The organism is Azospirillum oleiclasticum (assembly GCF_013423485.1).
In the GTDB taxonomy this organism is placed as follows: Bacteria; Pseudomonadota; Alphaproteobacteria; order Azospirillales; family Azospirillaceae; genus Azospirillum; species Azospirillum oleiclasticum.
This window is the reverse complement of the sequence record NZ_JABFFR010000003.1, coordinates 339,999-396,292: the sequence shown is the minus strand read 5'-3', so window position 1 is coordinate 396,292 and position 56,294 is coordinate 339,999. Positions and strand designations below refer to the sequence as shown.

The window sequence follows — 56,294 nt, the reverse complement described above, 5'->3', positions numbered from 1 at the left end:
CAGCGCGCGCGACAGGTCGCGGGAGTAGAGGCCGGCGCACAGGCCATAGATCGGGTGGTCGGCCAAGGCGACCGCCTCCTCCTCCTCGACGAAGGTTTGCACGGTCAGCACCGGCCCGAAGATCTCCTCCACCACCGCGGGGGACCGCTGGTCCACCCCGGCCAGCAGGGTCGGGGCGTAGAAATAGCCGGCGCTCTCCATCGCCGCACCGCCGGTCAGGCAGTCCGCGCCCGCCTCGATGGCCGCCGTGACGATGGCGTGGATGCGCTGGCGCTGGCGTTCCGAGACGATGGGCGAATAGCGGGTGGCCTCGTCCCAGGTGGGGCCGGGGCGCACGGCCCGCATGTGGGTCAGGATCATCGCGACCAGCGGCTCGGCGGCATCCTCCTCGACCAGCAGGCGGGAGCCGGCGACGCAGGCCTGCCCGGCGTTCGACAGGATGCTGGTGGCGATGGCCGCGGCGGCCTGGGGCAGGTCGGCGTCGGCGAAGACGATCTGCGGGCTCTTGCCGCCCAGCTCCAGCGTCATCGGCTTGACGCCGCTGCGGGCGATGTTGGCCATGATGGCCGATCCCGCCGCGGTCGATCCGGTGAAGCTGATCTTGGCGATCTCCGGATGGCCGGTGATCGCCGCCCCGGTCGTCGGGCCATCGCCCAGCACGACGTTGATCAGGCCTGCCGGCAGCCCCGCCCGGATGGCGAGCTGCGCCATCAGGACGGTGGAGAAGGGCGTCATCTCCGACGGCTTCAGCACCACCGCGTTGCCGGCGGCCAGCGCCGGCGCGAGCTTCCAGCCGGCCATGGACAGCGGGAAGTTCCAGGGCGTGATGGCGCCGACCACCCCGTAGGGTTCGGTGATGGTCATGCCCAGGCTGTCATCGTCGGTGGGGGCGAGGGCGCCGCCTTCCTTGTCGGCCAGCTCGGCGAAGAAGCGTATCTGCTCGGCGGTCACTGCGATGTCGCCGGCGACGAGCTGGCCGACTGGGCGGGTCGAGGACAGCGCCTCCACCTTGGCAAGCGTCTCCGCCTCCGCCTCGATCAGGTCGGCCCAGCGATGCAGCGCGCGGGTGCGTTCGCGCGGACGGACCGTGCCCCAATTGCTGGCCTTCAGGGCCGCGCGGGCGGTGGACACCGCCTCATCGACGAGGTCGGCGGAGGCGACGGGACAGTCGGCGTAGGCCCGCCCGTCGGACGGGCGGTGCATGCCGATGCCGTCACCCGCCGGGATCAGGCGGTCCCCGATGAGATGCCCGGCGGGAAACGGCAGATGGTCGGGATCGAAGCTCAGGGTCATCGCGCATCCTCGAACGGCGGTGTCCCGGCCGGCGGGCCGGGGGGCGGCGGTCTCCGGGCATCACCCCACGGTGACGTAGATCTTGCGGACGGTCTCGATGGTCTTCCACACGCCGAGGAAGCCGGGCTTCATGACGAAGCTGTCGCCGGCCCGGTAGATCACCGGGGCACCGCCGTCGGGCGTGATCTCCACCACACCGGACAGGATGTGGCAGAACTCGAAGGTCTCGCCCTTGATCGAGCGGGTCTCGCCGGGTGTGGCTTCCCACACGCCGGTGCGCACGGTGCCGTCGCGGGCGTCGTCCTGCGCCCAGGTCCTGAAGGCGGGCGAGCCGGCGATCAGCCGGTCCGGGGCCGGCTCGGACAAGCGCGGGGCGAAGGACGGGGCGGTGTCGATGGTCTTGAGCAGGGGCATGATGGGCCTTCTGACAATGATGCGGGCGGACATTGATGCGGAAACGGGTCAGTAGCCGCGTCCCCGATCGACCAGCCCGACCGGGTCGAGGCCGGCGCGCAGGCGCCGGATGTTCTCGATCACCGCGCGGGCGGCGCCGGTCGGTTGGGTGACGCTGGCGATGTGCGGCGTCAGGATGATCTTCGGGTGCTGCCAGAAGGCGTGCTCCGGCGGCAGCGGCTCCGGGTCGGTCACGTCGATCACGGCGCCGGACAGATGCCCGGACTCCAGCGCCGCGACCAGCGCCGCCGCGTCGAGTTGCGGCCCCCGCCCGGTGTGGACCAGCGACGCACCGGCCGGCAGCCGGGCGAACAGGTCCGCGTTGAGGAAGCCGCGGGTTTCCGGTGTCAGGGGCAGCAGGCAGACGAGGATGTCGGCGGCGGCGAGCAGCCGGTCCAGCCCGTCGGCGCCATGCAGGCAGGCCACGCCCTCGACGCTGCGCGGCGAACGGCTCCAGCCCGCCAGCGGGAAGCCGAACGGCTTCAACCGCTCCAGCACCGCCTGCCCGAGCTGGCCGAGCCCCAGAACCCCGATGCGGCGTTCGTGCGCCTGCGACTGGGGAATCGGCTTCCAGACCCGATGGCGCTGCTGGTCGAGGTAGGTCGGCATCAGGCGATGCAGCATCAGCACGCCCATCGCCACATATTCCTGCATCATGCGCAGGATGCCGTCCTCGACCATGCGCACGACCATCACATGGTCGGGCAGGGCGGCCATGGTGAACTGGTCCACCCCGGCACCGATGGAGAACACCACCTCGAGGTTCCGGTAGCGGTGCAGATCCGGCGGGATCGTCCAGGTCAGGAGGTAGCGGACGCTGTCCGGATCGACCGTGGCCGGGTCCATCGAGAAGGGCAGGTCGGGCAGGTCGCGGGCGAAGGCTTCGGCGAAGACGGCCCCGCGCGCGGCGTCCGAATTGAACAGGAAGGTCATCGGTTCCTCATCGGCTGGACGCGATCGGTTTGGGGGTGCGGGCCGGCGGTCACAGCCGGCAGCGGGCGCCGAGCCGCTCGATCATGGACTGGCAGGCCAGCAGCTCCCCGGTCAGGATGTATTCGTCGGGGCGGTGGGCGCGCGCGATGTCGCCGGGGCCGCAGATGATGGCGTCCACCCCGGTGGTCTGGTACAGGCCGGCTTCCGTGCCGTAGCTGACGGCTGCCAGGGGTGTCTGCCCGGTCAATTCCTCCAGAAGCAGCGCCAGGGGCGAGGCGGCGGGCAGGGACAGGGCGGGGTAGGCGCTCGTCCCGGTCCACTCCACGGTGAATCCCTGCTCGCTCAGCCGTTCCGCCGCGCGCCGCACCGGCGCCAGCAGGGCGGCGGGATCGACCCCGGCGATCGCCCGTGCCTCCAACTCGGCGGTGCAGCTGTCGGGGATGACGTTGACGGCCTGCCCACCGCGGATGGTGCCGACCTGAAGGGTGGAGCAGGGTGGCTCGAAGACCGCGTCCAGCGGCCCCGCGGTCAGCCGTTCGGCCTCCGCGACGGCGCCGGACAGGGCTAGGGACATGGCGTGGATGGCGTTCAGCCCCTGATCGGGACGGGAGGAGTGGCCGGCCCGTCCCTGGATGGTGAGGCGGGCGGCGGCCTTGCCCTTGTGGGCGCGGATGGCGCGCAGGCCGCTCGGCTCCCCGACGATGACGCCCAGCGGCGGCGCGCACAGCGCCGGCAGATGCGGCAGCAGGTGTGGGGCACCCTGGCAGCCGGCCTCCTCGTCGTAGGTGAAGGCCATATGGATGGGGCGGGCGAGCGGTGCCGCCGTCAGGGCTGGCAGGGCCGCGAGAGCCGCCGCGATGAAGCCTTTCATGTCCGACGTGCCGCGGCCATAGAGCCGGTCGTCCTCGGCGCGCAGCCGGAACGGGTCGCCGGTCCACCCGGCTTCGCCGGCGGGAACCACATCCATGTGCCCGGACAGCACATAGCCCGGCACCATGGCCGGCCCGATGGTGGCGAACAGGTTGGAGCGGTCGCCCTCCGGCCCCGGCAGGATGTGCACGCGGGCACCGGCCTCCGCCAGGATCGCCCGGATGCCGTCCACGATGGCATGGTTCGGGGTTCCGACCACCGACGGGACGGCGACCAGGCGCTCCAGGATGTCGATCACCGTCATTGGCATGCCTCGGGCGGAAGGAACGAGTCCCCGCGGACGAATCCGCAGGGCGGGCGGTGGCGGTGGTGGGTGGCGACGGCGGGCGATGCGGCGGCGCCGGTCGTCATGATCTTAGCGGGAGCGTCCGTCATTCCGTGCTGAATGCGCCGGGGATATGGTTGATTGTTGTGCGGGCGGGATGGCCGGCGGCGCTTTGTGCGGCGGTTCGTCGTCTAGTCTTGCACGGGACCACACGGTAGGGCTGCGCCGGTCGGAGCGCGTGTCCGGCCGGGGCGTCCGGCCCCGTCCGTGACGAAGTGAGCGGGAGGAGGAGCATGGACAGCACCGCACCGGAATCGCTGGCGGTCGACGCCTTCGAGGTGCGTTTGGCCGACATCCTCGAGGTGGATTTGGCAAGTCTGCACGCGCTGACGATGTCCGTCGGCTGGCCGCACCGGGCCGAGGACTGGCAGTTCCTGCGCGACTTCGGCCGTGGGTTCGTGGCGCTCGACGAGATCGACCGAGTCCTCGGATCGGCGATGTGGTTCGCCCATGACCCGACTTTCGCCACGGTGGGCATGACCGTCACGTCGCCGCGCCTGCAGACGCTGGGTGTCGGCGACTGGCTGATGCGGCGTGTGCTGGCCGAGTCCGGCCGGTCGGCGTTCCGGCTGAGCGCCACCCGCGCGGCGCGGCGCCTCTACCTCTCGCTGGGTTTCGTGCCGGAGAAGACGGTCTATCAGCGCCAGGGTGAGGCGAGGCGGCCGGCGGTGCCCCCGCTGGTGCCCGACGGCGCGGTCCTGCGCCGGCTCGAGGCCGCCGATCGCGATGCCGCGACCGCGCTGGATGCGCGCGCCTTCGGTGTGTGCCGCGCTGGCCTGCTGGGGCGGCTGTACGGCCATTCGCAGGGCCTCGGCGTCTTCCGCGACGGGGTGCTGGAGGCGTTCGCCCTGTGCCGCCCGTTCGGCCGCGGCCACGTCGTCGGCCCGGTGGTGGCCGCGTCGGACGAGGACGCCATCGCCGTCGTGGCACCGTTCGTGGCCGAACTCGATGGCCGCTTCCTGCGGCTCGACACCCATCTGGACGAGGGCGCGTTCCCGTCGTTTCTCACCCAGTCCGGCCTGCCGGTTTACGACACGGTGCTCACCATGTCGCTCGGGGTGAGCTGCTTCGTCGATCCCGCCACGCGCGGCCCCGGCCGGCCCGTCACCTTCGGGCTGGTCAGCCAGGCGCTCGGCTGACCGGCGGAGGTGGACATCCCGGCTCACGCCCAGCCCGTGACCCAGGCCGGGTCGAAGATGCGGCCGTCGGGAACCGCGAGCCCGCTGATCGCCGCCATCTCGGCCTCGTCGAGCGCGAAGCCGGTAACGGCGATGTTCTCGGCGATGTGGCGCGGGTTTGTCGACCGGGGGATCGCCGCCACCCCTTGCTGGACGTGCCAGCGCAGGATGATCTGGGCGGGGCTGCGATCGTGGCGCCGGGCCAGCGCCGCGATCACCGGGTCCTGGAGCAACCGGCCATTCCCGACCGGTGCGTAGGCGATGAAGGCGAGGCCGTGGTGGCGGCAGCGGCGGATCAGCGCCGCCTGATCGAGCCGGGGGTGGTATTCGCATTGGTTGGCGACCAGCTCCCCGTCGGTCAGGGCGACGGCGCGGTCGAGCAGGGAGACCGGGAAGTTCGACACCCCGATGTGGCGCGTCAGCCCGCCCAGCCGGACCTCGCGGAGTGCCGTCATCGTCTCCTCCAGCGGGACGTCGGGGCTGGGCCAATGGACCAGCAGCAGATCGACCGGGCCGAGGCCCAGCCGCTCGACGCTGGTCTCGGCCGACCGCCGCAGGGCGGGGGCCGACAGCTCGGTGTACCAGACCTTGGTGGTGATGAAGAGGCTGTCGCGGGCCAGCCCCGTGGCCCGCAGCGCCGCACCCAGCTCGGCCTCGTTCCCATAGCGGGGTGCGGTGTCGAAATGGCGGTAGCCGGCGGCGACCGCGGCGTCGACGGCGTCCGCCAGCACCCGGCCGCCAAGCTCCCAGGTGCCGAGGCCGATCTGCGGGATCATCGCACCCTTGGCGGCGATGGAGGTGGCGGAATGGTCGGTCATTGCTGCGATCCTTCACAGGCAAAGGGCGGGACGGGTGTGCAGAACCATGTTGCCTCGCTCCACCCCTGCCGTCTTAATAACCGGAGGGCGGACATCGTCGGGACAGGGAATGCGCGCGCGTCAACTGGAAGTCTTCTGCATGCTCATGCGCTGCGGGACGGTGACGGGTGCCGCCGCCATGCTGAACATCTCGCAGCCGGCCTTGAGCCAGATCCTTCTCAACGCCGAGGACCAGCTCGGTTTCAAGCTGTTCAACCGCGTGCGCGGCCGTCTGGTGCCGACCGAGCAGGCGGAGGAGCTTTATCCCGAGGCGGAACGGATCTTCTCCGAGCTCGGAGCCTTGCGCCGGCGCACCGTGGACATGCGGTACGGCCGGTCCGGGCTGGTTCGGCTTGCCTCCTCCGCACCGCCGTCGATGTCGATCGTGCCGAAGGCCCTGCTCGCCTTCCGCGAGGCGCATCCCGACATCGTCGTCCGGTCGCTGGTGGCGCCGGTGATGAACGTCATCGAGATGCTGCGCAACGGCGACGTGTCGCTGGGCGTCGCCATGAACAACCTGCCCCATCACGACATCGACGTGGAGACGGTGGGGCACACCGAGCTGGTCTGCGTCATGCCCGCGGGGCACCGGCTGGCCGCCCTCGACCGTGTCGGGTTCGCCGACATCGGGGACGAGACGCTGATCTCCTACCGGGCCGACACGCTGCCCGCCCGGCTGCTGGCCGGAGCGGCGGACGCTGAGGGCGTTTCCTACGCCCCGGCGATCGAGATCGACGTGTCGATCACCGCCCTGCCGTTCGTCCGAGAGGCGCTGGGGATCGCCATCGTGGACGGCCTGATCCCGTGGGAGCAGTTCCCCGGCCTGGTGCGCCGGCCTTTCCAGCCACGCATCCCGGTTCCGATCGCGATCCTGACGAGCCGGAACCGCAGCCTGTCGGGCAGTCACGAGGCGATGCGCGACTGTCTGCGTCAGGCTTGCGCGACCCTCGGGCGGGATATCCGCGGCGACACCGCGTAGGGCGGCGGCCCGCCCGTCAGCCCTGCGTCGCTCCCGCCGGATCCGCTGTGTCACGGCGTCTTCTCCCACGCCCCGACCAACAGGGGGCGCACCGGCGCCTGGCCGCGCAGCCTTCCGACATCGCGGGCGGCGGTGTCGCCCGTCCGCGCGGCGATCAGTTCGGCGGCGGCGAGCTGGCAATAGCGGCCCTGGCAGCGCCCCATGCCGACGCGGCCCAGCGACTTGGCGCGGTTGGCCTCGGGCCCGCCGTACTCCACCGTGTCGCCCAGGGCGCCGGCGGTGATCCCCTCGCAGCGGCAGACCACCGCCTCGTCGGGCAGGGCGCGGACCATGTCGGCCGGCCAAGGGAAGGCCCGCGCGATGCCGCGGGCGAAACGCTCCAGCCGCGCCAGCCGGCGCAGGTCGGCGCGTGGGTCGGGTGCCGGCAGCCCCAGATCCGCCAGACAGGCCGCGGCGGCCAGCCGCCCGGCCAGCTCCGCGCCGTCGGCGCCCAGAATGCGCAGGCCGTCGCCGGCCAGATAGACGCCGTTCCCGGCGCGACCCATCCGGTCGGCCATGGGCAGCCACTGCGCCCAGGTCTCGTCATAGGCGAACCGGCAGCCGGCGAGATCGGCGAGGTGCGTCTCGGCCCGCAGATGCCAGCCCAGCCCGACCATGTCGCACGCGGTCTCCCGCGGCCGGCCGGAGGCGTCGCGCCAACGGATGGCGACCGGCCCGCGCTCGTCGGCCTCGATGCGGTCGAGGCTGACGCCGGCGTGGTAGAGGCGCCCCAGCCGCGCCCGCATGGCGAGCCCGCGCAGCGCCAGCCCCGGCCTTGCCGCCAGCCCCGCCCATGCGGCGAGCTGGCCGCCCAGCGGTGCCGTGTCGAGCACGGCCGCCACCGTGCCGCCGGCCTTCAGCAACTGCGCCGCGACCAGGGTGAGCAGCGGCCCGGAACCGGCCAGCACCATCCGCCGGCCGAGCGCCACCCCCTGTGCCTTGAGCGCGATCTGCACGCCGCCGAGGCTGAAGACGCCGGGATTCTGCCAGCCGGGGACCGGGGCGAGACGATCGGTGGCCCCGGTCGCCAGGATCAGCCGGTCGTAGCCGATCCGCGATCCGCCGGCGTCGCTCTGCACATGAAGTTCGCCCCCGGCCACCGCCAGCACCGAGCTGCGCGGGTGATGGTGAAGCTGCCCCGCCGCGACCATCCGGTCGAACACCGCGTGCAGGTCGCGCGCCTTGGGCGCTTCCGGCCCGTAGAGGGTCTCGGGCGGGCGCGTGAAGCCCTCGGGCGGACGGCGGTAGATCTGCCCGCCGGCGCGCGCGCCCTCGTCGATGACGACCGGGGCGAGGCCGGCCGCCACCAGCGTCTGCGCCGCCCGGATGCCGGCCGGCCCGGCACCGACGATCACCACCCGCGGCGGTGCCGGCGCCGTCACGGCCAGTCTCCCGGTGGTGTGGTCAGCAGCCGCATGCCCTCGGCGACCGGTGTCGAACAGCTTCGCAGGCGCGGGCCTTGCTCCGGCCACACCCAGCAGTCCTGGCAGGCCCCCATCAGGCAGAAGCCCGCCCGGCCTTCGGGCCCGAAGTCCGACCGGCGCACCGCCGGGGTCGACGCGAGGATCGCCGTCAGCACCGTATCGCCGGCCAGCGCCACGCACTCCCGGCCGTCCAGGAAGAAAGTCACCGGCCGCCGCCCGGTCTCGGCCAGTCGCACCACCCGGCCGCCGGCGGCCGGGCTGCCCTGTCCGCCGCTCATTCCGCGGCGTCCCGCAGCGCCGGCCGGGGTGCCGGCAGCGTGGGGAAGCGGCGGCACACCTCGGCGAAGGCGGCCTCCACGCCCTCGGCCCCGGCACGGCCCTTCATCCGGCGGAAGATCTCCGTCTTGGTGAAGAAGCGCCAGTGGATCGGCAGACTGAAGAGAATCCCCATCAGGCGGTCGTAGGCCGCCGGGGTCCATTGCGCCTCGTACCCGGACCGTTCGGGGCCGAAGTGGAAGAAGCCGGCGGGCTTCGGTCGGATCGCGCGTTCCGCCGCGGTCGCCACCTCGTCGGGAACGCCGTCGCGCAGGATCACGCCATAGTCGCGCCGGGCCGCCTCGGCCGAGACGTAGCCGCGCTCCACGTCGCGGGCCACCCGCCAGGGTTCGCGCTCCAGCGGATCGCCGCGCCCGCCGCCGCCGGCCGAGCGGATCTCCAGCACATCGCCCGGCTGCAGCACCGCCGTGTCGATGTTGCCGAGCCGGCGGGCCTCGGGGGTGCCGGGGTTCACCACCATGTCGGAGAGCCCGGCCGCGCACCCGCCCAGCGTGCCCCACGGGCGGAAGACGCTGCGGTCGCGGTTTCGGGCGGTGATGCGGCTGTCGGGGGCGAAGACGCGGAAGGCCATCTCCGTCGCCAGCCCGCCGCGCCAGCGGCCGGCCCCGCCGCTGTCCCGCGCCAGCCCGTAGCGGACGAACTCGACCGGCGTCTCGGTCTCGGTGATCTCGATCGGCGTGTTCTTCAGATAGGCGGCGTCGGCGCCGGACCCGTTGGTGCCGTCGCGGTGCGGCATGGCGCCGCCGCCGCCGACCACCGGGTTGACCGCGGCGATGACCGTGCGGCTGGTCCGCTCGTCGGTGGTCATCACGTTGACGATGCAGTTGTTGCCGGCCGGTGCCGCGGGCAGACGCTCCGGCACCACCTGGCAGAAGGCGCCGAACACCACCGAGCGCAGCCGGGCGCAGGTCAGCGACCGCATGCCGACGGCCGCCGGGTGGACCGGGTTGAGCACCGATCCCTCCGGCGTGATGCAGGTGAAGGGCCGGGTCAGCCCGGTGTTCAGCAGGATCTTGGGATCGAGCGTCCGCAGCACGTAATAGACGCCGACCAGCAGGATGGTGTGACGCGGATCGCCGCCGGACGGCACGTTGAGCGACGAGGCGAGCTGTGGGTCCGAGCCGGTGAAGTCCAGCACCGCCTCGTCGCCGCGGATGGTCAGCGTCAGCTTCAGCCGGCAGGGGTTGGCCTCCACCGAATCCTCGTCGGCGTAATCGGCGAACTCCCAGCGTCCGTCGGGCATCGACCGCAGCACCGCGCGCGCCTGGGCCTCGGCGTGGTCGAGCAGCGCCTCCACCCCGTCCAGGAAGATGTCGCGCCCGAACTTTTCGACCATCGCCAGGATCTTGCGCTCGCCGGTGTTGAGCGCGCCGATCAGCGCCTTGATGTCGCCGACGTTGAGGTCGGGCTTGCGGACGTTGGTGGTCATGATCCGCATGATCGTGTCGTCGAGCACGCCCTCCCGGACCAGCTTCATCGGCGGGAAGCGGATGCCCTCCTGGTGGATCTCGGTCAGCGCCCGCGACAGCGAGGCGGGGACGGCGCCGCCCATGTCGGTGTTGTGGATGTGCCCGCCGGTCCAGGCGATGATCTCCCCCTCGTGGAAGACCGGTTTCCACAGATGGGTGTCGGGCGCGTGGGTCGCCACGAAGGAGGAGTAGGGGTCGTTGGTGAACCCCACGTCGCCCGGCCGGTAGTCGTCAATCATGGCGATCGCCCGGCCGCAGTTCAGGCCGGGGTACCAGGTGGCACCCAGCTCCATCGGCACCGCGAAGGTCTCCCCCTTGCGGTTCAGCAGCATCACGGTGAAGTCCTCCGTCTCCTTGACGAAGGCGGAATGGGCCGTGCGGTGCAGCGTGTGGGCCATGTTCTCGGCCGCGGCGCGGGCGTGGTTCGCCAGAACCTGGAGGGTCATGCGATCGAACATGGCGGTCACTCGGCAAAGGTCAGGTGGAGATTGAGGTGGCGGTCGACATGGACCATGGCGCCGGACGGGATGGCGACGGTGGTGTCCTCCTGGGCCACCACCGCCGGCCCGGCGAAGCGTCCCCCCGGCCGCAGCCCGTCGCGCCGGTAGAGGCCGATCCGCTCGGTCGTCCGGCCGGTGAACACCGCGATCGCGCGCTCCGGTGCGGCCGGCGCGTCGACCTCGTCGGCGTCGGGGAAGGTCAGCTTTGGTCCGGCGCCGATCGCGCTCAGGCGGATGTTGACGATCTCGATCCGCCCCTCGGGGTCGTGGAAATCGTAGAGACGCTGGTGGGTGTCGTGGAACGCCGCGGCGATCGCGGCGGCATCGCCGGCCTCCAGCCACTCCGGCCGCAGGGCGACCTCTATCTCGTAGCTCTGGCCGGCGTAGCGCATGTCGGCCGAGAGCTGGAGGTCGATGGCCCCGTCGTGACCCTGGGCGGCCAGCCAGCGGCACCCCTCGTCGGCGAGGGCCGACACCACACCGCGCAGGGACGGCAGCAGCCCGGCCGACAGGTCGGCGAACAGGGTCCGGATGAAATCGCCGCGCAGGTCGGCGACCAGCCCGCCCAGCGCCGACACCACGCCGGGGCGGCGCGGTGCCATCACCCGCGCCATGCCGAGCTCGCGGGCGAGGAAGGTGCCGAGCATCGGGCCGCCGCCGCCGAAGGGCATCAGGGTGAACTCGCGCAGATCGACGCCGGTGCGCGATGCCAGCTTCTCCACCTCGACCAGCATCTCGGAGACGGCGACGTCGAGGATGGCCTGCGCGGTCTCCTCGACCGGGCGCCCCAGCGCCAGGGCCAGGCGGGACACCGCCTCCCGCGCCAGGCCGGCGTCCATGCGCAGGCGGCCATAGGCCATGTCGCTGTGGCCGAGCCAGCCGCACACGACCATCGCGTCGGTCACCGTGGCGCGGTCGCCGCCCTTGCCGTAGCAGGCCGGGCCCGGCACCGACCCCGCCGATTCCGGGCCGACGCGCAGCACGCCGTGGGCGTCAACGCCGGCGATCGAGCCGCCGCCGACGCCGATGGAGCTGACCGACACCGACGGGATGTAGAGCGGGAACTCCCCGATCAGCTCGCCGGTGCCGAACTGCGCCTCGCCATCGACGATCAGCGCGAAATCGGCCGAGGTACCGCCGATGTCGAGCGTCAGGACCCGTGTCTCCCCCGCCTGCCGGGCCAGCCAGGCCGCCCCGATCACGCCAGACGCGGTGCCCGACAGCAGCATGTGCACGCAGGCGTGCCGACCCTCCGCCGCCGTCATCACGCCGCCGTTGGTCTTGGTCAGCATGGCCGTGGCCGGCACGCCGGACGCGGCGAGCCGCCGTTCCAGCGCCGCCAGATAGTCGGAGACGCGCGGGTGGACATAGCCGTTGAGGATGGCGGTGGTCGTCCGCTCATACTCGCGGATCACCGGCCACACCTCGGACGAGGTGAAGGTGAACAGCTCCGGCGCCAGACGGGCGATTTCGGCCTTCACCGCGGCCTCCTGGCGGCCGTCGCGCCACGCGTGCAGGAAGGACACGATGATCCCCTTCGCCCCCTTGGCCTTCGCCGCGTCGACCGCCGCCGCCAGCGCCGTAAGATCAGGGGCCAGGGTCTCGGTCCCGTCGGCTCGCAGGCGGGCCGGAATGCCGAACACCAGATCGCGGGAGATCAACTGGTCCGGACGCGCGCAGAACAGCGAATAGGTGTCCGGCATGCGCAGCCGGGCCAGTTCGATGACATCCTCGAAGCCGGCGTTGGTCACCAGGGCCAGCCGCACGCCCTTGCGCTGGATGATGGTGTTGATGCCGACGGTGGTGCCGTGGACGAAGCGCGACACCGCCGCCGGGTCCAGCCCCTCGCGCTCGGCCAGCAGCGCCAGCCCGGTCATCAGCTCGGCCCCCGGCTCGTCGGGGGTCGTCAGCACCTTCAGCGAGGCCATCCGCCCCGATCGGGTTTCCAGCGCGCAAAAATCGATGAAGGTTCCGCCGATATCGACGCCGATCTTCCAGTCGGCGGCTTCGTTCCCCCCGGCGGCCGGGGCACTGGCACCATCCATGATCGACCCTTTCCTGCGATGGCCGAAGGCTGGCATGAGGGCCGGGGCGGGGTCCAAGTGGCAATCCGGCCGCACGCATAAGCCGGCCTTATGCCGGTGCCCGGACGCGACCATAGGCCCCGCTTATGGCCGTGCCCGGAAGCCGTCTTTGCATCCAGCCCCGTGCATCCGCCAGGATCCGGGCGGTGCGTACCCCGCCGGGGCAAGCGGATGGAGACGGTGATGGATGTGATCGTGCTCGGCGGCGGTCTGATGGGATCGGCCGCGGCCTTCTTCCTCGCACGGCGCGGCCTGGGGGTGACGCTGGTCGAGCGCAACCGGATCGGCACGGGGGCCACCGTCGCCTCCTTCGGCAACATCCGCCGCACCGGCCGCCATCTGCCGCAACTGCCCCTGGCCCACCGCTCGCTGCGGCTGTGGGGGGAGGCGGAGCGGCTGCTGGGCCGCGACGTGGAGTTCCGGGCGACCGGCCACCTGCGTCTCGTCTTCGACGCCGACGGGCTGGCCGACATGCGCCGCTTCGCCGAGGAGGCCAGACCCTGGGGGCTGGAGCTGGAGGAGCTGACGCCCGCGGACATCCGCGCCCGCTTTCCCGGCGTCGGGCCGGAGGCGATCGCCGCCTCCTTCTCGCCCATGGACGGCAGCGCCAACCCGCGGCTGGTGTCGATCGCCTTCGCCGACGCCGCCCGCCGGCTGGGCGCCCGGATCGTGGAGGAGGCCGAGGTCGGCGACGTCTCCAGGACCGGCGCGGGGTTCGCGGTGACAACCTCCAAGGGCGTCCTCGCCGCGGACTGCCTGCTCAACACCGCCGGGGCCTGGGGGGCGCGGATCGCCGCCCGTTTCGGGGAGCCGGTGCCGCTGACCGCCCGCGGCCCGCAGATGGGGGTGACCGAACCCCTGCCGCACCGGGTGCTGCCGGTGGTCGGCATCTGGAGCCGCGGCGAGCGGAGCGGCGGCTATCTGCGTCAGGTCGAGCGCGGCAACATCGTATTCGGCGGTGCCGCCGAACGGGTGGCGGTGGATCTCGATCCGGGGCACGCCAGGGCCGATCCGGGACGTCTGCCCCACCAGCTCCGGCAACTGGTGCGGCTTCTGCCGGCGCTCGCCCGCGTCGCCGTCATCCGCACCTGGTCGGGCTGCGAAGGCTATGTCGCCGACATGCTGCCGGTCATGGGGCCGTCGGCGACCACCCCGGGCCTGTTCCACGCCTTCGGCTTCTGCGGCCATGGCTTCCAGCTCGGCCCCGGCGTCGGCGACGTGATGGCCGAACTCGTCGCCACCGGCCGCACCGACACGCCGCTGCACGACTTCCGCATCGACCGCTTCCCGCCGGGCGCTTTCAGCGCGGGATGATCGCCCGGCCGTCGGCGCGACGGTCAGCCCTGCGCCTTGACGATCTCGCCATGACGGGTGCAGGCGGGTTCGGCCAGGGCGACGAAGGCGTCGGTGATGGCATCGGGCTGGGTCAGTGTGGACTGGTCCTCGCCGGGGAAGGCCTGGACGCGCATCTTGGTGGCGACGATTCCGGGGTCGATCAGGTTGACGCGCAGGTTGGAGGACGCGATTTCCATCGCGTAGCTGCGCACCAGCATCTCCAACGCCGCCTTGCTGGCCGCGTACGGACCCCAGTAGGGGTAGGGGGCCTGGGCCGCCCCGGAGGTCACGAAGATCGCCCGGCCGGCGTCGGACGCGCGCAGCAGCCGGTCGGCGGTGCGGATCAGGCGGTAGTTGGCGGTGACGTTCACCGTCATCACCCGGTCCCACAGCTTCGGCTCGAACTGCGCGACCGGCCCCAGGGTCTCCAGCACGCCGGCGTTGCCGACGAGGATGTCGAGGCGCTGGAACCGCTCGTAGATGGAATAGCCGAGCTGGTCGATCTGGTCGGTCTTGCGCAGGTCGAGCGGCACCAGGGTGGCGCTCTGGCCGGTGGCGGTGCGGATGGCGTCGTCCACCTCCTCCAGCCCGCCGACGGTGCGGGCGGTCAGGATCACGTGCGCGCCTTCGGCGGCGAAACGCTTGGCGACGGCGGCGCCAATGCCGCGGGAGGCGCCGGTGATCAGGGCGACGCGGCCGGACAGACGGGACATGGGGCGTGCTACTCGCGGACTATGGAAACGGGGCGGGGGAAACGGGGCGGGGGAGGCGGACGGCGGTCAGGTCCGGGCCTGGATGGCCATGATCCGCGGCGGCGGCGGGTCCACGGAGAACAGCCACAGCACCTGGCTGCCCACCCACTGGACGCTGGTGAGCGTGGCGCCCCAGGCGACGCCGAACAGACAGCCGGTGCCGGCGGCGGTCGCGATCTCGGCGGCCCCCAGCGGAGCCCCGATGCCGGTCACCACCGCAGGGGCCGACAGCACGGCGGAGAAGACCATGGTCACGGTCGCCCCCTGCACGCACCAGCGCAGTGGGTACGCGGCCACCGAATAGCCCGCATCCGCCGGCGGTGCCGGTTGCGGCTGCGGGGTCTGCTGCGCGCCATGGCCATAGACACGCGGGTCCACCATCAGACCCGCCCGGGCCGGCGCGGCACCGGCAAGCAGGGCCACGGCCCCCACCGCCGCGACCGCCAGAGGCGCACGCCAATCCGCCATGGTCTCCGTTCCCCTCCAGCCGCAGGACGTCGTCACATCAGGCGCGCAGCGCCGGACGCAGGTTTTCGATGCTGTCGCGCTCGTCCCGGTCGGTCAGGCGGATCGGGTAGTCGCCGGTGAAACAAGCGTCGCAATAGCGCAGCGCGTCCGGATCGCGCCGCGGCTCGCCCATCGCGCGGTAGAGACCGTCGAAGGAGATGAAGGCGAGGCTGTCGGCCTGGATGAACTCCCGCATCTCCTCCACCGAGAAGCGGTGGGCCAGCAGCTTGTCCTGCTCGGGCGTGTCGATGCCGTAGAAACAGGGGTGCGCGGTCGGCGGGCTGGAGATGCGCATGTGCACCTCCGCCGCCCCGGCGGCGCGCACCATTTCCACGATCTTCTTCGAGGTGGTGCCGCGCACGATGCTGTCGTCCACCAGGATGACGCGCTTGCCCTCGATCACCCGGCGGTTGGCGTTGTGCTTGAGCTTCACGCCAAGATGGCGGATCTGGTCGGTCGGCTCGATGAAGGTGCGGCCGACATAATGGTTGCGGATGATGCCCAGCTCGAACGGGATGCCGCTCTGCGTCGCGTAGCCGAGTGCGGCCGGCACGCCGCTGTCGGGAACCGGGACGATGGCGTCGGCCGGCACATGGGCCTCGATCGCCAGCTCCTCGCCGATGCGCCGCCGCGCCTCGTAGACGGAGGACCCCTCGATCACGCTGTCGGGGCGGGCGAAGTAGATGTACTCGAAAATACAGAGGCGCCGCGGCTGCTGCTGGAAGGGGCGCATGGAATGCACGCCGGACTCGTCCAGCACGATCATCTCGCCCGGCTCGACGTCGCGCACGAAATCGGCGCCGACAATGTCGAGCGCGCAGCTTTCCGACGCCATGATGTAGCTGTCGCCGAGCTTGCCCAGCACCAGCGGCCGCACGCCCAGCGCGTCGCGCACGCCGATCACCTGCTTCGGGGTGATGGCGACCAGGGAGAAGGCGCCCTCCACCTGCCGCACCGCCTCGATCATGCGGTCCACCGGGGAGCCGCCGCGGGCGAGCGCCATCAGATGGACGATCACCTCGGTGTCGGTGGTGGACTGGAACAGGCAGCCGCGGCGCACGAGCTGGCGGCGCAACGACTGCGCGTTGGTCAGGTTGCCGTTGTGCGCCAGGGCGAAGCCGCCGAATTCCAGCTCCGCGAACAGCGGCTGCACGTTGCGCATCATCGCCGCACCGGTGGTGGCGTAGCGCACATGGCCGATGGCCGCCGGCCCCTTCAGCTTGGAGATGACCGCCTCGGTCGAGAAATGGTCGCCGACGAGGCCCATCGTGTGCTCGACGTGGAAATCCCCGTCGAAGCTGACGATGCCCGCCGCCTCCTGCCCGCGGTGTTGGAGCGCGTGCAGCCCCAGCGCGGTGATCGCCGCGGCCTGTGGGTGGTTGAGGATGCCGAACACCCCGCACTCCTCGTGCAGCTTGTCGTCATCGAACGGGTGCGTCGTCAGCATCCTTGTGTCCTCACTGTGCAGGCGCCGGACCCTGCGAGTTCTGTTGGAAGAGCTGGTCGAGGCTGCCGCGCTCCGACCTGTTATAGCCCCTCTCGCCGTCGGGCGCACCCGTCTTGCTGCCGGCGGGCACCGGAGTGGCCAGGCGGTCGAGCTGCTCCTTGGCCTCGACCGCCTGTCGGACCCGGTCGCGGGTCAGATCGGCGCGGGCAAGCCCGTCAGCCCTCAGATTCTCAGGCACCAGCGCATAGATCATGCCGGCACCCTCGTGCAGCAAGGGGCGCGTGCGCGCGTCCTTCAGCCACTGCGGATGCTCGGGCGGAGGCACCAGCCAGACGAAGAACAGGTATGCGACGGACGCGAGCAACGCTCCCTTGCCCAGACCGAAGACGAAACCGAGCGAGCGGTCGACCGCCGACAGTGACGAGTTCTGCACCCGCCGGGACAGGATGTTCGCCAGGATCTTCAACGCCACCAGCGCCACGCAGAAGATCACCGCGGCCGACGCGGCGTAGGCCAGCATCGGCACCTTGATGAACTGCTGCGCTACCGGCAGGGCGCTGGGCAGGGCGTAGAGGGTGGCGAGCGCCGCCCCGGCCCAGGCGGCCAGCGACAGCACCTCCGCCACCATGCCGCGGGTGAAGGCCAGCAAGGCCGACAGCAGGAGCACGGCGACGACCGCCATGTCCGCCGGGTTCATCGGTAGGTTTTCCATGGTCCGCTATCCTCGACCCGCCATCCCCGATCTGCTATCCCCGACCGGGCCCGGGTTCGCCCTGCTGGAACAGTGGCAACAGTTCACCGAGGCGCCGCAGCTCGACGGTGCGCAGCCCGCCATCGCCCCGCCCGGCACCGGCGCGGGCCGGCATCAGGGCGGTGGCGAAGCCGAGCTTCGCCGCCTCCTTCAGCCGCGGATCGGTCTGGCCGACGCCGCGCACCTCGCCCGACAGCCCGATCTCGCCGAAGACCACGGCATCGGCCGGAACCGGCTCCCCCGTCAAGGACGAAACGAGGGCCGCGGCGACCGCGAGGTCCGCCGCCGGCTCGGTCACACGCAATCCACCGGCCACGTTCAGGTACACGTCGTTGGCGCCGATCGCCACGCCGCAGCGCGCCTCCAGCACCGCCAGCACCATGGCGAGCCGCGCGGAGTCCCAGCCGACCACGGCGCGCCGCGGTGTGCCGAGCGGGGAAGGGGCGACCAGCGCCTGCACCTCCACCAGCACCGGCCGCGTGCCCTCCATCCCGGCGAAGACCGCGGCTCCCGACACGTCACCGCGCCGGTCGGCCAGGAACAGGGCGGAGGGATTGGAGACCTCCGACAGCCCGCCGTCGGTCATCTCGAACACGCCGATCTCGTCGGTCGGGCCGAAGCGGTTCTTGACCGCGCGCAGGATGCGGAACTGGTGACCGCGGTCGCCTTCGAAATAGAGGACGGTGTCGACCATGTGCTCCAGCACGCGGGGGCCGGCGATCATGCCCTCCTTGGTCACGTGGCCGACGAGGATGAGGACGACGCCGCGGCGCTTGGCCACGCGGATCAGCTCCTGCGCCGAGGCGCGGACCTGCGCCACCGTGCCGGGCGCGCTGTCCAGCGTGTCCACATACATGGTCTGGATGGAGTCGATGACGACGATCTCCGGCCCGTCGGCGGCGTCGAGTGCGGCCACCACGTCGCGCACGCTGGTGGCCGAGGCCAGCGCCACCGGCGCCTCCGCCACGCCCAGCCGGCGCGCGCGCAACCGCACCTGATCGACCGCCTCCTCGCCGGACACGTAGGCGACGCGGTGCTCCTGCGCCAGCCGCGCGGTTGCCTGGAGCAGCAGGGTGGATTTGCCGATGCCGGGATCACCGCCGACCAGCAGGGCCGAGCCCGGCACCATGCCGCCGCCACACACGCGGTCCAGCTCGGCGATGCGGGTGAGGCGGCGGGGCGGGGCGGCGCCGGCACCCGTCAGGCCGACAAACTCGATGCGGCGGCCCTTGGCGACCCCCAGCCCCTTCGGCGCCGCGTCGGGCACCGCCTCCTCGACCAGCGTGTTCCACTCGCCGCAGGCGTCGCAGCGCCCCGCCCATTTGGGGAAGGAGGCGCCACAGGACTGGCAGGCGTAACGGGTGGTGGGCTTCGCCACGGTGGGTGTGAACCGGCCGTTGTTTCGGAAGGCCCTCATATAGCAATCCGCCGACGCCGCGCCTATGCCGGAAACGCAGCCCTTGCCCCCGATGCGGGTATTCCGCTAGGTGGGGGCATGAGTGAAAGGGTGAAGGAATGAACGACGCATCGGGCGCGTACGCGATCGACATCGATGGGCGGCGGGTGCCGCTGCTCGGGCCGGGGGATTTCGAAGGGCTGAGGCGTGCCGGGCGGCTGGCCGCCGAGACGCTGGATCACATCGCCCCCTTCGTGAAGCCGGGGGTGAGCACGGGCCATCTCGACCGGCTGATCGAGGCGTTCCAGCGCGAGCACGGCGGCATCCCGGCGACGGTCGGCTACAAGGGTTATCCCAAGGCCTCCTGCATCTCCCCCAACCATGTCGTCAACCACGGCATTCCCAGCGACGACAAGCGGCTGGCCGACGGCGACATCGTCAACATCGACGTGACGGTGATCCTGGACGGCTGGTACGGCGACACCAGCCGCATGTTCTATGTCGGCGACCGGATCGGGGTGAAGGCGCGCAAGCTGGTGGAGCTGACCTACGACTGCATGATGGCCGGCATCGCCCAGGCGAAGCCCGGCGCACGGCTGGGCGCCATCGGGCACGCCATCCAGACGCTGGCGGAGGCCAACCGCTGCTCGGTCGTCCGGGAGTTCGGTGGGCACGGCATCGGCCGGGAGTTCCACGGAGCCCCGCACGTCAACCATTTCGGCCGGCCGGACGAGGGCATCGAGCTGCGCCCCGGCATGGTCTTCACCATCGAGCCGATGATCAACGCCGGCAAGGCCGACGTGAAGATCCTGTCGGACGGCTGGACCACCGTCACCCGCGACCGCTCGCTGTCCGCCCAGTTCGAGCATCAGGTCGGCATCACCGAGGACGGCTGCGAGATCTTCACCCTGTCCCCGGCCGGCTACACCAAGCCGCCCTACCCGGTGGGCTGACGTGACGGACGAACTCAAGCCCTGGCGGGTGCTGGAGAGCCGCGAGCTGCTGGACGCCTCGCCCTGGATGAGGGTCGGCGTCGACACGGTCGAACTGCCGGACGGGCGGGTGGTGGAGAATTTCTACCAGCTCCGCCAACCCGCCTTCGTCTGCATCTTCCCGGAGATGGAGGACGGGCGGATCCTGGCGATGCGCCAGTACCGGCACGGGCCGAAGCGGGTCTGCCTGACCTTCCCCGGCGGCCACATGGACAAGCCCGGCGAGAGCGCGCTGGAGACGGCGAAGCGAGAGCTCATGGAGGAAACGGGCTGCGTGGCGGAGCGCTGGACCGACCTCGGCGCCTACACCATGTACGCCAACGCCGGCGGCGCCACGTCCCACATGTTCCACGCCACCGGCTGCCGCCGGGTCGCCGAGCCGGACTCGGGCGATCTGGAGGAGACGCGGATCGAGCTGCTGACGAAGCCGGAGCTGCTGGCCGCCGCCGGCCGCGGCGAGATCGCCCTGATGACCCAGATCACCCTGCTGGCGATGGTCACCAGCCCGGAGCTGATGGCCGCCATCGGCAAGGCGGCGGGGTAGGGGCGTCGGCGCAGCGGCGGTGGCTCACCCGACGCCGCGCACCTCCTGCACCATCTCGTCCAGACGGTCGAAGGCGCGGATCACCAGCGACGATCCGCGCTTCTCGATCACGCCGTCGCGGGTCAGCTCCCCCATCACGCGTGCCACCGTCTCGCGGGTCGCGCTAATGCGGGCGGCGATGTCGCCATGAACCGGAACCGGGGTGATCACGGCGGTGCCGTCCGGCTTGCGGTTGGGGCGGGCGAGGCGCAGCAGTTCGGCGTGCACGCGGTTGTTGGCGGCGAGTGTCGATAGATCCATGATCCGCTCGGTCGCCTGCCGGACCATGGCGCACAGCCGGCGCATCAGCATCAGCGCCAGCTCGGGCCGGTTGGTCACCAGCTCCTGGAAGGCGCGCGGGGCGAGGAAGGCCACCAGCGTGTTGTCGTCGCGGGCGACCACCGAGGCGGAGCGCGGGCCGCCGTCGATGGCCGCCAGCTCGCCGATGAAGCCGCCGGCCTCCACCTCGTCGAAGCTGATCTCGCGGCCGGACACGGAGTGGCTGACCACCCGCACCGCACCCTCCACCACGAAGCAGACGTCGCGGGTGTCGCTCAGATGGTCGATGATCTGTTCGTCGGCGCGGAATCGGCGCCAGCGGCATTGGCGCGTCAGCGCCAGCCGTTCATCCGCATCCAGCGTGCGGAGGATCGCGATGCGGTCCAGACTCGCGCTGACCGTCTCCATGCCGTGCCGCCCCCGTTCGTATGCCCGATCATAGCGGAGCCGACGGTTCCCGCAAAGCCGCCGTTGACGGCGCGGCTTCGGGAGACCACGCCAATCCGCCGGTTGCGCGGCGTCGATGGCCTCGCCAAGATGCATACTCCGAAAGGTCGGGCGTTTGGCCCGGCCGGCGCAACGGCTTGGTGGAGACCGCGCGTGGCCGCGATCCGGATGCTCATCGCCTTTCTGTGCGTCGTCTCCGCCCTCTGGCTTCCGTCGGCCGCCACGGCCGGGGACCGGGTGGCGCTTGTGGTGGGGAACGGCGATTACCGCCACGCGACGCCGCTGCTCAATCCACCCAACGACGCCAAGCTGATGGCGTCCACGCTGGACGACGCCGGCTTCGACCTGATCGGCGGCAAGCCCCTGATCGACCTGTCGCGGGAGGATCTGGAGAAGGCGGTGCGCGAGTTCGGCCAGCGCATCCGCGGCGCGTCGGCGGCGGTGTTCTTCTACGCCGGCCACGGCATCCAGATGAACGGCACCAACTACCTCGTCCCGGTCACCGCCAAGGTGGCGTCGGAGGCGGACGTCCGCTACGAGCTGGTGGATGTCGGGCTGGTGCTCGACGCCATGGACGGCAACGACCGGCGGATGAACATCGTGGTGCTCGATGCCTGCCGCAACAACCCGTTCGGCGGGCGCGGCATGCGCTCGGCCTCCTCCGGGCTGGCGCAGATGCAGGCGCCGGCCGGCACGGTCATCGGCTACGCCACCCAGCCCGGCGCGCTCGCCGCCGACGGCGACGGCCGCAACAGCCCCTACACCGCGGCGCTGGCGGAGGCGATGCGGCGGCCGGGCAGCACGGTGTTCGACGTGTTCAACAACGTCGGCGTCCAGGTGATGCGCAAGACCGGCGGCAGCCAGCAACCGTGGTTCTCGACGTCGCCGCTGGACGGGGAGTTCCACTTCTTCGCCCCCACCGGTGCGGCCAAGCCGCCGCCGCCCGGCCCCGCCGCCGACCGCGAGGTCGCCTTCTGGAATTCCATCAAGGACAGCGCCGACCCCACCCTGTTCAAGGCCTACCTGGAGCAGTTCCCCGGCGGCACCTTCCGCAGCCTGGCGGAAAGCCGCCTGCGCACGCTGACGCCCATCCCGGCCGCCCCGCAGCCGGCCACACCGGTCCCCGCGCCGGCCCCGGCCGCGCCGCAGGTCGCCGGCACCGTCGCCCCGCCCGTTCTGCCCGGCAAGCCGCCATCCGCGGGCAGCATGCTGTTCGACGCGTCCGCGGTGCCCTATGTGAAGCCGGCCGCGCGCGAGACGCTGTCCCGCTACGCGTCGGCACCGTCGCCGAAAGCGTTCGCGGTCGCCACGAACGGCTCCTACGCTTACGTCACCAGCGCCAACGGTCCACTGCCGCCCTCGCGTGTCGCACGGGCGGCGCTGGAGCGGTGCGAGTTCCTGGCGGGGCGCCGCTGCGCCCTCTACGCGGTCGATGACCGTCTGGTCGTGCCACCCGGCACGCCCCTGCGGCTCGCCGACTTCGAGATCGAGAAGGAAGGGGCGGTCAATCCCGCCACGGTGCCCTTCCTGACGCGGGCCGATGCTTTCGCCGCCATGGGGGTCTATGCCGGCAAGTCGGAGTCGAAAGCCCTGGCGCTCCATTGGCGCGGCGCCTACGGCTACGCCACCGGCCGCAAGACGGAGGACGAGGCGCGCGAGGCGGCGTTGGAATACTGCGCCAAGCACGAGCCGGAGGGATGCTTCATCTACGCCGTGGACGACGAGATCGTGTGGGAGGTGCCTTGAGCGTGGCCTGTGACCAACGCCATGCGCTAAGGTGTCGTTAACCGATTCGGCGGGTAGATGGGGCGTCCGTACCCGCAGCCGCCGAAGGTTCTTTCCGATGTTCAGCCGAATTCCCAGCGCGCGCCGTGTCGAGACCCAGCGCCTGCTGTCCGTCGTCGCGATTCCCTTCGCGGCGGCGCTGGCCATGGGAACCGCGGTGCTGGCGAGCGGCACCGCGGTGCTGCCGACGGCGGAGGGTGGCGGGACTTTGGCCTTTCTGCTGGAGTTCGTGAAGTTCTGCTATCTGGCGGTCGGCATGGCGCACCTGTCGGGGGCGCTGGCGGAACGCTTCGCCGGCGGCCTGCCCGCCGGCCTGTGGCTGGACGAGCTGGGCGAGGAGCGCAGCCCGGCCACCACGCAGAGCTTCTGGGACACCTTCCCCAACCATGTGGACGGCTCCGCCATCGCGCTGGGTGTGGCGGTGCTCTGCTGGACCCTGGGCTGAAGCGCCGGGGGCGCCGTTCAACAAAAGCATGAAAGGTCGTTGAGCCGCGCGCCCCGCCGGTCCATCATGGCGCGTTGCGATCACGCGCGAGGCCTTTCGTGAACCCCAGCGACGACGGACAGACGACCGAGTCCGCGCCCGAACCGTCCCACCCCCAGCCGCCGAAGCCGCCGCGGCGGGACGGCATCGGCTTCACGGGCCGGTTGCGCGCCTATTTCCTGGCCGGCGTGCTGGTGACGGCCCCCATCGCGATCACCGCCTACATCGCGTGGTGGTTCATCTCCTTCATCGACAACACCGTGCGCCCGCTGATCCCGGCGGGCTACATGCCGGACTATTACCTGCCTTTCTCGGTGCCGGGCATCGGCGTGCTGGTGGTGATCCTGGCTCTGACGCTGATCGGCGCCTTCGCCGCCGGCTATGTCGGGCGGCTGCTGCTGCGCGCGGGCGAGGGGGTGGTGGCCCGCATGCCGGTGGTGCGCAGCGTCTACGGCGCGCTGAAGCAGATTTTCGAGACGGTGCTGGCGAAGAAGTCCAACGCTTTCCGCGAGGTGGTGATGGTGGAGTATCCACGCCACGGGCTGTGGTCGATGGGCTTCATCACCGGCACCGCGCATCCGGAGATGCAGAAGGTGTCGGCGGAGGAGATGGTGCACGTCTTCATCCCCTGCGCCCCGCCGACCGCCGGTTACCTGATCGTCGCGCCGCGGCGCGAGGTGGTGGTGCTGAACATGACGGTGGAGGACGGGCTGAAGCTCGTCGTCTCCGGCGGCATCGTCAGCCCGCCCGACCGCGGCTCCGGCGAGGTCGCGGAGCTGCCGATCGTTGAGCGGCGGCGCGCGTAACCGTCGCCAGCCGGTGGCCGGTCACTCCGCGGCGTTCAGCGTCACCGCCCCGCCGAGCTCCTCCAGTTGCTCGACGGCCGCGCCGATGTTGGTCGCGACCCGATCGGCCGCGGTCTCGGCGGTCGCCCGCCGTGGCGCGTCGGCTTCCGGATGGGCTTCCCAGAGACACAGCAGGATCGGCACACCGGGGCCGAGCCGCCGCCGTAGCCGGGCCACCGTGCGGCGCGCGTGCGACAGGGCCGACGGGTTCAGATAGGACACCGCCGCCGCGCGCACCCCGGCCGCATCCAGCCTGTCGATGTGGCGTGGCGAAAGCTCTGCGCAGGCGATGACGGGGGCATCGGCACCATCGCGGCGGAGGCGTTCGGACAGCAGGCGGGCGGCAGCCTCGTCCAACTCGTTGCGGCCGGCGATGCAGAGGATCCGCCCGGTTCCAGGCGAGGTTGCCGATGCACCGAGGTCACCGAGCGACTCCAGCAGCGCCGCCATGCCCGTCGCCACCGCGTGCCGGCCCTCGGGCAGCAAGGTGCCGCGCTGCCGGTCCTGTTCGGCCAGCGACAGGGCCGGCAGCAGGACGCGGTCGAGCAGGGCAGGGAACTCCCCCTGCTCCAGTGTCGCCTCGCAAATCTCGATGGCCTCTTCCGGATCGCCGGCGAGGAGGCGCTGGTACACCTTGGCCTCGTCGGGCAGCACCGGCCTGTCGCCGAACATCACCTCAAGAAAATGCAGTTGCGGCACATGGCGGCCCAGCACCACCAGGCAGACGGTCAGCGGAGTCGCCAGCAGCAGACCCACCGGTCCCCACAGCGTCGTCCAGAACACGGCCGACACGATGATGGCGACCGCCGACATGCCGGTCGCCGGGCCATAGAGCCAGGGCTCGACCACGTTGTTGCTGAACAGCTCCAGCACCACGAACAGACCGGCGGTGAGAAGCGGCATGGTCCAGCCGGGGTCCACGGCGATCGACAGCAGCAGCGGAAAGGACACCGCGATCACCGGTCCTGCGAAGGGCACGAATCGCAGCACGAAGGCCAGCAGCCCCCACAGCGCCGGATTCGGCACGCCGATCAGCCACAGCCCGATGCCCACCGGAATGCCGAAGAGCGCGTTGACCACCACCTGCATCAGCAGATAGCGGCTGACCCGCTTGCCGGCGTCGTTCATCGCCACGGTGGTGCGCGACAGGTCGCCCGACCCGGCCAGCCGGATGAAGCGGTCGCGCAGATCCTCGCGTTGCAGCAGGATGAACAGGGTGAAGACCAGCACCATGCCGAGCGTGGCGAGCGGGGCCAGCACCGGGCCGAGATAGTTGCCGAGGACCTCGACGGGACTCGCGTCGTCCTCCACCCGGACCAGGACGGGTGTCTGCGCCGGCGGCGTGTCGGGGTTGACGCCGGGGGACGGCGGCTTTTCGGGGCTGGCGGCCTGCTGGATGTCGCTGCGCAGGTGCCGCACCATCGACGACACCCGGCTGACGAGCCCGCCACCCTGACCGGCACCCTCCAACGACTGGATCTTCTGCCGGATGTTGCGCTCGTAGGTGGGGGCGTTGCCGGCGAGGTCGGCGATCTGGGTACCCACCATCAGGCCGAAGCCGGCGATCACGACGAAGAGCAGCGCCACCACCGCGGCCACCGCCGGCACCCGTGGCACCCGCCAGCGCCGCAGCCGCGACACCAGCGGCGCCAGCACGAAGCTGAGCAGCACCGCCAGCGCGATCGGCACCAGCAGGTCGCGCCCGACATAGAGCGTGACCATGATCAGGGCCAGGATCATCAGCATGGTGGTGACCGGCGGCGACTCCGGCGCCGCGGACGGGACCGGAATCGGCCGCGCCTGGAGTTTCGACGCGGTGTCCTGTGGCATCCGGGCAATCCCTGTGGTGTCGGCCTCGTGGTGCTGGCGGGCCTGTGATGAACGTCGGCCGTCCGATCGGGTTCCGCCGCACGCGGCGTTGACAGGCGCATCGTTCGTGTCCAACACTGTCCGCGTTCCAAGGGGAGCCCCGGCCGGGGGCTGAGACACCGTCGCGATGCGCGGAAACCCTTTGAACCTGATCCGGGTCGTACCGGCGTAGGGACAGGAACAGGCGCAGCACCGGCACCCGTGGGTCGCCGGTGGGCCGCTCATCCAATCACCGCGCGAATCGCCCGGATCTCCTCGACCGACGAACGATGGAGATCCAAGCACCATGCCCGACAGCCTTCCCGTGCAGCCTTTCCCCGTCGAGCCATTCGGCGTCACCACCGGGCCGCTGCCGTCCTCCCGCAAGATCCATGTGCCCGGCCGCATCCATCCGGAGCTGCGCGTCGCGATGCGCGAGATCGACCTGACGCCATCAGCCAACGAGCCGCCGGTGCGCGTCTACGACCCCTCCGGTCCCTACACCGACCCGGCCGCCGCCACCGACATCCGCCGCGGCCTGGCCGCGCTGCGCCGGCCCTGGATCGAGGGGCGCGGCGATGTGGAGCCGTGCGACGGCCGCAGCGTCCGGCCGGAGGACAACGGCCTGAAGGCGGGGGAGGAGAGCCCGGTCCCCGTCTTCGACCGCGCCGGCCGGCAGCCGCTGCGGGGCCGGGCCGGGCTGGCGGTCACCCAGCTCGCCTACGCCCGCGCCGGCATCGTCACGCCGGAGATGGAGTACATCGCCATCCGCGAGAATCTGGGCCGGGAGGCCCTGCGCGAGGCCGGTGCGTTGGACGGCGAGAGCTTCGGCGCCGCCATCCCCGCCCATGTGACGCCGGAGTTCGTGCGCGACGAGGTGGCGCGCGGCCGGGCCATCATCCCCGCCAACATCAACCACCCGGAGTCGGAGCCGATGATCATCGGCCGGAACTTCCTGGTGAAGGTGAACGCCAACATCGGCAACTCCGCCGTCTCCTCCTCGGTGGCGGAGGAGGTGGACAAGCTGGTGTGGTCGATCCGCTGGGGTGCGGACACGGTGATGGATCTGTCCACCGGCCGCAACATCCACACCATCCGCGAATGGATCATCCGCAATTCCCCCGTGCCGATCGGCACCGTGCCCATCTATCAGGCGCTGGAGAAGGTGGGCGGCAAGGCCGAGGAGCTGACCTGGGACATCTTCCGCGACACGCTGATCGAGCAGTGCGAGCAGGGGGTGGATTACTTCACCATCCACGCCGGGGTGCGGCTGGGGCACATCCCTCTGTCGGCGCGCCGGGTGACGGGCATCGTCTCGCGCGGCGGCTCGATCATGGCGAAATGGTGCCTGTCCCACCACAAGGAGAGCTTCCTTTATACCAACTTCGAGGAGATCTGCGCGATCATGCGCTCCTACGACGTCTCCTTCTCGCTGGGGGACGGGCTGCGGCCGGGCAGCATCGCCGACGCCAACGACGCCGCCCAGTTCGCCGAGCTGGAGACGCTGGGCGAATTGACGCAGATCGCCTGGAAGCACGACGTGCAGGTGATGATCGAGGGGCCGGGCCATGTCCCCATGCACAAGATCAAGGAGAACATGGACAAGCAGCTCGCGCTGTGCGGGGAAGCGCCCTTCTACACGCTCGGGCCGCTGACCACCGACATCGCTCCCGGCTACGACCACATCACCAGCGGAATCGGGGCTGCGATGATCGGCTGGTTCGGCACGGCGATGCTCTGCTACGTCACGCCCAAGGAGCATCTGGGCCTGCCCGACCGCGACGACGTGAAGACCGGCGTCATCACCTACAAGATCGCCGCCCACGCCGCGGACCTCGCCAAGGGGCATCCCACGGCGCGGGCGCGCGATGACGCCCTGTCGCGGGCGCGATTCGAGTTCCGCTGGCGCGACCAGTTCAACCTCTCGCTCGATCCCGACACCGCCGAGCGCTTCCACGACCAGACCCTGCCGGCCGACGGGGCGAAGCTGGCCCATTTCTGCTCGATGTGCGGGCCGAAATTCTGCTCGATGAAGATTTCGCAGGAGGTGCGCGACATGGCCGGCCGTGAGGAGCAGGAGCGGGGCATGGCCGCGATGTCCGAGTCCTTCCGCGAACAGGGTGGGGAGGTGTATCTGCCCGCCAGCTGAGCGGTTTCAACGAACCTGCTGCTTGAGTGATGGAGGGGGGAATCGCCGCCCCCCTCGTGTCCAACTCCCGGTCCGCTCCGGACGACCATGGAAACGTCTCGCACCGCGGCCGTTCACAAGTCCCGGGTCGGCTCGACAGCGGATGTCGCACCGACCCGCGGAGGGCCGCGCTGCCGCGCTTCACCCCGTCCATGGTCTCCGCCGGGCCAATTGATGTGGTGACGGTCTTAGAAGTCACTGAGCAGGGGCTGGTATTCGACCGATCCGGTCTTGATGCTTGTGCCACCGACCAGGCAGCGGCAGAACGAGCAGTGGAAATTCACCAGCGTGCTCATTTCACGACGAGCGGCCGCGATGGCGTCACTCAAATTTTGATTCGTATTGAACCAGCGATTCCGGATCGTCAAGATGTTCATGGAGTTGGTTTGTTGCATTGACAACTTCCAAGATTTTTCGTCCATTATACCTTTCAGAGAGAGAATTTGTGACGTGTACGCGTCATCTCTCTGAATGGCGTCATGGATGGTTTCATAAGTTTCACCGCTTTTGCTGTGGCGGCCTTGATATTTTGATAGAATATAATTCCTGCATTTTTGATTGTCGGAGATGGTTTCTACCGGCTTTCCTTTTTTGTACATCAACGCCATGCCGGGATCGGCCAGAGCGAAGTCGTGGTCGACGTAGAAGTAAAGGGTGCACCCTTTCACGGTAAAATCACTGGTTGTCTTTTTGTAACCGCCATGCGCGGAAATCAGGCAATCCGTTTTGTTCGTCTCCGACTTGAACAGGTAAAAATGGCTGCCAAGCGCGGTAGCTCCCTTCGGTCGCTGTGCCATATCCTTTCCCTCCCTCGACGAAATAGATCATACAGCTATACGCACGCCATGGCCGATGCCTGTCGCCGACGGCACATCCCGTCATTGCAATCGGTCCACCTGCTCGATCCGGTAGTTCCCGAATCCGCCGCTCAGCACCTGGGCGTAGATCCGCCAGCCGTTGTTTCCGCGCGCGCCGATGATCGAGCAGGACCCGTAGCCGCCATCGAAGTGCCGGTAATCGTCACGCATGAAGCGGTTCTGGTACATGCCGAGGCTCTGCAGCATCTGCGCGTTGTTCGTCAGCCCGTCGTCGCCCTGGATGTTGTGGTGCGCCACGCGGATGGTGCCGTTCGGTCCGATTGTCCAGCCGAAGGAACAGCCGTCCATCATGGCGTTGAAGAAGAGCTGCGCGTCCGCTCCGATCACCAGCGAATAGCCCGAATCCGCGCGCCAGGGCAGGAAATAGGCCAACAGCTCACCACCGCCGTCCGGCGTGACGTGGTAGAAATCGCCGTCGGTCGCCCAACCGTTCTGGCCGTTGCGGTATTCGACGTTGAAGCTGTCGCGGTGGGTCGAGCGGAACCGCATCGGCCGGTGCACACTCGGCAGGGTCGGGCCGATCATCAGGGAACCGGCGGTGGATTGTTGCCAGCCATTCGGGGAGATGCCGTTCGCCAGATCGAATTGGATCACGGTGCTGGCAAGAAAGCCCGCCGGGTCGTTCACGAGGGCTGTCCTGAGCTGTTGCGCGGTAAGACCAGGCACGCGCCTCTCCTCTCGCTGCGGGCTGTGAAGACGACCTGTCGGATGGCAGCCTGGTTGTCCATCGCGAAGGGTGGCAACCCTGAAAAGCATAGCCGGGCAATCCTCTCGCGCAAGGGTCCGTTGCCGCTCCGGTCCCGATTCACGCCGGCGATCCGGCCGTGGTCGTTGTGCGCCCGCGACGCCTTCCCCTTGAAGGGTGGGTAGGGGTGTGCCACGTTACTTTCACACCGGGCGGTGTTCTTGCGCTCATTGCGAGGCGGGACGCCATCGTCAGGCCCATCCCGGGCTGGCGGTTTCCCCTTGAAGAGGCACAGAAGCGATGTTCGAGATTCCCCGTGGTGTCCTCTATCCGGTCCTGCCCCTGCGGGACATCGTCGTGTTCCCGCACATGATCGTTCCGCTGTTCGTCGGGCGCGAGAAGTCGGTTCGCGCGCTCGAGGATGTGATGAAGGATGACAAGCAGATCCTGCTCGTCACCCAGAAGAACGCCGCGCAGGACGATCCGAACCCGGCCGACATCTACAGCGTCGGCACCGTGGGGACCGTGCTTCAGTTGCTGAAGCTGCCGGACGGCACGGTGAAGGTGCTGGTCGAAGGCGGACAGCGGGCGTCCATCGTGAAGTTCGCGGAGAACGACGACTTCTTCCAGGCCTACGCCGATCCCATCGAGGAGAAGGCGGGCGAGAACCAGGAGCTGGAGGCGCTCAGCCGCGCCGTGGTCTCGCAGTTCGAACAGTACATCAAGCTGAACAAGAAGATCCCGCCCGAGGTGCTGGTCTCGATCAACCAGATCGAAGAGGCCGGCAAGCTGGCCGACACCGTCGCCTCGCACCTGGCGCTGAAGATTCCCGAGAAGCAGCAGCTTCTGGAATGCGCGACCGTGTCGGAGCGGCTGGAGCGGGTCTACGCCTTCATGGAGGGCGAGATCGGCGTGCTGCAGGTGGAGAAGCGCATCCGCAACCGCGTCAAGCGGCAGATGGAGAAGACCCAGCGCGAGTACTACCTGAACGAACAGCTCAAGGCCATCCAGAAGGAGCTGGGCGAGACCGAGGACGGTCGCGACGAGGCCGCCGAGATCGAGGAGAAGATCAACAAGACCCGCCTCAGCAAGGAAGCACGCGAGAAGGCCCTGGCCGAGCTGAAGAAGCTCAAGACCATGAGCCCGATGTCCGCCGAGGCGACGGTCGTGCGCAACTACCTCGACTGGATCCTGTCGATTCCGTGGAAGAAGCGCACCAAGGTCAAGAAGGACATCAAGCTCGCGCACAAGATCCTCGACGCCGACCATTACGGCCTCGACAAGGTCAAGGAACGCATCCTGGAATACCTCGCGGTGCAGAACCGCATGAACAAGGTGAAGGGTCCGATCCTGTGCCTCGTCGGGCCTCCCGGCGTCGGCAAGACCTCGCTCGGCAAGTCGATCGCCAAGTCCACCGGCCGCAATTTCGTGCGCATGTCGCTCGGCGGCGTGCGTGACGAGGCGGAGGTGCGCGGCCACCGCCGCACCTACATCGGCTCGATGCCCGGCAAGGTCATCCAGGGCATGAAGAAGGCGAAGTCGTCGAACCCGCTGTTCCTCCTGGACGAGGTGGACAAGCTCGGCGCCGATTGGCGCGGCGACCCGTCCTCGGCGCTGCTGGAGGTGCTGGATCCCGAGCAGAACGGCACCTTCAACGACCATTACCTGGAGGTCGATTACGACCTGTCCGACGTGATGTTCGTCTGCACGGCCAACACGCTGCGCATGCCGCAGCCGTTGCTGGACCGCATGGAGATCATCCGCGTCGCCGGCTACACCGAGGACGAGAAGGTCGAGATCTCCAAGCGTCACCTGATCGAGAAGCAGGTGAAGGCGAACGGCCTGAAGAAGGGCGAGTTCAACATCTCCGACGACGCGCTGCGCGACCTCATCCGCTATTACACGCGGGAGGCCGGCGTGCGCTCGCTGGAGCGCGAGATCGCCAACCTCTGCCGCAAGGTCGTCAAGGAGATCCTGATGAAGGGCTCCGAGAAGGTCCAGATCACGCGGCGCAACCTCGACAAATACGCCGGCATCCGCCGCTTCCACTTCGGCGAGGCGGAGCTGGAGGACCTCGTCGGCGTCACCACCGGCCTCGCCTGGACCGAGGTGGGCGGCGAGATCCTGTCGATCGAGGCGGTGGCGCTGCCCGGCAAGGGCCGCATCACCACCACCGGCAAGCTCGGCGACGTCATGAAGGAATCGGTACAGGCCGCGGAAAGCTATGTGAAATCCCGCGCCGTCGCCTTCGGCATCAAGCCGACCATGTTCGAAAAGCGCGACATCCACGTGCACGTTCCGGAGGGTGCCACCCCGAAGGACGGTCCGTCGGCCGGCGTGGCGATGATCACCTCGATCGTCTCCGTGCTGACCACCATCCCCGTCCGCAAGGACGTGGCGATGACCGGTGAGATCACGCTGCGCGGTCGCGTGCTGCCGATCGGCGGGTTGAAGGAGAAGCTGCTGGCAGCGCTGCGCGGTGGCCTGAAGACGGTGCTGATCCCCAAGGACAACGAAAAGGATCTGGCCGACATTCCGGACAATGTGAAGCGGAACCTGACCATCATCCCGGTGAATTCCGTGGACGACGTGCTGCGCAACGCGCTGACCAAGCCGCTCGAGCCGATCGAGTGGACCGAGCCGGAGGAACGTGTCGAAACCCCGTCCAAGGCCCGCGACGGCGAGGCCGCGGGAGAGGTGTTGCGGCACTGACGTAACCCGCGGAAATCAGCCGTTTTTCCAGGAAATGCCGCCCGTCCTTCATTGACGGGCGGCATTTCCTGCGCTTACACTCGGCGCTCGCGAAGTCGGGGGACGACTTTGATCTTTGGTTTTTAAACGATTTGGGGAAGGGGGATTGTAATGAACAAAAATGATCTTGTGGCGCTTGTCGCCGACGCCGCCGGTTTGTCCAAGACCGACGCGACGAAGGCGGTGGATGCGGTGTTCGACGGCATCTCCGACTCCCTGAAGAAGGGCGACGAGGTGCGGCTGGTGGGTTTCGGGACCTTTGCGGTCGCCGAGCGCGCCGCCAGCGAGGGGCGCAACCCGCGCACCGGTGAAAAGATCACCATCCCGGCGTCCAAGCAGCCCAAGTTCAAGCCCGGCAAGAACCTCAAGGACGCGCTCAACTGAGCACGGCGTTACCCGCGCTCCGGCCGGCCCGTGCCGGCCGGCCGGCGCACCGGGCGACGGCCCCGGCGACCTTTGCGGGCGATTAGCTCAGGGGTAGAGCGCCTGTCTTACACGCAGGATGTCGGGGGTTCGAAACCCTCATCGCCCACCATCCCGCCGCGGCGCCGCCGATCGTGCCGCAAGTGGCCCCGCGCTCCATCGCGACTCTGCGGCACTACGAAGCGCCGGGCGGCAGCACGCGAACGTGTTATGCTCCCCACGGATGATCCGACGAAGCGACGGAGGACGGCGTGGGTATTGATGAGCGGCGGTTGGGCGACCGGATTTTGAACGCCCTTGAACTTGCCATCGAGCAGGAGAATCTCGAAGTCGCCGAGCTTCTGGCCCGCGCGCTCGAAGAGGCGTTGACCGGATTCGGCGGGCCCGGTGCCATCGACCGCCGTGAATTGCCGGACGCCATGCTCGCCGCCTTCGACGGGCTCGACCGGCTGCGCCGCCGCACGCTTGCCGGTTGACCGTTCTGAATAGGGTTCGCCACCGCCGGCTTTATTTCCGTTGACAGGGGCGGGGCAGGGCGGCTAGAACGCCGCCCACGACGGAACACCCCGTCCGGCGGCTCCGGCCGCCGCGGTTCGGAAACCCCGACCGTCCGGTGTTCCTCGTTGCGCGGGTGTAGCTCAGTTGGTTAGAGCGCCGGCCTGTCACGCCGGAGGCCGCGGGTTCAAGTCCCGTCACTCGCGCCATTCTCCCTTTCGTCGTTTTTTCACCCTTCGAAAATCGCCTGCGACGAATTCGCTGGTAACACCAAGTGCCCGCTAAGGCTTGGTGTGACTGGCTTTTTGGCCGCTGGAGAATGTCTCAAAGCGCTTTCCTTGGGCGAGCGATGGGCCTATAGTGCCGGCCGTCTGAAGGGCTAATCCAAGGCATTCCTGCCACGCCATGACGTGTCGGCCCAATTCGGGGGCCGTGCCGTCTAGGTGGCATGGGCTGACGGGAGGACCAAGGGGTGAGCAACCCGCTTATTTTCGAGTACCTTCCGATCCTCGTGTTCCTGCTGATCGCGATCGGCCTGGCGGCCGTGATGGTCGGCGCCTCCTACGTGGTCGGCGGCAGCAACCCGGACGCCGAGAAGGTGTCACCGTACGAATGCGGATTCGAGCCCTTCGAGGACGCCCGCACCAAGTTCGACGTGCGGTTCTACCTGGTCTCGATCCTGTTCATCATCTTCGACCTGGAAGTCGCGTTCCTGTTTCCCTGGGCGGTCGCCCTGGGTGACATCGGGCTGTTCGGCTTCTGGTCGATGATCGTGTTCCTCGGGATCCTGACGATCGGGTTCATCTACGAGTGGAAGAAAGGAGCTCTGGAATGGGAGTAGGAGCCGCGAACCCGCTGGCGCCGATTCCGCCCGGACCGGAACAGGACGCCTATTTCCGCGCGGTGAACGAGGAGATCCAGGACAAGGGTTTCATCACCGCCAAGTACGAGGATCTGCTCGCCTGGGCGCGCACCGGGTCGCTGTGGCCGATGACCTTCGGGCTGGCCTGCTGCGCGGTGGAGATGATCCACGCCTACATGAGCCGCTACGACCTCGACCGCTTCGGCGTGATCCCGCGCCCCAGCCCGCGCCAGTCCGACTGCATGATCGTGGCCGGCACGCTGACCAACAAGATGGCCCCGGCGCTGCGCAAGGTCTATGACCAGATGCCGGAGCCGCGCTGGGTGATCTCGATGGGGTCCTGCGCCAACGGCGGCGGCTACTATCACTACTCCTACGCGGTGGTGCGCGGCTGCGACCGCGTGGTTCCCGTCGATATCTACGTGCCCGGCTGCCCGCCGACCGCGGAAGCGCTGGTCTACGGCATCCTGCAGCTCCAGAAGAAGATCCGACGCGGAAACCGCATCGCGCGCTGAAGACCAAGAAGGCAGGCGAACAGGCCCATGACCGAAGAAGCGCTCAAGGAACTCGGCGACCACATCGCGTCGCGCCTCGGCGACGATGTGCTCAAGGTCGAGATCAAGCTTGGCGAGCTGATCGCCATCGTCCGCCGACCGGCGATCGTGAAGGCCCTGACCTTCCTGCGCGACGACACCAACTGTCGTTTCGAGCAGGTGATGGACATCACCGCGGTCGATTATCCCGAGCGCGAGGAGCGCTTCGAGGTCGTCTACAACCTGTTGAGCCTGAAGCACAACCAGCGAATCCGGGTGAAGGTCACCACCGACGAGGACACCCCCGTCCCGTCGGTGGTGTCCGTCTACAGCGCCGCCAACTGGTTCGAGCGCGAGACCTGGGACATGTTCGGGGTGTTCTTCTCCGACCACCCGGACCTGCGCCGCATCCTCACCGACTACGGGTTCGAGGGGCATCCCTTCCGAAAGGACTTCCCGCTGACCGGCTACGTCGAGGTCCGTTACGACGAGGAGCAGAAGCGCGTCGTCTACGAACCCGTCAAGCTGACGCAGGACTTCCGCACCTTCGACTTCCTGAGCCCGTGGGAAGGCATGACCAACGTGATGCTGCCCGGCGACGAGAAGGCGCAGGCACCGAACACCGGCAACACGACCGGGAGCAAGCCGTGAGCACGACCGCGACCGCGCCGACCGGGCACGCCGGCGGCAAGCCGACCCAGATCAAGCCCTACACCATGAATTTCGGGCCGCAGCACCCCGCCGCGCACGGCGTGTTGCGACTGGTCATGGAGCTGAACGGCGAGATCGTGGAGCGCTGCGACCCGCACATCGGCCTGCTCCACCGGGGCACCGAGAAGCTGATCGAGTACAAGACCTACCAGCAGGCGATCCCCTACTTCGACCGGCTGGACTACGTCTCGCCCATGTGCATGGAGCACGCCTTCGTGCTGGGTGTGGAGAATTTGCTGCGGATCAAGCCGCCGCCGCGCGCCCAATACATCCGCGTGCTGTTCTCCGAGATCACCCGCATCCTCAACCACATCCTGTCGATCACCACCGGCGCGCTGGACGTCGGGGCGATCACACCGGCGCTGTGGGGCTTCGAGGAGCGCGAGATCCTCATGGAGTTCTACGAGCGCGTCTCCGGTGCCCGTCTGCACGCGAATTATTTCCGCGTCGGCGGCGTCGCCTGGGACCTGCCGGCCGGGCTGACCGACGACATCTGGGAATACACCGAGAAGTTCCCGAAATTCGTCGATGATCTCGACAACCTGCTGACCGAGAACCGCATCTTCAAGCAGCGCACCGTCGACATCGGTGTCGTGAGCAAGGAGCAGGCGCTGGACTGGGGCTTCTCCGGTCCGATGCTGCGCGGATCCGGCGTCGCCTGGGACCTGCGCAAGTCGCAGCCCTACGAGGTCTACGACCGCATGGAGTTCGACGTTCCCGTCGGCCTGACCGGCGACTGCTGGGCGCGCTATCTGGTGCGCATGGAGGAAATGCGGCAGTCCAACCGCATCATCCGCCAGTGTCTCAAGGAACTGCCGGACGGGCCGGTGCGAACCCAGGACCGCAAGGTGGCGCCGCCGCCGCGCGGCGAGATGAAGCGTTCCATGGAAGCGCTCATCCATCACTTCAAGCTCTACACCGAGGGCTTCCACGTTCCCGCGGGCGAGACCTACACCGCCATCGAGGCGCCGAAGGGCGAATTCGCGGTGTTCCTGGTGTCCGACGGCAGCAACCGCGCCTACCGCTGCAAGATCCGGCCGCCCGGCTTCGCGCATCTGCAGGGGCTGGATTTCATGTCGAAGGGCCACATGCTGGCCGACGCGGTGGCCAACATCGCGTCCATGGACATCGTCTTCGGAGAGATCGACCGATGAGCGCCACCGTTGCGGCGCCGGCGGGGGAGCCGGCCGCCTTCGCGTTCTCCGACGAGAACCAGGAGCTCGCGAAGCGCATCATCGCCAAGTACCCGGCGGGCCGTCAGGCCAGCGCCGTCATGCCGCTGCTCGATCTGGCGCAGCGCCAGAACGGCGGCTGGCTGACGCAGCCGATCATGGACCACATCGCCGCCATGCTGGCGATGCCGCCGATCCGCGTGTACGAGGTCGCGACCTTCTACACGATGTACAACCACCACCCGATCGGCAAGCACCACATCCAGGTGTGCACGACCACGCCCTGCTGGCTGCGCGGATCGGACGACGTGGTGGCGGTGTGCAAGCGCAAGCTCGGCATCGATCTCGGCGAGACCACGCCGGACGGCCAGTTCACGCTGGGCGAAGTCGAGTGCTCGGGGGCCTGCGTCAACGCGCCTGTCGTGCAGATCGGCGACGACTATTACGAAGATGTCGGGCCGGAGCAGATGGAGCGGATCATCGACGCGTTCAAACGTGGCGAAACCCCGCCCGCGGGATCCCAGACCGGGCGCCAGACCTCCTGCCCGGAGGGCGGTCCCACCACGCTGAAGGCGTTCTGCACCCCGCAGGGCGCCGACGCCCAGGCCGACGATTGAGGGTGATGCGATGCTTCGCGACGAGGACCGCATTTTCACGAACCTCTACGGGTTCCAGGACTTCCGCCTGGAGGCCGCCCAACGGCGCGGCGACTGGGACGGCACCAAGGCCCTGATCGAAAAGGGCAAGGACTGGATCATCAACGAGGTGAAGGAGTCCGGCCTGCGCGGCCGTGGCGGCGCCGGCTTCTCCACCGGCATGAAGTGGTCCTTCATGCCGAAGAACGTGACCGACAAGCCGGTCTACCTCGTGGTCAACGCCGACGAGGGCGAGCCCGGCACCTGCAAGGACCGCGACATCCTGCGCCACGATCCGCACAAGCTGATCGAGGGCTGCCTGATCGCCGGTTTCGCCATCGGGGCGTCGGCCTGCTACATCTACATCCGCGGCGAGTTCTACAACGAGGGCTCGGCCGTCCAGGTCGCCATCGACGAGGCCTACGCGGCGGGGTTGCTCGGCAAGAACGCCTGCGGCACCGGCTACGACTACGACATCTACATCCACCGCGGGGCCGGCGCCTACATCTGCGGCGAGGAGACGGCGCTCATCGAGTCCATCGAGGGCAAGAAGGGGCAGCCGCGCAACAAGCCGCCCTTCCCGGCGCAGGCCGGCCTCTACTCCTGCCCGACCACGGTGAACAACGTCGAGTCGATCGCCGTGGTGCCGACCATCCTGCGCCGCGGCGCCGGCTGGTTCGGCGGGCTGGGCCGTCCGAAGAACACCGGGACCAAGCTGTTCTGCATCTCCGGCCACGTCAACCGGCCGTGCAACGTGGAAGAGGAGATGGGCATTCCGCTGAAGGAGCTGATCGAGCGCCACGCCGGCGGCGTGCGCGGCGGTTGGGACAATCTTCTGGCGATCATCCCCGGCGGCTCCTCGGTGCCGGTGCTGCCCAAGTCGATCTGCGACACTGTGCTGATGGACTTCGACAGCCTGCGTGAGGTGCGCTCGGGGCTGGGCACCGCCGCGGTGATCGTGATGGACAAGTCCACCGACATCGTGAAGGCCATCGCCCGCCTGTCGCGCTTCTACGCGCATGAATCCTGCGGCCAGTGCACGCCGTGCCGCGAGGGCACCGGCTGGCTCTCGCGCGTCATGCAGCGCATGGTCCGCGGCAACGCGCGGGTCGAGGAGATCGACATGCTGCTGGAGGTGACCAGGCAGATCGAGGGCCACACCATCTGCGCGCTGGGCGACGCCGCGGCCTGGCCGGTGCAGGGCCTGATCCGGCATTTCCGGCCGGAGATGGAGCGCCGCATCCTCGACTACCGCAACAGCGCCCACCAGATGGCCGCCGAGTAAGGAGCCGCTGATCCCATGCCGAAACTCACCATCGACGGGATCGAGATCGAAGTCGAGCCGGGCACCTCGGTGCTCCAGGCCTGCGAGCAGCTCGGCATCGAAATCCCGCGCTTCTGCTACCACGAGCGGCTCAGCGTGCCGGCCAACTGCCGGATGTGCCTCGTGGAGATGGAGCGCGCGCCCAAGCCGGTCGCCTCCTGCGCCATGCCCTGCGCCGACAACATGGTCATCAAGACCGACACGGAGCTGGTGCACAAGGCGCGCAAGGGCGTCATGGAGTTCCTGCTGATCAACCACCCGCTGGACTGTCCCATCTGCGACCAGGGCGGCGAGTGCGACCTGCAGGACCAGGCGATGTCCTATGGTTTCGACCGCGGCCGCTACGGCGAGAACAAGCGCGCGGTCACCGAGAAGTACATGGGGCCGCTGATCAAGACCTTCATGACCCGCTGCATCCACTGTACCCGCTGCATCCGCTTCGGCAACGAGATCGCCGGGGTGCCGATGCTGGGCGCGGTCAGCCGCGGCGAGCACATGGAGATCACCACCTTCGTCGAGCAGGCGATCGCGTCGGAGCTGTCGGGCAACCTCGTGGACGTCTGCCCGGTCGGCGCCCTGACCTCCAAGCCCTACGCCTACACCGCGCGCCCGTGGGAGCTGCGCAAGACCGAGACCATCGACGTGATGGACGCGGTCGGCTCCAACATCCGCGTGGACACGCGCGGGCCCGAGGTGATGCGCGTGCTGCCGCGCCTCAACGAGGACGTGAACGAGGAGTGGATCGGCGACAAGACCCGCTACCACCACGACGGCTTGAAGCGCCAGCGGCTCGACCGCCCCTACCTCCGCGTCAACGGCAAGCTCCAGCCGGCGAGCTGGGCCGACGCCTTCGCCGCCATCGCCGCGCGGGTCAAGGGTCTGCCCGGTGAACGCATCGCCGCCATCGCCGGCGATCTGGTCGATGTGGAGTCGATGCTGGCGCTGAAGGACCTGATGACCGCGCTGGGCTCGGCCAACATCGACTGCCGTCAGGACGGCGCGATGTTCGACACCTCCAGCCGCGCCGGCTACCTGTTCAACAGCACCATCGCCGGCATCGAGCAGGCCGACGCGATCCTGCTGATCGGCACCAACCCGCGCTGGGAAGCCCCCATCGTCAACGCCCGCATCCGCAAGCGCTACCTGATGGGCGGGCTGAAGGTGGCTGTCATCGGCGAGCAGCGCGACCTCACCTACCCGACCACCTATCTGGGGGCGGGCACCGACACGCTGAGCCAGCTCATCGACGGCAACCACTCCTTCGCCGAGGTTCTGCGCGGCGCCAAGAAGCCGATGCTGATCCTGGGCGCCGGCGCGCTGGCGCGGCCCGACGGGCTGGCGATCCAGGCGGCGGCGCGCGCTCTGGCCGAGAGCTTCGGGATGGTGCGGGACGGCTGGAACGGCTTCAACGTGCTGCACCGGGCCGCGGCGCGGGTCGGCGGGCTCGACATCGGTTTCGTGCCGGGCGCGGGCGGCCGTTCGGTCGCCGGCATCCTCGACGGTGCGGCCAGTGGCGCGGTCGAGGTGGTGTATCTGCTGGGCGCCGACGAGCTGGACACGGACCGGCTTGGCAACGCCTTCGTGATCTACCAGGGCCACCATGGCGACCGCGGTGCGCACCGCGCCGACGTGATCCTGCCGGGTGCCGCCTACACCGAGAAGAACGCGACCTACGTCAACACCGAGGGCCGGCCGCAGATCGCCCGCCTCGCGACCTTCCCGCTGGGCGAGGCGCGCGAGGACTGGAAGATCCTGCGCGCCCTGTCGGAGCGGCTGGGCCACACGCTGCCCTACGACAGCGTCAGCCAGCTCCGCGCCCGCATGGTCGCGGTGAACCCGGTGTTCGGCAAGCTGGGCACGGTGACGCCGGCCGCCTGGGGCGGGTTCGGCACGGCCGGTGCGCTGGACGGTGCCGCCTTCGCGACCCCGATCACGAACTACTACATGACCGATCCGATCAGCCGGGCGTCCGAGACCATGGCCCGCTGCACGGAGACGTTCGTGCGCGGCGCCTCCGCGGCCGCTGAAGAGAGGACCGGCACCCATGGCTGATTTCTGGAGCGGCTTCCTGCTGCCGCTGATCATCATCGTCCTCCAGATCCTGGCGATCGTGGTGCCGCTGCTCGTCGGCGTGGCCTATCTGACCTATGCCGAGCGCAAGGTCATGGGCGCCATGCAGCTCCGCCAGGGGCCGATGCTGGTCGGCCCCTTCGGCCTGCTGCAGCCGATGGCGGACGGTCTGAAGCTGCTGGCGAAGGAGCACATCCTTCCGTCGGGCGCCAACCGCGTGGTCTTCTACGTGGCGCCGATGCTCACCTTCTTCCTGGCGCTGGTCGCCTGGGCGGTGATCCCCTTCGCGGAAGGCGTGGTGCTGGCCAACATCAACGTCGGCATCCTCTACCTGTTCGCCATCTCCTCGCTGGGCGTCTACGGCATCATCATGGCGGGATGGGCGTCGAACTCGCGCTACGCCTTCCTCGGCGGGCTGCGGTCGGCGGCGCAGATGGTCAGCTACGAGGTGTCCATCGGCCTCGTGATCATCACGGTGCTGCTGTGCGTCGGCTCGCTGAACATCAGCGATATCGTGCGGGCGCAGACCACGGTGTGGTTCGCGGTGCCGCTGCTGCCGATGTTCGTCATCTTCTTCATCTCGGCCTTGGCCGAGACGAACCGCGCGCCCTTCGACCTGCCGGAAGGCGAGTCGGAGCTGGTCGCCGGCTTCATGGTGGAGTACGGCTCGTTCCCCTACGCGCTGTTCTTCCTCGGCGAATACGCCAACATGATCCTGATGAGCGCGATGACCAGCATCCTGTTCCTGGGCGGCTGGCTGCCGCCGCTGAACATGGTGCCCTTCACCTGGATCCCCGGGCCGATCTGGTTCGCGCTGAAGATCGTGTTCTGCCTGTTCGTCTTCATCTGGGTCCGCGCCACCATGCCGCGCTTCCGCTACGACCAGCTGATGCGGTTGGGCTGGAAGGTGTTCCTGCCCTTCTCGCTGCTGTGGGTCGTGCTGACCGCCGGCGTCCTGGTGACCTTCGGCTGGCTGCCGAAGTGACGTGAACGAATGCGGGGGCGGGTCCGCCCGTCCCTGGTGCGAAGGAGACTGAGGCCATGGCGTTCCTCGACCGTGCGGCGCGCAGCCTGTTCCTGACCGAGCTGGTCACGGGGCTGGGGCTGACCCTGCGCTACATGTTCAAGCCGAAGGTGACGCTGAACTACCCCTTCGAGAAGGGGCCGATCAGCGCCCGCTTCCGCGGCGAGCATGCGTTGCGCCGTTACCCGAACGGGGAAGAGCGCTGCATCGCGTGCAAGCTGTGCGAGGCGGTCTGTCCCGCGCTGGCCATCACCATCGAGGCCGAGCCGCGCGACGACTACAGCCGGCGCACCACGCGCTACGACATCGACATGACGAAATGCATCTATTGCGGCCTGTGCCAGGAGGCCTGCCCGGTGGATGCGATCGTCGAGGGGCCGAACTTCGAGTTCTCCACGGAGACCCGCGAGGAGCTCTTCTACAACAAGCAGAAGCTGCTGGCGAACGGCGACCGCTGGGAAGCCCAGCTCGCCGCGAACCTTGCGGCCGAAGCACCCTACCGCTAATAGTCGCAGCCGCAGTGGGGTCTGGGGCGGGGCGTTCCGAGCCGCGCCGTCCCGATCGGGACCCCTGGACAAGAAGCCCGGAACGGACGGATCACACCGACCCTCGACTCCGGAGGCGGGGAACTCCATGATTGTGCAAACCATAGCCTTTTACGTCTTCTCCGCCATCCTCGTGGCCTCCGGCGTGATGGTCATCTCGGCGCGGAACCCGGTCCACTCGGTGCTCTTCCTCATCCTCGCCTTCTTCCAGGCCGCCGGCCTGGCGGTGCTGATGGGGGCGGAGTTCCTGGCGATGATCCTGGTCATCGTCTATGTGGGCGCCGTGGCCGTGCTGTTCCTCTTCGTCGTGATGATGCTCGACATCAACTTCAAGGAGCTGCGCAGCGGCTTCCTGCAGTATCTGCCCTTCGGCGCGCTGATCGGGCTGATCCTGCTGGTGGAGTTGGCCGTCGTGCTCGGCGCCTGGGTGACCGCACCGGCCGCCCCGCAGGCCGCCGGCGCGCCGATGCCGCCGCTGGACCAGGCGACCAACACCGAGGCGCTGGGGCAGCTGCTCTACACCCACTACGTCTACCTCTTCCAGGCCAGCGGCATCGTGCTGTTGATCGCGATGATCGGCGCCATCGTGCTGACCCTGCGGTCGCGCGAGGGCGTGCGGAAGCAGAATGTCGGCGCGCAGCTCGCCCGCCGCCGCGAGGAGGTGGTCGTCATCCGCAAGGTCCCGACCGGGGGGGGCGTCTGATCATGGCTATCGGGCTTGGGCATTACCTGACCGTCGCGGCGATCCTGTTCACGCTGGGAATCTTCGGCATCTTCCTGAACCGCAAGAACGTCATCATCATCCTGATGTCGGTGGAGATGATGCTGCTGGCGGTGAACCTCAACCTCATCGCCTTCTCGGTGCACCTGAACGACCTCGTCGGTCAGATCTTCGCCATGATCATCCTGACCGTGGCGGCGGCCGAGGCGGCGATCGGACTCGCGATCCTCGTGGTCTACTTCCGCAACCGCGGCTCGATCCGAGTCGAAGACATCAACATGATGAAGGGCTGAGGCCGCCGCCATGGAAGTGCTCGTCGTATTCCTTCCGCTCCTGGCGTTCCTGGTCGCGGGGTCCATCGCCCTCTTCGCCGGATCGCCGGACGCCCACCACGGCCATGGTCACGACCACGGTCACGATTCACACGGCGGCCACGGCCATCACGGGCCGGACTGGCGCGACCGGGCGGCGCAGTTCGTCACCTGCGGCGCGCTGCTGGTCTGCGCTGTACTGTCCTGGATCCTGTTCTTCCAGGTCACCGGCCACGGCGGCCCCCGCACCGTGCAGCTGTTCACCTGGATGGACAGCGGCGCGCTGGAGGTGTCCTGGGCGTTGCGCGTCGATCAGCTCACCGCCGTCATGCTGGTGGTGGTGAACACCGTGTCGGCGATGGTGCACGTCTATTCGGTCGGCTACATGAGCCATGACCCGAACAAGCCGCGCTTCATGGCCTACCTGTCGCTGTTCACCTTCTGCATGCTGATGCTGGTGACGGCCGACAATCTCGTGCAGCTCTTCTTCGGCTGGGAGGGCGTGGGTCTCGCCTCCTACCTGCTGATCAATTTCTGGTACGACAAGCCGAGCGCCAACAACGCGGCGATGAAGGCCTTCATCGTCAACCGCGTCGGCGACTTCGGCTTCGTGCTCGGCATCTTCGCCCTCTTCGTGCTGGTCGGCTCGGTGGAGTTCGACACGATCTTCGCCAAGGCTCCGGAGTTGGTGGGCCAGAAGATCACCTTCCTGTCCTGGCAGTTCGACGCGCTGACCTGCGCCTGCCTGCTGCTCTTCATCGGCGCCATGGGCAAGTCGGCGCAGCTCGGCCTGCACACCTGGCTGCCGGACGCGATGGAAGGCCCGACCCCGGTGTCGGCGCTGATCCATGCGGCGACCATGGTGACGGCGGGCGTGTTCATGATCTGCCGCCTGTCGCCGGTGTTCGAATACGCCCCGGACGCGCTGGCGGTGGTCACCATCGTCGGCGGTCTGACGGCGATCGTCGCGGCTACGATCGGCTTCACGCAGTTCGACATCAAGCGGGTGATCGCCTACTCGACCATGAGCCAGCTCGGCTATATGTTCTTCGCGGCCGGGGTGTCGGCCTACGGCGCCGCCATGTTCCACCTGTTCACGCACGCCTTCTTCAAGGCGCTGCTGTTCCTCGGCGCCGGGTCGGTGATCCACGCCATGTCGGACGAGCAGGACATGCGGAACATGGGCGGCATCTGGCGCCTGATCCCGGTGACCTACGCGCTGATGTGGATCGGCAGCCTGGCGCTGGCCGGCATCCCGGTCTTCGCCGGCTTCTACTCGAAGGACATCGTGCTGGAGGCTGCCTTCGCCGACCACAGCGCGCACGGCACCTTCGTCTTCTGGCTGGGCATCGCCGCGGCCTTCCTGACCGCCTTCTACTCCTGGCGCCTGCTGTTCATGGCCTTCCACGGCAAGCCGCGGGCCAATGAGCGGGTGATGGCGCATGTCCACGAATCCCCGCTGATCATGACGGTGCCGCTGGCGGTGCTGGCGGTCGGCGCGGTGTTCGCCGGCATGCTGTTCAACCATTCCTTCGTCGGCGAGGGTCGGGAGCATTTCTGGGGCGCCGCCATCAAGGTCCTGCACGAGAACGACACGCTGGAAGCCGCCCACCATGTGCCGGGCTGGGTGCCCATGCTGCCGCTGATCGTCGGTCTGGTCGGCATCGCGCTCGCCTATGTGCTGTACATCATGATGCCCGGGTTGCCGGGGCGGATCGCCAACGCGGCGAAGGGCGCACACCAGTTCCTGTACAACAAGTGGTACTTCGACGAGCTGTACGACACGCTGTTCGTGAAGCCCGCACGCTGGCTCGGCTACGGGCTGTGGAAGGCGGGCGACGGTGCGGTGATCGACGGGGTCGGTCCGGACGGCATCGCGGCGGCCACGCAGGATGTGGCGGCTCGGGCCAGCCGGCTGCAGTCGGGGTATGTCTACCATTATGCGTTCGCCATGGTGATCGGGGTCGTGGCGCTGGTCGTCTGGCTCTCGATGTTCGGCTGAGCGGAACGGGGGAACAACAACAATGGCGAACTGGCCGCTTCTGACGTTCACGACCTTCCTTCCGCTGGTCGGTGCCGTCGCGATCTTCTTCGTGCGCGGAACGCAGGAGGATGTGGCCCGCAACGCGCGCTACGTCGCCCTGTGGACGACGATCATCACCTTCGTCCTGTCGCTCTTCATCTGGATCAACTTCGATCCGGCCAACCCTGCCTACCAGATGGTGGAGAGGCGGGAGTGGATCCCTGACTTCAACATCACGTACCACATGGGGGTCGACGGCATCTCGGTGCTGTTCGTCATCCTCTCCACCTTCCTCATGCCGCTGTGCATCCTGGCGAGCTGGGAGTCGGTGCAGACCCGCGTCAAGGAGTACATGATCGCCTTCCTGGTCCTCGAGACCTTGATGATCGGCATGTTCTGCTCGCTCGACTTCGTCCTCTTCTACATGTTCTTCGAAGGCGTGCTGATCCCGATGTTCCTGATCATCGGGGTGTGGGGCGGACCGCGGCGGGTTTACGCGGCGTTCAAGTTCTTCCTGTACACGCTGCTCGGCTCGGTGCTGATGCTGATCGCCATCCTGGTCATGTATTTCCAGGCCGGCACCACCGACATCCCGACGATCACCGCCACCGCCTTCCCGCGCAACATGCAGATCTGGCTGTGGCTGGCCTTCTTCGCGTCCTTCGCCGTGAAGGTGCCGATGTGGCCGGTGCATACCTGGCTGCCCGACGCCCACGTCGAGGCGCCGACGGCCGGCTCGGTCATCCTGGCCGGCGTGCTGCTGAAGATGGGCGGTTACGGCTTCCTGCGCTTCAACATCCCGATGCTTCCCGAGGCGACGGAGTTCTTCACCCCGCTGGTCTACACGCTCAGCGTCATCGCGGTGATCTACACCTCGCTGGTGGCGCTGGCGCAGGAGGACATGAAGAAGCTGATCGCCTATTCGTCGGTGGCGCATATGGGCTTCGTCACCATCGGCATGTTCGCGCTGAACGAGCAGGGCATCCAGGGCTCGATCTTCCAGATGCTGTCGCACGGCATCGTGTCGGGTGCGCTCTTCCTGTGCGTCGGCGTCGTCTACGACCGGCTGCACACCCGCGAGATCGCGCGTTACGGCGGCCTCGTCCACCGCATGCCGAAATACGCCGTGGTCTTCCTGTTCATGACGATGGCGTCGGTGGGTCTGCCGGGCACCTCGGGCTTCGTGGGTGAATTCCTGGTGCTGCTGGGTGCCTTCCGCGACAACACCTGGGTGGCGATGCTGGCCGCCACCGGCATGATCCTGGGTGCCGCCTACGCGCTGTGGCTGTACCGCCGCATCGTGTACGGCAAGCTGACCAAGGAGGATGTGAAGCATCACATGTTCGAGATGAACGGCCGCGAGATCGCGGTGTTCGTCCCGCTCATCATCGTGGTGCTGTGGATGGGCATCTACCCGACCAGCTTCCTCAAGGTCACGGAAGCCTCGACCGCCCAGCTCATCCAGACCTACCAGTCCAAGCTGGCCGCCGCGGCCAGTTCCGTCTCCGTCGCCGCGCGCTGAGGTGCGATCATGATGGCTCCCTTTCCCGACCTCTGGCCGGCGCTGCCGGAACTGTTCCTCGCCTGCGCCGGCATGGCGCTGCTGATGATCGGCGTGTTCCGCGGCGAGAACTCCACCAAGGCCGTCGCCTACATGACGGTGCTGGCGATGCTGTTCGCCGCGGTCCTGTCGATGGGCTACGGCACCGGGCGCGTGGTCACCTTCAACGGGCTGTTCGTGATGGATGCCTTCGGCGTCTTCATGAAGGTGCTGGTGCTGGTGGCGGCGGCGCTGTCGGTCATCTTGTCGATCGGCTACATCCAGCGCGAGAAGATGGACCGGTTCGAGTTCCCGGTCCTCATGCTCTTCGCGACGCTGGGCATGCTGATGATGATCTCGGCCAACGACCTCATCTCGCTCTATGTCGGTCTGGAGACGCAGAGCCTGGCGCTCTACGTGATCGCCGCCTTCCGCCGTGACAGCGCGCGCTCGTCGGAGGCAGGGCTGAAGTATTTCGTGCTCGGCGCCCTGTCGTCCTGCCTGCTGCTCTACGGCGCGTCGCTGGTCTACGGCTTCGCCGGCACCACGGCGTTCGACAAGATCGCGGCGCTGTTCGCCGGCGGCACGCACCCGTCGGCGGGCGTGATCATCGGGCTCGTCTTCGTGGCGGCCGGTTTGGCCTTCAAGATCTCGGCCGTGCCGTTCCACATGTGGACGCCGGACGTCTACGAGGGTGCCCCGACCCCGGTGACCGCCTTCTTCGCGGTGGCGCCGAAGATCGCCGCGATCGCGCTGTTCACCCGCCTGCTGATCGAGCCGTTCGGCGACCTCGTCGGGCAGTGGCAGCAGATCATCATTGTGACGTCGATCCTGTCGATGGCGTTGGGGTCGTTCGCCGCGATCACCCAGAACAACATCAAGCGCCTGATGGCCTACAGCTCGATCGGCCACATCGGGTACGCGCTGGTCGGGCTGGCCGCCGGCACGCAGGAAGGCGTGCGCGGCGTGCTGATCTACATGGCGATCTACCTGTTCATGAACGTCGGCACCTTCGCGGTGATCCTGTGCATGAAGCAGAACGGCCGCATGGTCGAGGACATCAAGGACCTCGCCGGCCTGTCGCGCACCAACCCGATGTTGGCCGCCGCCATGGCGATCTTCATGTTCTCCATGGCCGGCATCCCGCCGATGGCGGGCTTCTTCAGCAAGCTCTACGTCTTCCTGGCGGCGGTCGAGGCGCATCTCTACACGCTGGCCGTCATCGGCGTGCTGACCAGCGTGGTGGGCGCCTACTACTACCTGCGCATCATCAAGATCATGTATTTCGATGAGCCGGTGGAGACGATGGACAAGGTGAACGACGACGGGATGACCGGCATCCTCGTCGCCACCAGCCTGGTGACGTTGCTGTTCTTCGTGGCTCCGGCCCCGATCCTGAACAGCGCAGCGGCCGCGGCGGCCGCGCTGTTCGCCGGATGACGGACGGAACCCTGTCGGAGGCGGACGGGCTCCGCCTGCCTCCGGGGTTCCGTGTCGTCGGGTTCCAAAGGGTCGGCAGCACCAACGACGAGGCCAAGCAGCTCGCCCGCCAGGGCGCTGCGGAGGGAACGGTCGTGTGGGCGCTGCGGCAGGAATCCGGGCGCGGCCGGCGTGGCCGGGCCTGGTCCTCGCCCGAAGGCAATCTCTACAGCTCCACCATACTGCGCCCGCGCCGGTCACCGGCCGAGACGGCGCAGCTGTCGTTCGTAGCGGCGCTCGCGGTCGCCGACATGGCGGAGCGGCTGCTGCCGGCGGGCAGCGGAGTCGGCTGCAAATGGCCGAACGATGTGCTGGTGCGCGGGCGCAAGCTGTCCGGCATCCTGCTCGAGTCCGAGCCGGGGGCAGACGGCGCGGTGGATTGGCTGGTGCTCGGCGTTGGCATCAACGTGCGGCACCATCCGGACCTTGCCGAGTATGCCGCCACGTCGCTGGCGAGCGAGGGGGCGGAGGACGTGCCGCTCACGGTCGCGCTGGAGGTCTACGCCGCCTGCCTCGCCCACTGGTACGGGCTGTGGGCCGGGGGCGGGTTCCCGGCGATCCGCGACGCTTGGCTGGCGCGGGCCGTGGGGCTCGGCGGTCCGGTGACGGTGCGGCTGGCGCGGGAGGCGGTGCGCGGCGTTTTCGCCGATCTGGACATGGACGGCGTTCTGTTGCTTGATCCGGAGGACGGGACCGGACGGCGCAGGATCGCCGCCGGCGACGTGTTCTTCGGAAGTGCGCCGGCGTCCCCGGCGGAGGGCTGACATGCTGCTTGCGATCGATGCCGGCAACACCAACGTGGTCTTCGCCGTGTTCGATGGCGACGCGAAGCGCGGCCAGTGGCGGATCTCGACCGACAGCCGGCGGACCTCCGACGAGTACGCGGTGTGGCTTCTCGCGCTGATGGCGATGAAGGGCCTGAAGGCGGTGAACATCCACGCGGCGATCCTGTCCAGCGTGGTGCCGGCCGCCACCTTCAACCTCGTGCGGCTGTGCACCGACCATTTCGGCTGCGAGCCGATGCGCATCGGTGACCCGGCGGTCGATCTCGGCATCGGCATCCTGCTCGACAACCCGCGCGAGGCGGGGGCCGACCGGCTGGTCAACGCCATCGCCGCCCGGGCCCGCTATCCGGCGCCTCTGATCGTCGTGGATATCGGCACCGGCACCACCTTCGACGTGGTGGATTCGAACGGAAATTTTGCCGGCGGGGTGATCGCGCCGGGACCCAACCTCGCGCTCGACGCGTTGCACCGCGTGGCGGCGCAGCTTCCGAAGGTGGACATCGTGCGCCCGCCGCAAGTCATCGGGAAGGGCACGGTCGGGGCGATGCAGTCCGGCATGTTCTGGGGCTACACCAGCATGATCGAAGGGCTGCTGGGGCGCATCAAGGCGGAGCTGTCGCCGACCGGCGACCCGGTGGTGACGGTGATCGTCACCGGCGGGCTGGGGCGCGCCTTCGCCGAGGCGTCCGGCATGGTCCATCACGTCGACAACGAACTCACCACTCGCGGGCTCCTGCTCGTGTACAAGCGAAACGTGGCTCAATGATCGACATGGATTCCGGTCTTCCGGGTGCCGGCGACGGCTTCGCGCTCGAGGACGATGCCGTCTATTTCCTCCCGCTCGGCGGTTCGGGCGAGATCGGCATGAACCTCAACCTCTACGGTCACAAGGGGAAATGGCTGATCATCGATCTCGGCATCTCGTTCGCCGACGAGACCATGCCGGGGCTCGACGTGATCATGCCCGATCCGTCCTTCATCGCCGAGCGGCGCGAGGATCTGGTCGGGCTGGTGCTGACCCACGCCCATGAGGACCATCTGGGCGCGGTCCAGTATCTGTGGCCGGAGCTCGACTGCCCCGTCTATTGCACCGCCTTCACCGCGTCGGTGCTGCGCGCCAAGCTGGTGGAGCGGGGGTTGAGCGGACGGGTGCCGATCCACGAGGTGCCGATCGGCGGGCGATTCGAGGTCGGGCCCTTCGACCTCGAGTTCGTCTCGGTCACCCACTCCGTGCCCGAGCCGAGCTCGGTGGCGATCCGCACGACGGCCGGGACGGTGCTCCACACGGGTGACTGGAAGCTCGACCCGGATCCGCAGCTCGGCGATGTGGCCGACGAGGCGAAGTTCCGCGCCATCGGCGATGCCGGCGTGGCGGCCATGGTGTGCGACAGCACCAACGCCATGGTTCCCGGCACCTCCGGCTCGGAGGCGGAGGTCCTGGCGGGGCTGACCGACCTGTTCGGCCGCTACCGCAACCGCATCGCGGTGAGCTGCTTCGCCACCAACGTCGCGCGGCTGCAGAGCATCGCCGCGGCGGCGGCGGCGCATGGGCGGCGGGTGGCGCTGGTCGGGCGGTCGTTGTGGCGGATCAACGAGGCGGCGCGGTCCAACGGCTATTTGGCGGATGTGCCGCAATTCCTCACCGAGCATGACGTCGGCTACCTTCCGCGCGGGGAGGTGGTGATGATCTGCACCGGCAGCCAGGGCGAACCACGCTCCGCGCTCGCCCGGATCGCCGCCGGCGATCACCCGCAGGTGACGCTGGAGCGGGGCGACGTCGCCGTCTTCTCCTCGCGTGAGATCCCCGGAAACGAGCGGGCGATCGGCCGCATACAGAATCTGCTGGTGGCGCGCGGCATCGAGGTGGTGACGGCCGACGACGCGCCGATCCACGTGTCGGGGCATCCCGCTCAGGACGAGCTGGTCCGGCTCTATCAATGGGTCCGCCCGCAGGTGGCCGTCCCTGTGCATGGCGAGCAGCGCCATCAACTGGCGCATCTGCGCATCGCGACCGATTGTCAGGTGGGGCAGGGGATCGTCCCCACCAACGGCGAGCTTCTGCGTCTGGTCCCCGGCCCGGCCAAGGTGGTGGCGCAGGTGCACGCCGGTCGGCTGGCGCTCGACGGCAAGCGGTTGGTGCCGCTCGACGGTGGCCTGCTGAAATCGCGCAACCGGATGATCCACAATGGTGCGGCGGTCGCCACGCTGGTGATCAACGCGCGCGGCGAGCTGATCACGGCGCCGCAGGTCGCCACCATGGGGCTGCTCGACGAGCGGCAGGAGCACGATGCGCTGCTCGACGTGGTGGACGCGGTGCGCGAGGCGGTGGCGGCGCTGCCCAAGGCGGCGCGGCTCGACGACGAGCAGGTGCGGCAGGCCGCGCGCATCGCCGTGCGCCGGAGCTTCAACGCGTCGCATGGCAAGAAGCCGGTCACCGAGGTCCACTTGGTCCGCGTCTGAGTTGAAAGAGGACAGTCCCATGATCGGCAAGCTGAACCACGTGGCCATCGTCGTGCCGGACCTGCCGGCGGCCACCGCGTTGTACCGCGACACGCTGGGGGCCAAGGTGTCGGAGCCGGTGGATCTGGCACCGCACGGCGTCACCGTTGTGTTCGTCGAGCTTCCCAACACGAAGATCGAGCTGCTCCACCCCTTCGGCGAGCGCTCGCCGGTGGCGCCCTTCCTGGCGAAGAATCCGTCGGGCGGCATCCATCACGTCTGCTACGAGGTGGACGACATCATGGCCGCGCGTGACCGGATGAAGGCGCAGGGCGCCCGGGTGTTGGGCGACGGCGAGCCGAAGATCGGCGCGCACGACAAGCCCGTGCTGTTCCTGCACCCCAAGGATTTCTGCGGCACGCTGGTCGAGTTGGAGCAGGCGTAGGGGATCGTCATGGGGTGGGTGTCCGGCATCGCCGTCTTCGTGATCACCTGGTGGGTGATCCTGTTCGCCGTCCTGCCCTGGGGGGCGACACCGCCCGACCAGCCGGAGGAGGGGATGGCGGACAGCGCCCCCGCCCGGCCGCGGATGCTGATGAAGTTCGCGGTGACCACGGGAATTTCGGTGCTGGTGTGGTTGGCGATCTACGGGGTCGTGGCGTCGGACCTCATCTCCTTCCGCGACATGGCCCGGCACATGTGATGTCCTCGACCTATTGCGAGGCGGCGCCCGGCCATTCCTTCCACGGCCCTTACCACGAGACGGAGTACGGCTTCCCGTCCGACGACGAGTCCGTCCTGTTCGAGCGGCTGGTGCTGGAGATCAACCAAGCCGGCCTGTCCTGGCTGACCGTGCTGAAGAAGCGCGACGCGTTCCGGGCGGCCTTCTCCGGCTTCGACGTGGACCGGGTGGCGGCCTTCGGACCGGACGATGTGGCGCGGCTGCTGGCCGACGCCGGCATCGTGCGCAACCGGTTGAAGGTGGAGGCGGCCATCGCGAACGCGCGGCGCATTCAGGAAATGCGGGCGTCGCACGGGTCCTTCGCGGCGTGGCTGCGCGCCCACCATCCACGCACGAAGCCCGAGTGGGTCAAGCTGTTCAAGGGAACCTTCCGCTTCACTGGCGGGGAGATCGTCGGCGAGTTCCTGATGAGCCTCGGTTATCTGCCCGGCGCCCACCACCCCGGCTGTCCGGTGTGGGATGGAGTCGCGGCGCTTGACCCACCCTGGATGGCCGCGGTCAAGGTTGGGTATACCGGATATGGTGATTACGATTTGAGCAATTGGACGATCAAGTCCAAGGCAGTTGTCCAGTCTCTGGGCAGAACTGCAAAAAAATAGGGCAACGTTATCCGTTGCCTCACATTTGGGCTTGCCATGTGCCGGAATCCGGATCAAGATTCGTCGTGTTGAGAGGGCTTGCCCTCTTTTCCGACGCCTGGTGGCGATTCCTCCCTAACCTCGGGCCGCGCTGCTCCGTCTGCGCGGTCCCTTTCTTTTTGGGGCGTGCCGGCGCAGCATGATGTCCGGCGCGGCGCCCGTTTCTTTCGGTCGCCCGGCAAAAGTGCGCCGCTGTCGCGTGTATGTTCACCAATGTCGGAAAATTTTAAGATTTCGTCGTAGAATGTCGCATTCCGGAGGACTGGCGCGGAACGGCTCTTGCGCCGCGGGTGGATTTCAAGGGAGTCTCGCCACTGCAGGGTTGCGGGCGGGGGACGGTGATCGGGGCGTCAATGACCGCGAACGAGAAGGAGCGCTTCGACCAGTTCTCGGCGGTGCTGCTGACCGAGTTGATGGAGCGTACCAAAAAGACCTTGGAGCTGCTGCAACCGGAGGAGCAGCCCTGTTCACTCCTGCCTTTCGCGCAGACACCGATCTTTGTTGACATCTATACGGAGATCCTGCGCGTCGGGATCTACCCCATCGTGATCAGCCGCCGCCCGGTGCGGGCCATTCTTGGGGATGTGGATTGGGCCCGCGAGGGGCGCGAGTATCTGCTGACGGTGTTGGACGACCGGTCGAACGCCGTCTTCGTGGCGTGGGATTTCGCGTGGGATTCGCTGTGGGCGGAACGCAAGACCACGGCCGCCGCTGCGGCCGCCGCCAACGGTCCTCCGAAGGAGAAGAAGGGCGGCTTCCTCCAGTCGCTGTTCGGGCGCTCCAAGGGTCCGGCCAAGCGCGACGAGGCGGGCGAGGGCGAGACGGTGGTGATGGAGGGGCTCTACGCCATGCTCACCGGGCTGGCGGAGAAGCGGGGCTTCCTGCCGCTGTTCTATGAGGATGTCCGGTTCTTCAAGTCGTTGGTGCGCACCAAGCCGGCGCGCCTGTTCGCCGCCATGAAGGAACTGAAGCAGTACCATCACCAGGAATTCTACCTGAGCGGGCATGAGCAGGCGAAGCCGGGTGTGCTTTCCGACGCCCTCCAGAAATGGCACTACAACCTGCCGGAGCGGGTCGGCGAGCTTCTGGTGCTGAAGGCTGCGGTCGATCTGGAGCATGTCAACAAGACATTCATCGGGAAATACATCCGCCAGTCCGCCCGGACGCAGGAGGAGGCGGAACGCGGCATGCCCTATCTGTCGGTTTACTGGAAATCGATGCCCAACACTCTCCAGATGGACGACTGAACCGGGGGACGACCATGCGCGGGCTTGCGGTTGCGGTGCTGGTCATGGTCGCGTCCGCCTCGGCCGTGGCGCAGGCGCCATCCGCCGGAATCGACCCGGCGCTGTGCCGGTACCTGCCGGCGCACCGGCCGGCACCGGATGTGGAGTACACGCCGGGGGTGGATGTGCGCGGCAACCCGGTGGCGCCGGCCGACCTGCCGGGCTCCGGCGGGGCGCTTCCGGGCCTCGACCGTTTCGAGATGCCGGTGACCGCGGCCTTCGCCCGCCGCATGGGCTTCGCCGTTCCGCAGGGGCTGCCGCTCAGCACCGAGTTCGGGCGCATCACCATCCAGGGCGACCGGGTGCTGTTCAATGGCCAGCCGGTCGGCCCCTCGGCCCGCGCGGAGCTCTACGCCGTCTGCCGCACGCGCTGAGCGGTGGACAAGCCGGGTCCGGCTTCCTAAAGTCCCACTCCCCGAACCGCTTACGCGCGAGTCAGAGCCATGCGGCTGTCCAGCTTTTTCATGCCCACGCTGAAGGAATCCCCCGCCGACGCGCAGATCGTGTCGCACAAGCTGATGCTGCGTGCGGGCATGATCCGGCAGACCAGCGCCGGTATCTACGCGTGGCTGCCGCTGGGCTGGCGGGTGCTCCAGAAGATCGAGCAGATCGTCCGCGAGGAGCAGGATGCCGCCGGCGCACAGGAAATCCTGATGCCCACCATCCAGTCGGCGGATCTGTGGCGGGAGAGCGGCCGTTACGACGATTACGGCAAGGAGATGCTGCGCATCACCGACCGTCACGACCGCGACATGCTCTACGGCCCCACCAATGAGGAGATGGTCACCGACATCTTCCGTGGTTTCGTGCGCAGCTATCGCCAGTTGCCGCTGAACCTCTACCACATCCAGTGGAAGTTCCGGGACGAGATCCGGCCGCGCTTCGGGGTGATGCGGGGGCGCGAGTTCCTGATGAAGGACGCCTATTCCTTCGACATCGACGCGGCCGGGGCGCGTCGTTCCTACCAGACCATGTTCCTGGCCTATCTGCGCACCTTTGCGCGGATGGGGTTGAAGGCCATTCCGATGCGCGCCGACACCGGCCCCATCGGCGGCGACCTGAGCCACGAGTTCATCATCCTGGCCGAGACCGGCGAGAGCGGCGTGTTCTGCCACCGCGACTGGATGAACCTGGACGTGCTGGCCGACGCTCCCGGCTATGGAGACGACCTGCAGGCCTTCTTCGACAAGTGCACCGGCATCTACGCCGCCACCGACGAGAAGCATGTTCCGGGCGAGAGCCCGGTGCCGGAGGACCAGCTCGTCTCGGCCCGCGGCATCGAGGTCGGACACATCTTCTATTTCGGGACGAAATACTCCAAGCCGATGAACGCCGTGGTGGCCGGTCCCGACGGCAACCCGGTGCTGGCGGAGATGGGCTCCTACGGCATCGGCGTGTCGCGCCTGGCCGGCGCCATCATCGAGGCGTCGCACGACGATCACGGCATCATCTGGCCCGACAGCGTGGCGCCCTTCAATGTGGGGCTGGTCAACCTGAAGCCTGGCGACAGCCAGACCGACACCGTGTGCCAGGACCTCTACCACAAGCTCCGCGCCGCCGGGTTGGACGTGCTGTACGACGACCGCGACGAGCGGCCGGGCGTGAAGTTCGCCGACATGGACCTGATCGGCCTGCCCTGGCAGCTCGTCGTCGGCCCGCGCGGGCTGAAGAACGGCACCGTGGAGCTGAAGCGCCGCGCCACCGGCCAGAAGGAGGAGGTGTCGGAGGAGTTCGCGCTGACCAGGCTGATCGGCGGGTGAACGGCCGGCGGCTTGGCCTACGC

General features: G+C 68.6%; 53 protein-coding genes, 2 tRNA genes and 1 riboswitch (1 of these 56 only partly in view). Of the genes, 37 read left to right on the top strand and 18 right to left on the bottom strand.

Annotation, left to right across the window (positions count from 1 at the left end):
• The 4 genes in view from HL658_RS06900 to argE are tightly spaced (at most 60 nt apart) and all read right to left on the bottom strand, a layout consistent with a single transcriptional unit that may run on beyond the window.
• Positions 1-1,293: the 5' portion of an aldehyde dehydrogenase family protein gene (locus tag HL658_RS06900; protein ID WP_180281174.1), read on the bottom strand. 171 nt of this gene lie to the left of the window's left edge; 1,293 of the gene's 1,464 nt are visible here — the first part of the coding sequence; the start codon lies at positions 1,291-1,293; its stop codon lies beyond the left edge, outside the window.
• Positions 1,294-1,353: 60 nt separating this feature from the next.
• A complete protein-coding gene (locus HL658_RS06895) occupies positions 1,354-1,707 on the bottom strand; it encodes a cupin domain-containing protein (protein ID WP_180281173.1) in 354 nt (117 codons plus the stop codon).
• A 48-nt stretch (positions 1,708-1,755) separates the two neighbouring features.
• Positions 1,756-2,679 (bottom strand): 2-hydroxyacid dehydrogenase, encoded by a 924-nt coding sequence (locus HL658_RS06890; RefSeq protein WP_180281172.1) that lies wholly within the window; start codon positions 2,677-2,679, stop codon positions 1,756-1,758.
• Positions 2,680-2,728: 49 nt separating this feature from the next.
• On the bottom strand, positions 2,729-3,853 hold the full coding sequence (argE, locus tag HL658_RS06885) for an acetylornithine deacetylase (protein ID WP_180281171.1): 1,125 nt from the start codon (positions 3,851-3,853) through the stop codon (positions 2,729-2,731).
• Positions 3,854-4,167: 314 nt separating this feature from the next.
• Here argE and HL658_RS06880 point away from each other — a divergent pair, with 314 nt between their 5' ends.
• On the top strand, positions 4,168-5,073 hold the full coding sequence (locus HL658_RS06880) for a GNAT family N-acetyltransferase (RefSeq protein WP_180281170.1): 906 nt from the start codon (positions 4,168-4,170) through the stop codon (positions 5,071-5,073).
• A 23-nt stretch (positions 5,074-5,096) separates the two neighbouring features.
• On the opposite strand, the gene HL658_RS06875 is transcribed toward HL658_RS06880, so the two are convergent.
• On the bottom strand, positions 5,097-5,930 hold the full coding sequence (locus tag HL658_RS06875) for an aldo/keto reductase (protein ID WP_180281169.1): 834 nt from the start codon (positions 5,928-5,930) through the stop codon (positions 5,097-5,099).
• A 109-nt stretch (positions 5,931-6,039) separates the two neighbouring features.
• Between HL658_RS06875 and HL658_RS06870 the strand changes: the two genes are divergently transcribed.
• Complete coding sequence (locus tag HL658_RS06870; RefSeq protein ID WP_180281168.1) at positions 6,040-6,948, top strand: LysR family transcriptional regulator; 909 nt, start codon at positions 6,040-6,042, stop codon at positions 6,946-6,948.
• Positions 6,949-6,998: 50 nt separating this feature from the next.
• On the opposite strand, the gene HL658_RS06865 is transcribed toward HL658_RS06870, so the two are convergent.
• Genes HL658_RS06865 through HL658_RS06850 form a run of 4 tightly spaced genes read right to left on the bottom strand, consistent with a single transcriptional unit; the run spans position 6,999 to position 12,761 of the window.
• The gene (locus HL658_RS06865) at positions 6,999-8,369 is read right to left on the bottom strand and encodes an FAD-dependent oxidoreductase (RefSeq protein ID WP_180281167.1); all 1,371 of its coding nucleotides are present in this window, start codon (positions 8,367-8,369) and stop codon (positions 6,999-7,001) included.
• Positions 8,366-8,689 (bottom strand): (2Fe-2S)-binding protein, encoded by a 324-nt coding sequence (locus HL658_RS06860; protein WP_180281166.1) that lies wholly within the window; start codon positions 8,687-8,689, stop codon positions 8,366-8,368. Before HL658_RS06860 ends, HL658_RS06865 begins: the two co-directional genes overlap by 4 nt.
• A complete protein-coding gene (locus HL658_RS06855; protein WP_180281165.1) occupies positions 8,686-10,674 on the bottom strand; it encodes a hydantoinase B/oxoprolinase family protein in 1,989 nt (662 codons plus the stop codon). The genes HL658_RS06860 and HL658_RS06855 overlap by 4 nt, the downstream gene beginning before the upstream one ends.
• Positions 10,675-10,679: 5 nt before the next feature.
• Positions 10,680-12,761, bottom strand: a complete 2,082-nt coding sequence (locus tag HL658_RS06850; RefSeq protein WP_180281164.1) for a hydantoinase/oxoprolinase family protein — start codon at positions 12,759-12,761, stop codon at positions 10,680-10,682.
• A gap of 222 nt (positions 12,762-12,983) precedes the next feature.
• Between HL658_RS06850 and HL658_RS06845 the strand changes: the two genes are divergently transcribed.
• Positions 12,984-14,114: an NAD(P)/FAD-dependent oxidoreductase gene (locus HL658_RS06845; protein WP_180281163.1), complete on the top strand. Its 1,131-nt coding sequence runs from the start codon at positions 12,984-12,986 to the stop codon at positions 14,112-14,114.
• A 23-nt stretch (positions 14,115-14,137) separates the two neighbouring features.
• Here HL658_RS06845 and HL658_RS06840 read toward each other — a convergent pair whose 3' ends face one another.
• The 5 genes from HL658_RS06840 to radA all read right to left on the bottom strand — a co-directional run bounded on the left by HL658_RS06840 (position 14,138) and on the right by radA (position 18,970).
• Positions 14,138-14,848, bottom strand: coding sequence for an SDR family NAD(P)-dependent oxidoreductase (locus HL658_RS06840; protein ID WP_180281162.1), 711 nt, complete (start codon positions 14,846-14,848; stop codon positions 14,138-14,140).
• Positions 14,849-14,914: 66 nt separating this feature from the next.
• Positions 14,915-15,355, bottom strand: coding sequence for a hypothetical protein (locus HL658_RS06835; RefSeq protein ID WP_180281161.1), 441 nt, complete (start codon positions 15,353-15,355; stop codon positions 14,915-14,917).
• A gap of 37 nt (positions 15,356-15,392) precedes the next feature.
• On the bottom strand, positions 15,393-16,841 hold the full coding sequence (gene purF / locus HL658_RS06830; protein WP_180281160.1) for an amidophosphoribosyltransferase: 1,449 nt from the start codon (positions 16,839-16,841) through the stop codon (positions 15,393-15,395).
• A 10-nt stretch (positions 16,842-16,851) separates the two neighbouring features.
• On the bottom strand, positions 16,852-17,553 hold the full coding sequence (locus HL658_RS06825; RefSeq protein WP_180281159.1) for a CvpA family protein: 702 nt from the start codon (positions 17,551-17,553) through the stop codon (positions 16,852-16,854).
• A 34-nt stretch (positions 17,554-17,587) separates the two neighbouring features.
• On the bottom strand, positions 17,588-18,970 hold the full coding sequence (gene radA / locus HL658_RS06820) for a DNA repair protein RadA (RefSeq protein ID WP_180281308.1): 1,383 nt from the start codon (positions 18,968-18,970) through the stop codon (positions 17,588-17,590).
• A gap of 137 nt (positions 18,971-19,107) precedes the next feature.
• Here radA and map point away from each other — a divergent pair, with 137 nt between their 5' ends.
• Together map and HL658_RS06810 are read left to right on the top strand one after the other, a co-directional pair.
• Positions 19,108-19,941 (top strand): type I methionyl aminopeptidase, encoded by an 834-nt coding sequence (gene map, locus HL658_RS06815; RefSeq protein ID WP_180281158.1) that lies wholly within the window; start codon positions 19,108-19,110, stop codon positions 19,939-19,941.
• A 1-nt stretch (position 19,942) separates the two neighbouring features.
• Positions 19,943-20,524: an NUDIX hydrolase gene (locus HL658_RS06810; protein ID WP_343055027.1), complete on the top strand. Its 582-nt coding sequence runs from the start codon at positions 19,943-19,945 to the stop codon at positions 20,522-20,524.
• Positions 20,525-20,548: 24 nt separating this feature from the next.
• Here HL658_RS06810 and HL658_RS06805 read toward each other — a convergent pair whose 3' ends face one another.
• Positions 20,549-21,250 (bottom strand): Crp/Fnr family transcriptional regulator, encoded by a 702-nt coding sequence (locus HL658_RS06805; protein ID WP_180281157.1) that lies wholly within the window; start codon positions 21,248-21,250, stop codon positions 20,549-20,551.
• Between the two features lie 192 nt (positions 21,251-21,442).
• On the opposite strand from HL658_RS06805, the gene HL658_RS06800 reads away from it, so the two are divergent.
• The 3 genes from HL658_RS06800 (at position 21,443) to HL658_RS06790 (ending at position 24,364) form a co-directional block, all read left to right on the top strand.
• A complete protein-coding gene (locus tag HL658_RS06800; RefSeq protein WP_180281156.1) occupies positions 21,443-23,035 on the top strand; it encodes a caspase family protein in 1,593 nt (530 codons plus the stop codon).
• A 97-nt stretch (positions 23,036-23,132) separates the two neighbouring features.
• On the top strand, positions 23,133-23,519 hold the full coding sequence (locus HL658_RS06795; protein WP_180281155.1) for a hypothetical protein: 387 nt from the start codon (positions 23,133-23,135) through the stop codon (positions 23,517-23,519).
• A 98-nt stretch (positions 23,520-23,617) separates the two neighbouring features.
• Complete coding sequence (locus HL658_RS06790) at positions 23,618-24,364, top strand: DUF502 domain-containing protein (protein ID WP_180281154.1); 747 nt, start codon at positions 23,618-23,620, stop codon at positions 24,362-24,364.
• Positions 24,365-24,385: 21 nt separating this feature from the next.
• On the opposite strand, the gene HL658_RS06785 is transcribed toward HL658_RS06790, so the two are convergent.
• Positions 24,386-26,233: an AI-2E family transporter gene (locus HL658_RS06785; protein WP_180281153.1), complete on the bottom strand. Its 1,848-nt coding sequence runs from the start codon at positions 26,231-26,233 to the stop codon at positions 24,386-24,388.
• Between the two features lie 120 nt (positions 26,234-26,353).
• Positions 26,354-26,465, top strand: a riboswitch (TPP riboswitch).
• A gap of 93 nt (positions 26,466-26,558) precedes the next feature.
• On the opposite strand from HL658_RS06785, the gene thiC reads away from it, so the two are divergent.
• Positions 26,559-28,400 carry a phosphomethylpyrimidine synthase ThiC gene (gene thiC / locus HL658_RS06780; protein ID WP_180281152.1) on the top strand — a complete coding sequence of 614 codons (1,842 nt, stop codon included), beginning with the start codon at positions 26,559-26,561 and terminating at the stop codon, positions 28,398-28,400.
• Between the two features lie 227 nt (positions 28,401-28,627).
• Here the strand turns inward: thiC and HL658_RS06775 are convergent, their stop codons facing one another.
• Positions 28,628-29,236, bottom strand: coding sequence for a putative adhesin (locus tag HL658_RS06775; protein ID WP_180281151.1), 609 nt, complete (start codon positions 29,234-29,236; stop codon positions 28,628-28,630).
• An 81-nt stretch (positions 29,237-29,317) separates the two neighbouring features.
• Entirely contained in the window at positions 29,318-29,983 is a 666-nt protein-coding gene (locus HL658_RS06770) for a hypothetical protein (protein WP_180281150.1), read from the bottom strand.
• Positions 29,984-30,302: 319 nt separating this feature from the next.
• Between HL658_RS06770 and lon the strand changes: the two genes are divergently transcribed.
• The 28 genes from lon to proS all read left to right on the top strand — a co-directional run bounded on the left by lon (position 30,303) and on the right by proS (position 56,271).
• Positions 30,303-32,714: an endopeptidase La gene (gene lon / locus HL658_RS06765; protein WP_180281149.1), complete on the top strand. Its 2,412-nt coding sequence runs from the start codon at positions 30,303-30,305 to the stop codon at positions 32,712-32,714.
• 150 nt (positions 32,715-32,864) lie between these two features.
• Positions 32,865-33,137, top strand: coding sequence for an HU family DNA-binding protein (locus HL658_RS06760; RefSeq protein WP_180281148.1), 273 nt, complete (start codon positions 32,865-32,867; stop codon positions 33,135-33,137).
• A 76-nt stretch (positions 33,138-33,213) separates the two neighbouring features.
• Positions 33,214-33,288 (top strand) — tRNA-Val (locus HL658_RS06755).
• Between the two features lie 139 nt (positions 33,289-33,427).
• Entirely contained in the window at positions 33,428-33,652 is a 225-nt protein-coding gene (locus HL658_RS06750) for a hypothetical protein (protein WP_180281147.1), read from the top strand.
• A 151-nt stretch (positions 33,653-33,803) separates the two neighbouring features.
• A tRNA-Asp gene (locus tag HL658_RS06745) sits at positions 33,804-33,880 on the top strand.
• 263 nt (positions 33,881-34,143) lie between these two features.
• Positions 34,144-34,512 (top strand): NADH-quinone oxidoreductase subunit A, encoded by a 369-nt coding sequence (locus HL658_RS06740; protein WP_180281146.1) that lies wholly within the window; start codon positions 34,144-34,146, stop codon positions 34,510-34,512.
• Positions 34,503-35,048, top strand: coding sequence for a NuoB/complex I 20 kDa subunit family protein (locus tag HL658_RS06735; protein WP_180281145.1), 546 nt, complete (start codon positions 34,503-34,505; stop codon positions 35,046-35,048). Before HL658_RS06740 ends, HL658_RS06735 begins: the two co-directional genes overlap by 10 nt.
• 27 nt (positions 35,049-35,075) lie before the next feature.
• Positions 35,076-35,717, top strand: coding sequence for an NADH-quinone oxidoreductase subunit C (locus tag HL658_RS06730; RefSeq protein ID WP_180281144.1), 642 nt, complete (start codon positions 35,076-35,078; stop codon positions 35,715-35,717).
• Between the two features lie 65 nt (positions 35,718-35,782).
• Positions 35,783-36,931 carry an NADH-quinone oxidoreductase subunit D gene (locus tag HL658_RS06725; RefSeq protein ID WP_196242111.1) on the top strand — a complete coding sequence of 383 codons (1,149 nt, stop codon included), beginning with the start codon at positions 35,783-35,785 and terminating at the stop codon, positions 36,929-36,931.
• On the top strand, positions 36,928-37,566 hold the full coding sequence (nuoE, locus tag HL658_RS06720) for an NADH-quinone oxidoreductase subunit NuoE (protein ID WP_180281142.1): 639 nt from the start codon (positions 36,928-36,930) through the stop codon (positions 37,564-37,566). Before HL658_RS06725 ends, nuoE begins: the two co-directional genes overlap by 4 nt.
• Before the next feature lie 10 nt (positions 37,567-37,576).
• A complete protein-coding gene (gene nuoF / locus HL658_RS06715) occupies positions 37,577-38,869 on the top strand; it encodes an NADH-quinone oxidoreductase subunit NuoF (RefSeq protein ID WP_180281141.1) in 1,293 nt (430 codons plus the stop codon).
• A 15-nt stretch (positions 38,870-38,884) separates the two neighbouring features.
• Positions 38,885-40,960 carry an NADH-quinone oxidoreductase subunit NuoG gene (gene nuoG, locus HL658_RS06710; RefSeq protein WP_180281140.1) on the top strand — a complete coding sequence of 692 codons (2,076 nt, stop codon included), beginning with the start codon at positions 38,885-38,887 and terminating at the stop codon, positions 40,958-40,960.
• On the top strand, positions 40,953-41,963 hold the full coding sequence (nuoH, locus tag HL658_RS06705; RefSeq protein ID WP_180281139.1) for an NADH-quinone oxidoreductase subunit NuoH: 1,011 nt from the start codon (positions 40,953-40,955) through the stop codon (positions 41,961-41,963). Before nuoG ends, nuoH begins: the two co-directional genes overlap by 8 nt.
• A 56-nt stretch (positions 41,964-42,019) precedes the next feature.
• Positions 42,020-42,508, top strand: a complete 489-nt coding sequence (nuoI, locus tag HL658_RS06700; RefSeq protein ID WP_180281138.1) for an NADH-quinone oxidoreductase subunit NuoI — start codon at positions 42,020-42,022, stop codon at positions 42,506-42,508.
• A gap of 127 nt (positions 42,509-42,635) precedes the next feature.
• Positions 42,636-43,250 carry an NADH-quinone oxidoreductase subunit J gene (locus HL658_RS06695; RefSeq protein ID WP_180281137.1) on the top strand — a complete coding sequence of 205 codons (615 nt, stop codon included), beginning with the start codon at positions 42,636-42,638 and terminating at the stop codon, positions 43,248-43,250.
• 2 nt (positions 43,251-43,252) lie between these two features.
• The gene (nuoK, locus tag HL658_RS06690) at positions 43,253-43,561 is read left to right on the top strand and encodes an NADH-quinone oxidoreductase subunit NuoK (RefSeq protein WP_180281136.1); all 309 of its coding nucleotides are present in this window, start codon (positions 43,253-43,255) and stop codon (positions 43,559-43,561) included.
• Positions 43,562-43,571: 10 nt separating this feature from the next.
• Complete coding sequence (gene nuoL, locus HL658_RS06685; protein ID WP_180281135.1) at positions 43,572-45,581, top strand: NADH-quinone oxidoreductase subunit L; 2,010 nt, start codon at positions 43,572-43,574, stop codon at positions 45,579-45,581.
• A gap of 22 nt (positions 45,582-45,603) precedes the next feature.
• Complete coding sequence (locus HL658_RS06680) at positions 45,604-47,124, top strand: NADH-quinone oxidoreductase subunit M (protein WP_180281134.1); 1,521 nt, start codon at positions 45,604-45,606, stop codon at positions 47,122-47,124.
• Between the two features lie 9 nt (positions 47,125-47,133).
• A complete protein-coding gene (nuoN, locus tag HL658_RS06675) occupies positions 47,134-48,582 on the top strand; it encodes an NADH-quinone oxidoreductase subunit NuoN (RefSeq protein ID WP_180281133.1) in 1,449 nt (482 codons plus the stop codon).
• The gene (locus tag HL658_RS06670) at positions 48,579-49,385 is read left to right on the top strand and encodes a biotin--[acetyl-CoA-carboxylase] ligase (RefSeq protein WP_180281132.1); all 807 of its coding nucleotides are present in this window, start codon (positions 48,579-48,581) and stop codon (positions 49,383-49,385) included. The genes nuoN and HL658_RS06670 overlap by 4 nt, the downstream gene beginning before the upstream one ends.
• Position 49,386: 1 nt before the next feature.
• The gene (locus tag HL658_RS06665; RefSeq protein ID WP_180281131.1) at positions 49,387-50,172 is read left to right on the top strand and encodes a type III pantothenate kinase; all 786 of its coding nucleotides are present in this window, start codon (positions 49,387-49,389) and stop codon (positions 50,170-50,172) included.
• A gap of 5 nt (positions 50,173-50,177) precedes the next feature.
• The gene (locus tag HL658_RS06660; RefSeq protein WP_180281130.1) at positions 50,178-51,866 is read left to right on the top strand and encodes a ribonuclease J; all 1,689 of its coding nucleotides are present in this window, start codon (positions 50,178-50,180) and stop codon (positions 51,864-51,866) included.
• A 19-nt stretch (positions 51,867-51,885) separates the two neighbouring features.
• Entirely contained in the window at positions 51,886-52,290 is a 405-nt protein-coding gene (gene mce, locus HL658_RS06655) for a methylmalonyl-CoA epimerase (protein ID WP_180281129.1), read from the top strand.
• Between the two features lie 9 nt (positions 52,291-52,299).
• Entirely contained in the window at positions 52,300-52,548 is a 249-nt protein-coding gene (locus tag HL658_RS06650) for a DUF1467 family protein (protein WP_180281128.1), read from the top strand.
• Entirely contained in the window at positions 52,548-53,186 is a 639-nt protein-coding gene (locus HL658_RS06645) for a DNA-3-methyladenine glycosylase I (RefSeq protein WP_180281127.1), read from the top strand. The genes HL658_RS06650 and HL658_RS06645 overlap by 1 nt, the downstream gene beginning before the upstream one ends.
• Positions 53,187-53,578: 392 nt before the next feature.
• The gene (locus HL658_RS06640; RefSeq protein WP_180281126.1) at positions 53,579-54,472 is read left to right on the top strand and encodes a hypothetical protein; all 894 of its coding nucleotides are present in this window, start codon (positions 53,579-53,581) and stop codon (positions 54,470-54,472) included.
• Between the two features lie 14 nt (positions 54,473-54,486).
• Positions 54,487-54,885: a hypothetical protein gene (locus HL658_RS06635; protein WP_180281125.1), complete on the top strand. Its 399-nt coding sequence runs from the start codon at positions 54,487-54,489 to the stop codon at positions 54,883-54,885.
• A gap of 69 nt (positions 54,886-54,954) precedes the next feature.
• A complete protein-coding gene (gene proS / locus HL658_RS06630) occupies positions 54,955-56,271 on the top strand; it encodes a proline--tRNA ligase (protein ID WP_180281124.1) in 1,317 nt (438 codons plus the stop codon).
• Positions 56,272-56,294 lie beyond the last annotated feature (23 nt).

Bases quoted from the DNA above. Each gene is read 5' to 3' on its own strand.
- map (WP_180281158.1), top strand. From the start codon at position 19,108: ATGAACGACGCATCGGGCGCGTACGCGATCGACATCGATGGGCGGCGG.
- HL658_RS06845 (WP_180281163.1), top strand. From the start codon at position 12,984: ATGGATGTGATCGTGCTCGGCGGCGGTCTGATGGGATCGGCCGCGGCC.
- HL658_RS06895 (WP_180281173.1), bottom strand. From the start codon at position 1,707: ATGCCCCTGCTCAAGACCATCGACACCGCCCCGTCCTTCGCCCCGCGC.
- nuoN (WP_180281133.1), top strand. From the start codon at position 47,134: ATGATGGCTCCCTTTCCCGACCTCTGGCCGGCGCTGCCGGAACTGTTC.
- HL658_RS06760 (WP_180281148.1), top strand. From the start codon at position 32,865: ATGAACAAAAATGATCTTGTGGCGCTTGTCGCCGACGCCGCCGGTTTG.
- HL658_RS06670 (WP_180281132.1), top strand. From the start codon at position 48,579: ATGACGGACGGAACCCTGTCGGAGGCGGACGGGCTCCGCCTGCCTCCG.
- nuoI (WP_180281138.1), top strand. From the start codon at position 42,020: ATGGCGTTCCTCGACCGTGCGGCGCGCAGCCTGTTCCTGACCGAGCTG.
- HL658_RS06645 (WP_180281127.1), top strand. From the start codon at position 52,548: ATGTCCTCGACCTATTGCGAGGCGGCGCCCGGCCATTCCTTCCACGGC.
- HL658_RS06660 (WP_180281130.1), top strand. From the start codon at position 50,178: ATGGATTCCGGTCTTCCGGGTGCCGGCGACGGCTTCGCGCTCGAGGAC.
- HL658_RS06870 (WP_180281168.1), top strand. From the start codon at position 6,040: ATGCGCGCGCGTCAACTGGAAGTCTTCTGCATGCTCATGCGCTGCGGG.
- HL658_RS06795 (WP_180281155.1), top strand. From the start codon at position 23,133: ATGTTCAGCCGAATTCCCAGCGCGCGCCGTGTCGAGACCCAGCGCCTG.
- HL658_RS06835 (WP_180281161.1), bottom strand. From the start codon at position 15,355: ATGGCGGATTGGCGTGCGCCTCTGGCGGTCGCGGCGGTGGGGGCCGTG.
- HL658_RS06730 (WP_180281144.1), top strand. From the start codon at position 35,076: ATGACCGAAGAAGCGCTCAAGGAACTCGGCGACCACATCGCGTCGCGC.
- HL658_RS06850 (WP_180281164.1), bottom strand. From the start codon at position 12,761: ATGGATGGTGCCAGTGCCCCGGCCGCCGGGGGGAACGAAGCCGCCGAC.
- HL658_RS06860 (WP_180281166.1), bottom strand. From the start codon at position 8,689: ATGAGCGGCGGACAGGGCAGCCCGGCCGCCGGCGGCCGGGTGGTGCGA.
- nuoH (WP_180281139.1), top strand. From the start codon at position 40,953: ATGGCTGATTTCTGGAGCGGCTTCCTGCTGCCGCTGATCATCATCGTC.
- nuoG (WP_180281140.1), top strand. From the start codon at position 38,885: ATGCCGAAACTCACCATCGACGGGATCGAGATCGAAGTCGAGCCGGGC.
- HL658_RS06875 (WP_180281169.1), bottom strand. From the start codon at position 5,930: ATGACCGACCATTCCGCCACCTCCATCGCCGCCAAGGGTGCGATGATC.
- purF (WP_180281160.1), bottom strand. From the start codon at position 16,841: ATGCTGACGACGCACCCGTTCGATGACGACAAGCTGCACGAGGAGTGC.
- HL658_RS06785 (WP_180281153.1), bottom strand. From the start codon at position 26,233: ATGCCACAGGACACCGCGTCGAAACTCCAGGCGCGGCCGATTCCGGTC.
- HL658_RS06855 (WP_180281165.1), bottom strand. From the start codon at position 10,674: ATGTTCGATCGCATGACCCTCCAGGTTCTGGCGAACCACGCCCGCGCC.
- HL658_RS06880 (WP_180281170.1), top strand. From the start codon at position 4,168: ATGGACAGCACCGCACCGGAATCGCTGGCGGTCGACGCCTTCGAGGTG.
- nuoF (WP_180281141.1), top strand. From the start codon at position 37,577: ATGCTTCGCGACGAGGACCGCATTTTCACGAACCTCTACGGGTTCCAG.
- HL658_RS06775 (WP_180281151.1), bottom strand. From the start codon at position 29,236: ATGGCACAGCGACCGAAGGGAGCTACCGCGCTTGGCAGCCATTTTTAC.
- HL658_RS06635 (WP_180281125.1), top strand. From the start codon at position 54,487: ATGCGCGGGCTTGCGGTTGCGGTGCTGGTCATGGTCGCGTCCGCCTCG.
- mce (WP_180281129.1), top strand. From the start codon at position 51,886: ATGATCGGCAAGCTGAACCACGTGGCCATCGTCGTGCCGGACCTGCCG.
- HL658_RS06640 (WP_180281126.1), top strand. From the start codon at position 53,579: ATGACCGCGAACGAGAAGGAGCGCTTCGACCAGTTCTCGGCGGTGCTG.
- nuoK (WP_180281136.1), top strand. From the start codon at position 43,253: ATGGCTATCGGGCTTGGGCATTACCTGACCGTCGCGGCGATCCTGTTC.
- proS (WP_180281124.1), top strand. From the start codon at position 54,955: ATGCGGCTGTCCAGCTTTTTCATGCCCACGCTGAAGGAATCCCCCGCC.
- HL658_RS06805 (WP_180281157.1), bottom strand. From the start codon at position 21,250: ATGGAGACGGTCAGCGCGAGTCTGGACCGCATCGCGATCCTCCGCACG.
- thiC (WP_180281152.1), top strand. From the start codon at position 26,559: ATGCCCGACAGCCTTCCCGTGCAGCCTTTCCCCGTCGAGCCATTCGGC.
- HL658_RS06650 (WP_180281128.1), top strand. From the start codon at position 52,300: ATGGGGTGGGTGTCCGGCATCGCCGTCTTCGTGATCACCTGGTGGGTG.
- argE (WP_180281171.1), bottom strand. From the start codon at position 3,853: ATGACGGTGATCGACATCCTGGAGCGCCTGGTCGCCGTCCCGTCGGTG.
- HL658_RS06825 (WP_180281159.1), bottom strand. From the start codon at position 17,553: ATGGAAAACCTACCGATGAACCCGGCGGACATGGCGGTCGTCGCCGTG.
- nuoL (WP_180281135.1), top strand. From the start codon at position 43,572: ATGGAAGTGCTCGTCGTATTCCTTCCGCTCCTGGCGTTCCTGGTCGCG.
- HL658_RS06725 (WP_196242111.1), top strand. From the start codon at position 35,783: ATGAATTTCGGGCCGCAGCACCCCGCCGCGCACGGCGTGTTGCGACTG.
- nuoE (WP_180281142.1), top strand. From the start codon at position 36,928: ATGAGCGCCACCGTTGCGGCGCCGGCGGGGGAGCCGGCCGCCTTCGCG.
- HL658_RS06890 (WP_180281172.1), bottom strand. From the start codon at position 2,679: ATGACCTTCCTGTTCAATTCGGACGCCGCGCGCGGGGCCGTCTTCGCC.
- HL658_RS06735 (WP_180281145.1), top strand. From the start codon at position 34,503: ATGGGAGTAGGAGCCGCGAACCCGCTGGCGCCGATTCCGCCCGGACCG.
- HL658_RS06695 (WP_180281137.1), top strand. From the start codon at position 42,636: ATGATTGTGCAAACCATAGCCTTTTACGTCTTCTCCGCCATCCTCGTG.
- lon (WP_180281149.1), top strand. From the start codon at position 30,303: ATGTTCGAGATTCCCCGTGGTGTCCTCTATCCGGTCCTGCCCCTGCGG.
- HL658_RS06665 (WP_180281131.1), top strand. From the start codon at position 49,387: ATGCTGCTTGCGATCGATGCCGGCAACACCAACGTGGTCTTCGCCGTG.
- HL658_RS06840 (WP_180281162.1), bottom strand. From the start codon at position 14,848: ATGTCCCGTCTGTCCGGCCGCGTCGCCCTGATCACCGGCGCCTCCCGC.
- HL658_RS06680 (WP_180281134.1), top strand. From the start codon at position 45,604: ATGGCGAACTGGCCGCTTCTGACGTTCACGACCTTCCTTCCGCTGGTC.